The 57,671-nt window shown below is 72.7% G+C and carries 49 protein-coding genes and 1 other RNA gene (1 of these 50 running past the window's edge); 21 read left to right on the forward strand and 29 right to left on the reverse strand.

Annotated features, from left to right (window positions below):
* Window positions 1–46: 46 nt before the first annotated feature.
* The 4 genes from AOM05_RS07510 to AOM05_RS07525 all read right to left on the reverse strand — a co-directional run bounded on the left by AOM05_RS07510 (window position 47) and on the right by AOM05_RS07525 (window position 3,954).
* Window positions 47–1,183 carry a hypothetical protein gene (locus tag AOM05_RS07510; protein WP_062520895.1) on the reverse strand — a complete coding sequence of 379 codons (1,137 nt, stop codon included), beginning with the start codon at window positions 1,181–1,183 and terminating at the stop codon, window positions 47–49.
* Between the two features lie 80 nt (window positions 1,184–1,263).
* Window positions 1,264–2,028, reverse strand: a complete 765-nt coding sequence (locus tag AOM05_RS07515; protein WP_062520897.1) for a CPBP family intramembrane glutamic endopeptidase — start codon at window positions 2,026–2,028, stop codon at window positions 1,264–1,266.
* A 112-nt stretch (window positions 2,029–2,140) separates the two neighbouring features.
* A complete protein-coding gene (locus AOM05_RS07520) occupies window positions 2,141–2,800 on the reverse strand; it encodes a response regulator (protein ID WP_062520898.1) in 660 nt (219 codons plus the stop codon).
* Window positions 2,797–3,954 carry a sensor histidine kinase gene (locus AOM05_RS07525; RefSeq protein WP_062520900.1) on the reverse strand — a complete coding sequence of 386 codons (1,158 nt, stop codon included), beginning with the start codon at window positions 3,952–3,954 and terminating at the stop codon, window positions 2,797–2,799. The genes AOM05_RS07520 and AOM05_RS07525 overlap by 4 nt, the downstream gene beginning before the upstream one ends.
* Before the next feature lie 103 nt (window positions 3,955–4,057).
* On the opposite strand from AOM05_RS07525, the gene AOM05_RS07530 reads away from it, so the two are divergent.
* Window positions 4,058–4,756 carry a GTP pyrophosphokinase gene (locus AOM05_RS07530; RefSeq protein WP_082097395.1) on the forward strand — a complete coding sequence of 233 codons (699 nt, stop codon included), beginning with the start codon at window positions 4,058–4,060 and terminating at the stop codon, window positions 4,754–4,756.
* 19 nt (window positions 4,757–4,775) lie between these two features.
* Here AOM05_RS07530 and AOM05_RS07535 read toward each other — a convergent pair whose 3' ends face one another.
* Window positions 4,776–5,777, reverse strand: a complete 1,002-nt coding sequence (locus tag AOM05_RS07535) for a LacI family DNA-binding transcriptional regulator (RefSeq protein WP_062520902.1) — start codon at window positions 5,775–5,777, stop codon at window positions 4,776–4,778.
* Between the two features lie 160 nt (window positions 5,778–5,937).
* On the opposite strand from AOM05_RS07535, the gene rhaI reads away from it, so the two are divergent.
* From rhaI to AOM05_RS07565, 6 genes are all read left to right on the forward strand, one after another.
* The gene (gene rhaI, locus AOM05_RS07540) at window positions 5,938–7,104 is read left to right on the forward strand and encodes an L-rhamnose isomerase (protein ID WP_062520904.1); all 1,167 of its coding nucleotides are present in this window, start codon (window positions 5,938–5,940) and stop codon (window positions 7,102–7,104) included.
* Between the two features lie 5 nt (window positions 7,105–7,109).
* Window positions 7,110–7,460 (forward strand): L-rhamnose mutarotase, encoded by a 351-nt coding sequence (locus tag AOM05_RS07545; RefSeq protein WP_062520905.1) that lies wholly within the window; start codon window positions 7,110–7,112, stop codon window positions 7,458–7,460.
* A 31-nt stretch (window positions 7,461–7,491) separates the two neighbouring features.
* Window positions 7,492–9,525, forward strand: a complete 2,034-nt coding sequence (locus AOM05_RS07550) for a bifunctional rhamnulose-1-phosphate aldolase/short-chain dehydrogenase (protein ID WP_062520907.1) — start codon at window positions 7,492–7,494, stop codon at window positions 9,523–9,525.
* Complete coding sequence (locus AOM05_RS07555) at window positions 9,522–10,943, forward strand: rhamnulokinase (protein WP_062520909.1); 1,422 nt, start codon at window positions 9,522–9,524, stop codon at window positions 10,941–10,943. Before AOM05_RS07550 ends, AOM05_RS07555 begins: the two co-directional genes overlap by 4 nt.
* A 7-nt stretch (window positions 10,944–10,950) precedes the next feature.
* Window positions 10,951–12,285: an alpha-hydroxy acid oxidase gene (locus AOM05_RS07560; protein ID WP_082097396.1), complete on the forward strand. Its 1,335-nt coding sequence runs from the start codon at window positions 10,951–10,953 to the stop codon at window positions 12,283–12,285.
* Window positions 12,286–12,412: 127 nt separating this feature from the next.
* Window positions 12,413–13,243, forward strand: a complete 831-nt coding sequence (locus AOM05_RS07565; RefSeq protein WP_062520911.1) for a class II aldolase/adducin family protein — start codon at window positions 12,413–12,415, stop codon at window positions 13,241–13,243.
* 271 nt (window positions 13,244–13,514) lie between these two features.
* Here AOM05_RS07565 and fucO read toward each other — a convergent pair whose 3' ends face one another.
* Together fucO and AOM05_RS07575 are read right to left on the reverse strand one after the other, a co-directional pair.
* Window positions 13,515–14,681, reverse strand: coding sequence for a lactaldehyde reductase (gene fucO / locus AOM05_RS07570; protein ID WP_062520912.1), 1,167 nt, complete (start codon window positions 14,679–14,681; stop codon window positions 13,515–13,517).
* Between the two features lie 149 nt (window positions 14,682–14,830).
* A complete protein-coding gene (locus AOM05_RS07575; protein ID WP_062520914.1) occupies window positions 14,831–16,291 on the reverse strand; it encodes a glycoside hydrolase family 43 protein in 1,461 nt (486 codons plus the stop codon).
* 465 nt (window positions 16,292–16,756) lie between these two features.
* Here AOM05_RS07575 and AOM05_RS07580 point away from each other — a divergent pair, with 465 nt between their 5' ends.
* Window positions 16,757–19,006, forward strand: coding sequence for an alpha-L-rhamnosidase (locus tag AOM05_RS07580; RefSeq protein WP_062521483.1), 2,250 nt, complete (start codon window positions 16,757–16,759; stop codon window positions 19,004–19,006).
* Here AOM05_RS07580 and AOM05_RS07585 read toward each other — a convergent pair.
* Window positions 19,003–20,241 (reverse strand): multidrug effflux MFS transporter, encoded by a 1,239-nt coding sequence (locus AOM05_RS07585; protein WP_228373238.1) that lies wholly within the window; start codon window positions 20,239–20,241, stop codon window positions 19,003–19,005. The genes AOM05_RS07580 and AOM05_RS07585 overlap by 4 nt on opposite strands.
* The gene (locus tag AOM05_RS14685) at window positions 20,238–20,366 is read right to left on the reverse strand and encodes a hypothetical protein (RefSeq protein ID WP_267127697.1); all 129 of its coding nucleotides are present in this window, start codon (window positions 20,364–20,366) and stop codon (window positions 20,238–20,240) included. Before AOM05_RS14685 ends, AOM05_RS07585 begins: the two co-directional genes overlap by 4 nt.
* Window positions 20,367–20,466: 100 nt before the next feature.
* Between AOM05_RS14685 and AOM05_RS07590 the strand changes: the two genes are divergently transcribed.
* The gene (locus AOM05_RS07590) at window positions 20,467–21,336 is read left to right on the forward strand and encodes a helix-turn-helix transcriptional regulator (protein WP_062520919.1); all 870 of its coding nucleotides are present in this window, start codon (window positions 20,467–20,469) and stop codon (window positions 21,334–21,336) included.
* Window positions 21,337–21,369: 33 nt separating this feature from the next.
* Entirely contained in the window at window positions 21,370–22,395 is a 1,026-nt protein-coding gene (locus AOM05_RS07595) for a zinc-dependent alcohol dehydrogenase family protein (protein ID WP_062520921.1), read from the forward strand.
* A 19-nt stretch (window positions 22,396–22,414) separates the two neighbouring features.
* Here the strand turns inward: AOM05_RS07595 and AOM05_RS07600 are convergent, their stop codons facing one another.
* On the reverse strand, window positions 22,415–22,864 hold the full coding sequence (locus tag AOM05_RS07600) for a hypothetical protein (RefSeq protein ID WP_062520923.1): 450 nt from the start codon (window positions 22,862–22,864) through the stop codon (window positions 22,415–22,417).
* 93 nt (window positions 22,865–22,957) lie between these two features.
* Window positions 22,958–23,953 carry an ABC transporter permease gene (locus AOM05_RS07605; RefSeq protein WP_082097364.1) on the reverse strand — a complete coding sequence of 332 codons (996 nt, stop codon included), beginning with the start codon at window positions 23,951–23,953 and terminating at the stop codon, window positions 22,958–22,960.
* A 104-nt stretch (window positions 23,954–24,057) separates the two neighbouring features.
* Here AOM05_RS07605 and AOM05_RS07610 point away from each other — a divergent pair, with 104 nt between their 5' ends.
* Window positions 24,058–24,651 (forward strand): TetR/AcrR family transcriptional regulator, encoded by a 594-nt coding sequence (locus tag AOM05_RS07610; protein WP_062520925.1) that lies wholly within the window; start codon window positions 24,058–24,060, stop codon window positions 24,649–24,651.
* Window positions 24,652–24,726: 75 nt separating this feature from the next.
* Here AOM05_RS07610 and AOM05_RS07615 read toward each other — a convergent pair whose 3' ends face one another.
* The 4 genes from AOM05_RS07615 to AOM05_RS07630 form a co-directional block, all read right to left on the reverse strand.
* Window positions 24,727–25,188, reverse strand: a complete 462-nt coding sequence (locus tag AOM05_RS07615) for a hypothetical protein (protein ID WP_062520927.1) — start codon at window positions 25,186–25,188, stop codon at window positions 24,727–24,729.
* A gap of 90 nt (window positions 25,189–25,278) precedes the next feature.
* Complete coding sequence (locus tag AOM05_RS07620) at window positions 25,279–26,523, reverse strand: S1C family serine protease (RefSeq protein ID WP_062520929.1); 1,245 nt, start codon at window positions 26,521–26,523, stop codon at window positions 25,279–25,281.
* Between the two features lie 279 nt (window positions 26,524–26,802).
* Window positions 26,803–27,729 carry an aldose 1-epimerase family protein gene (locus tag AOM05_RS07625; protein ID WP_062520930.1) on the reverse strand — a complete coding sequence of 309 codons (927 nt, stop codon included), beginning with the start codon at window positions 27,727–27,729 and terminating at the stop codon, window positions 26,803–26,805.
* Complete coding sequence (locus AOM05_RS07630; protein WP_062520931.1) at window positions 27,722–30,646, reverse strand: DUF5107 domain-containing protein; 2,925 nt, start codon at window positions 30,644–30,646, stop codon at window positions 27,722–27,724. Before AOM05_RS07630 ends, AOM05_RS07625 begins: the two co-directional genes overlap by 8 nt.
* Window positions 30,647–30,768: 122 nt before the next feature.
* Here AOM05_RS07630 and AOM05_RS07635 point away from each other — a divergent pair, with 122 nt between their 5' ends.
* The gene (locus AOM05_RS07635; RefSeq protein ID WP_062520933.1) at window positions 30,769–31,974 is read left to right on the forward strand and encodes a cellulase-like family protein; all 1,206 of its coding nucleotides are present in this window, start codon (window positions 30,769–30,771) and stop codon (window positions 31,972–31,974) included.
* Between the two features lie 3 nt (window positions 31,975–31,977).
* Here AOM05_RS07635 and AOM05_RS07640 read toward each other — a convergent pair whose 3' ends face one another.
* From AOM05_RS07640 to AOM05_RS07675, 8 genes are all read right to left on the reverse strand, one after another.
* The gene (locus AOM05_RS07640) at window positions 31,978–32,841 is read right to left on the reverse strand and encodes an AraC family transcriptional regulator (RefSeq protein WP_062520935.1); all 864 of its coding nucleotides are present in this window, start codon (window positions 32,839–32,841) and stop codon (window positions 31,978–31,980) included.
* Window positions 32,842–32,867: 26 nt separating this feature from the next.
* On the reverse strand, window positions 32,868–35,153 hold the full coding sequence (locus AOM05_RS07645; protein WP_062520941.1) for a beta-galactosidase: 2,286 nt from the start codon (window positions 35,151–35,153) through the stop codon (window positions 32,868–32,870).
* A 142-nt stretch (window positions 35,154–35,295) separates the two neighbouring features.
* On the reverse strand, window positions 35,296–35,940 hold the full coding sequence (locus tag AOM05_RS07650) for a TetR/AcrR family transcriptional regulator (protein WP_062520943.1): 645 nt from the start codon (window positions 35,938–35,940) through the stop codon (window positions 35,296–35,298).
* Complete coding sequence (locus AOM05_RS07655) at window positions 35,937–37,283, reverse strand: MATE family efflux transporter (protein WP_062520945.1); 1,347 nt, start codon at window positions 37,281–37,283, stop codon at window positions 35,937–35,939. Before AOM05_RS07655 ends, AOM05_RS07650 begins: the two co-directional genes overlap by 4 nt.
* A gap of 1 nt (window position 37,284) precedes the next feature.
* The gene (locus tag AOM05_RS07660) at window positions 37,285–38,277 is read right to left on the reverse strand and encodes a phosphotransferase family protein (protein ID WP_062520946.1); all 993 of its coding nucleotides are present in this window, start codon (window positions 38,275–38,277) and stop codon (window positions 37,285–37,287) included.
* 110 nt (window positions 38,278–38,387) lie between these two features.
* A complete protein-coding gene (locus tag AOM05_RS07665; RefSeq protein WP_062520948.1) occupies window positions 38,388–38,612 on the reverse strand; it encodes a hypothetical protein in 225 nt (74 codons plus the stop codon).
* Between the two features lie 113 nt (window positions 38,613–38,725).
* Window positions 38,726–40,885, reverse strand: coding sequence for a DEAD/DEAH box helicase (locus AOM05_RS07670; RefSeq protein WP_062520950.1), 2,160 nt, complete (start codon window positions 40,883–40,885; stop codon window positions 38,726–38,728).
* A 248-nt stretch (window positions 40,886–41,133) separates the two neighbouring features.
* A complete protein-coding gene (locus tag AOM05_RS07675; protein WP_062520952.1) occupies window positions 41,134–41,976 on the reverse strand; it encodes a helix-turn-helix transcriptional regulator in 843 nt (280 codons plus the stop codon).
* 123 nt (window positions 41,977–42,099) lie between these two features.
* Between AOM05_RS07675 and AOM05_RS07680 the strand changes: the two genes are divergently transcribed.
* Entirely contained in the window at window positions 42,100–42,882 is a 783-nt protein-coding gene (locus AOM05_RS07680; protein WP_062520959.1) for an SDR family NAD(P)-dependent oxidoreductase, read from the forward strand.
* Window positions 42,883–42,924: 42 nt separating this feature from the next.
* Here AOM05_RS07680 and rnpB read toward each other — a convergent pair.
* Window positions 42,925–43,301, reverse strand: an RNA gene (gene rnpB / locus AOM05_RS07685) — RNase P RNA component class A.
* A gap of 97 nt (window positions 43,302–43,398) precedes the next feature.
* Between rnpB and AOM05_RS07690 the strand changes: the two genes are divergently transcribed.
* Window positions 43,399–44,595: an aminotransferase class I/II-fold pyridoxal phosphate-dependent enzyme gene (locus tag AOM05_RS07690; protein ID WP_062520961.1), complete on the forward strand. Its 1,197-nt coding sequence runs from the start codon at window positions 43,399–43,401 to the stop codon at window positions 44,593–44,595.
* On the opposite strand, the gene AOM05_RS07695 is transcribed toward AOM05_RS07690, so the two are convergent.
* Window positions 44,585–45,967, reverse strand: coding sequence for a glycoside hydrolase family 30 protein (locus AOM05_RS07695; RefSeq protein WP_062520963.1), 1,383 nt, complete (start codon window positions 45,965–45,967; stop codon window positions 44,585–44,587). The genes AOM05_RS07690 and AOM05_RS07695 overlap by 11 nt on opposite strands.
* A 74-nt stretch (window positions 45,968–46,041) precedes the next feature.
* On the opposite strand from AOM05_RS07695, the gene AOM05_RS07700 reads away from it, so the two are divergent.
* On the forward strand, window positions 46,042–46,815 hold the full coding sequence (locus AOM05_RS07700) for a YaaA family protein (protein ID WP_062520965.1): 774 nt from the start codon (window positions 46,042–46,044) through the stop codon (window positions 46,813–46,815).
* Here the strand turns inward: AOM05_RS07700 and AOM05_RS07705 are convergent.
* From AOM05_RS07705 to AOM05_RS07720, 4 genes are all read right to left on the reverse strand, one after another.
* On the reverse strand, window positions 46,812–47,597 hold the full coding sequence (locus AOM05_RS07705; RefSeq protein ID WP_062520970.1) for an SDR family NAD(P)-dependent oxidoreductase: 786 nt from the start codon (window positions 47,595–47,597) through the stop codon (window positions 46,812–46,814). The two genes, AOM05_RS07700 and AOM05_RS07705, sit on opposite strands and share 4 nt — an antisense overlap.
* A gap of 64 nt (window positions 47,598–47,661) precedes the next feature.
* Window positions 47,662–48,552 (reverse strand): helix-turn-helix transcriptional regulator, encoded by an 891-nt coding sequence (locus AOM05_RS07710; protein WP_062520972.1) that lies wholly within the window; start codon window positions 48,550–48,552, stop codon window positions 47,662–47,664.
* A 52-nt stretch (window positions 48,553–48,604) separates the two neighbouring features.
* Window positions 48,605–49,813, reverse strand: a complete 1,209-nt coding sequence (locus AOM05_RS07715) for a hypothetical protein (RefSeq protein WP_062520974.1) — start codon at window positions 49,811–49,813, stop codon at window positions 48,605–48,607.
* 17 nt (window positions 49,814–49,830) lie between these two features.
* A complete protein-coding gene (locus tag AOM05_RS07720) occupies window positions 49,831–51,390 on the reverse strand; it encodes an SLC13 family permease (RefSeq protein WP_062520976.1) in 1,560 nt (519 codons plus the stop codon).
* Between the two features lie 133 nt (window positions 51,391–51,523).
* Here AOM05_RS07720 and AOM05_RS07725 point away from each other — a divergent pair, with 133 nt between their 5' ends.
* The 6 genes from AOM05_RS07725 to AOM05_RS07750 form a co-directional block, all read left to right on the forward strand.
* The gene (locus AOM05_RS07725; protein ID WP_062520978.1) at window positions 51,524–53,017 is read left to right on the forward strand and encodes a leucyl aminopeptidase family protein; all 1,494 of its coding nucleotides are present in this window, start codon (window positions 51,524–51,526) and stop codon (window positions 53,015–53,017) included.
* A complete protein-coding gene (locus tag AOM05_RS07730; RefSeq protein WP_169746734.1) occupies window positions 53,014–54,072 on the forward strand; it encodes a lysylphosphatidylglycerol synthase transmembrane domain-containing protein in 1,059 nt (352 codons plus the stop codon). Before AOM05_RS07725 ends, AOM05_RS07730 begins: the two co-directional genes overlap by 4 nt.
* Window positions 54,069–54,707, forward strand: a complete 639-nt coding sequence (locus AOM05_RS07735) for a GAP family protein (protein ID WP_169746735.1) — start codon at window positions 54,069–54,071, stop codon at window positions 54,705–54,707. Before AOM05_RS07730 ends, AOM05_RS07735 begins: the two co-directional genes overlap by 4 nt.
* A 447-nt stretch (window positions 54,708–55,154) precedes the next feature.
* Window positions 55,155–56,030 carry an aldo/keto reductase gene (locus tag AOM05_RS07740; protein WP_062520984.1) on the forward strand — a complete coding sequence of 292 codons (876 nt, stop codon included), beginning with the start codon at window positions 55,155–55,157 and terminating at the stop codon, window positions 56,028–56,030.
* Between the two features lie 50 nt (window positions 56,031–56,080).
* Window positions 56,081–57,052 carry an aldo/keto reductase gene (locus AOM05_RS07745; protein WP_062520986.1) on the forward strand — a complete coding sequence of 324 codons (972 nt, stop codon included), beginning with the start codon at window positions 56,081–56,083 and terminating at the stop codon, window positions 57,050–57,052.
* Between the two features lie 45 nt (window positions 57,053–57,097).
* Window positions 57,098–57,671 carry the 5' portion of an SDR family NAD(P)-dependent oxidoreductase gene (locus tag AOM05_RS07750; protein WP_062520987.1) on the forward strand. Its footprint extends 263 nt past the window's final position, so the window shows 574 of its 837 coding nt (coding positions 1–574); the start codon lies at window positions 57,098–57,100; its stop codon lies off the right edge, out of view.

Raw genomic sequence — 57,671 nt, forward strand, 5'->3', positions numbered from 1 at the left:
TTCCCCGAGGCCTCTGGTGCCGCACCGCGGCGTGATCGCGTGGCGGTCAGCCACGCACCCGACGGAGCGCGAGCAGCGCCCCTCCGAGGATCACCGCGCCGAGCCCCGCACCACCGAGGGCGAGCGTGGAGTCATCGACACCAGTGTGCGACAGCGTCGCGGCGGGAGCATCCCCTCCGGTGCGCTCGGACTGAGCGGCGGCCGCGACCTGGGGAGTGTCGGCGCCCCCCGAAGCCGACACGGTGGAGTCGTCGACGCCGTTGTCGACGACGCTGGAGCCGCCCGTCGCAGTAGCAGGGATGGGGGTCTGCTGGACCGCGACGGACGGGGTCTGGGAACCGGTCGAGGTGGACTCGAGCGGGATGGTGACGCTGGTGGACTCCTCCACGGGCACCAGGGTCTGCGGCACCGCGGGCGTGAGCTCGGGGGCCACCGCGTCGGTGATGACAGAGAAGTTCGCGAACTCCTCGATCGGCTGACCCGGGGTCGCGGTCGGCACGCCCTGCGGGAGCAGCGGCGGCACCGCCTCGGTCACCACGGTCAGCGAGGACTCCGGCTCGGGGGTGGCGTGCGGCGTCACGGCGGGCGTGGCCTGCGGCCGCGCGGGCTGCTGCGGCACGTTCGTCGCGGACGGGCGCTCAGGCGTGGCCTGCGACGTCGAGACCGGCGTGGACTGCGGGACCCGCGGCGGAACGGAGTCGGTCGAGGTGAGGCGAGAGTGGTCGATCTCGGGCGTCCTCGCCGGCTGCGGTTCCGGGGTCACCACGGGGATGCCGGAGGGCAGGTCGAGCGTGGCGAGCTCCAGCTCGAACTGGTTCAGCAGACGCAGCGTGACCACCTGGACGGTCTGGCCCTCGCCTAAGTAGCGGGCGAAGTCGGGAAGCTCGACAGCGCGCGTGGCGCGGGCCGCGACGGTGTCGATCAGAGGCGAGCTGACCGCGCCATCCGACCCCACTACCTTGGCGATGACGTCGATCGCACCATCGGTCGGGTTGGTGACCAGGACGGCGCCGAGCCCGATGCCGACCACGGAGACCGTGCCCTGGGTGGCCGCGGCGGGGGCCGTGCCCGCGTCGGTGGCGACGGGCGCGGCGAACGCGGCGTTGGGGGTGAGGACCGCGCCGGCGGCGAGTCCGAGGGTGACGATGCCGGGGATCACCCGGCGGGTGGTGCTGCGGCTCATGGCCGTTCTCCTTTGTTGCGTGCGGCAGGGATGGCGCCGCGGTGGTGGTGTGGGGTGGAAGAGACTGAGAAGCGCGGGCGTCAGATCAGCGCCGCGCCGCTGAGCAGCATCGGGACGGAGAACATGGTCCAGTCGTTCACGATGTGCGCTCCGGTAGACACCCATAGGTTGCGGGTGACCACGTAGGCGAGGGTGAGGAACACCCGGGCGAGCCCGATGTAGAGCAGGCACTGCAGGATGTTCCAGTCGTAGGTGGGCAGGTGCAGCAGCCCGAACATCACGGCCGTCCCGATCCACGCGGTCGCGAGCGCCGCGCGGCGCGTCCACCCGAAGCGGCACACCAGCACCGAGAGGATCGCGAGCAGCGGCAGGATGGTGATGAGCTCCTCACCCAGCAGCTGCGGGATGCTCGCGAGGAAGAACTGCACGCGCTCGCCCGCGGACGCGTCCCCGAGGATGTCGCCGGCCGGGTTGGCGTTGCCGCCGATCAGGCCGTTGAGGCCGATCGCGACGCCGAAGGTGACCGTGAGGTTGAGGACGCCGAAGCCGAGCATCTGCGCGACCTGTCGCGGCCCGACCTTGCGGAAGATGCCGGTCCAACCGCGCGGCGCCGCCCACGCGAGCGCCGCGAGCGGGATCGCGGGGAGCAGGATCGCGTGCACCCACTGCTGGGCCATCGGGCTGCCCGGCAGGGGCAGCAGGACCAGCTGGGCGAAGGCGACGGCGCATGCCGCGACCACCACGAGCCACCCGCGACCGTCGATCGCGAAGGGTCCGTCGTAAAGCGGGAGGTCCGGCTTGCTGGAGCCTGCGGTGGGGGTGGTCGCCACGGGGTTGGCGCTCATGTCATCTCCTTGTTCGGTGATGACTTCAGCCTTCCGTGCGCGTGCCCGCGCGGAATCTGGCAGACGCAGACACTTGCGCGTACTGCGATCGCGGTAGGGACGATGCGGGGGTTCAGTCCCCGGCGAGGCCCGCCTGGTACGCGGCGACCACCAGCTGGGCCCGGTCGCGCGCCCCCACCTTGGTCATGGCGCGGTTGACGTGGGTCTTCGCCGTCAACGGCGTGACGAACAGCCGCGTCGCGATGTCCTCGTTGCTCAGGCCCTGCGCGACCAGCAGCACCACCTCCCGCTCGCGCTCCGTGAGGTACCGGAACCGCTCGCCGTCGACGGACGGCTGGACCCGGTCCTCGGCGACGTGCGAGATCACGGCCCGGGTCGCGGCGGCGGACAGCAGCTCCTCCCCCGCCGCGATGGTGCGGATCGCGCCTAGCAGCTCGGCGGGACGCACCCCCTTGCCCAGGAATCCGCTCGCCCCGCCGCGCAGCGCGCGCAGCACGTACTGCTCCTCCTCGAAGGTGGTGAGGACCACGATCCGGACCTCGGTGAGCTCGGGGTCCGCAGCGATCGCCTCGGTCGCCTCGAGCCCGTCCATGCCGGGCATCCGGATGTCCATGAGCACCACGTCGGGGCGCACCTCGCGGATCACCGCCAGCGCCTCGGCGCCGTCGGCCGCCTCGCCGACCACCTCGATGTCCTCGGCCGTGCCGATGATCGCGACGAATCCGCCGCGGATCAGCACCTGGTCGTCCACCACCACCACGCGGATGGTCATCCTTCGCCTCCTCCTCGGGTGGGGAGCTCCGCCCGCACCACGAACTCGTCCCCGTCGGGCGCGGCCTCGACCGTGCCGCCCGCGGCGTCCGCCCGCTCGCGCATGCCCACGAGCCCGAACCCCGAGCCCTCGCCGTGCGCGCCCGAGACCCCGTTGCGCACCTCGATCACCAGCGCCGACGTGTCCGCCGTCACCGTCACGGCGGCGTGCCCCGTCCCGTACCGGCGGGCGTTGCTCAGGGCCTCCTGGACGATGCGGTAGGCGGCGTGGTCTGTCGCGGCGGGCAGGTCGACGTGCAGGTCGCGACGCTCGTAGGTGACGTCGAGCCCCGCGTCGCGCGCCTGCTCGAGGAGCTCGCCCACCGCGGCCAGGCCGGCCACGGGGTGGCTGTCCTCGTCCTCGCCCTGGCGGAGCACGCGCAGCATCACGGGCAGCTCCTCGAGCACGCGTGCGCCGGCGTCCTGGACCCGGCCGAGCGCCTCGGCCGCGCGGTCCGGGCTGGACTCGAGCAGCGCCTCCGCGACGCCCGCCTGGACGTTCATCACGGCGATGTGATGCCCGACCGCGTCGTGCAGCTCGCGCGCGATGCGCAGCCGCTCCTCGGCGACCTTGGTGCGCGCGAGCGCGTCCCTGGCGGCCTCCGCCTGCCGGGCCCGCTCGCGCTCCTGCTCCAGCGAGCGCCGGTACAGGTTCATCGCGATCCCGATCACCACGGCGAGCGCGACCCAGATCTCGCCCGAGACCACCAGGGAGTCCGCGGGGCCGACGCCGCCAGCCAGCGCCACCGTTCCGCCCACCCCGATCACCGCCAGCGCCCCGACCGCGAGGGCGACAGGGATGTGCGCGGAGCGGGATGCGACCGTGTACACCGCCACCAGCACCGCGAGCAGCGCGTTGGCGACGGACCCCGTCACCAGGCTCGCGGCCACGAACGCCGCGCCCGTGACCGCCAGCACCCAGAGATCGGCCGAACGGCGCCACACAAGCGCGGCGCACGCGACCAGCGCGGCAGCGATCTCGACGGTCACCAGGCCGGCGATGCCCTCGTCCGCGACGCTGATCGCGAGGATCACCAGCGCGAGGATCGCCGCCCCCACCGCGTCGCGCCCTCGCTCGGTCGCGGGCCTGGGCAACCGGCCGATCAGGGAGGTCATGTGCGCCAACCTAGCGTGCGCATCGTCCCCGGGAACCCCACGCGGCCCGCGCGCGTCAGAACCTACGGACGCACCCGCCCACGCCGCCGACGACAGGGACACGATGACCGAGGCCACACCGTTCGAGAGCATGACGGCGCTGGCGCGCGCGAACGTGGCGCCGCTGTCCCCGGACCAGGTCCGCATCATGCGCAAGGACATCCAGCGGTTCCTGCTGCAGTACGAGTTCGGACTGCGTGAGGTGGAGACCAAGCTGTCGATCCTGCGCGACGAGTTCCTCGAGCTGCACGACTACAACCCGATCGAGCACGTGTCGAGCCGCGTGAAGTCGCCGGAGAGCCTGCTCGACAAGGTCGCGCGCAAGGGGCTGTCCCGGGACCTCGAGGCCATCCGTGCGCACATCACCGACATCGCCGGCGTGCGCGTGACGTGCGCGTTCGTGACGGACGTCTACCGGCTGTTCGAGCTGCTCACGCGGCAGGACGACATCCGCGTGCTCGAGGTCAAGGACTACATCGCGACCCCGAAGCCCAACGGCTACCAGAGCCTGCACGCGATCATCGAGATCCCCGTGTTCCTCTCCACCGGCACCACCGCGGTGACCGTCGAGGTGCAGTTCCGCACCATCGCGATGGACTTCTGGGCGAGCCTCGAGCACCGGATCTACTACAAGTACGACGCGTCCGTGCCGTCGCGCCTCACCGAGGAGCTGCGCGAGGCCGCGGCGACGGCCGCGGAGCTCGACGCGCGGATGGCGCGCCTGCACCGTCAGATCCACGGCGACGGCGAGCGCCTGGTCTGAGGGCCCGAGCAACGGAGGGTCAGCCCACCGTCGAGGCGCGCACCACCAGGTCCGGCTCGAACACCACCTGGCGGGGCGCGGCCCCGTCGGCGGCCTCGAGGATCAGCTCGACCGCGGTGGAGCCGATGAGCGCGCTCGGCTGGCGCACCGAGGAGATGGGCACCACCGCGGAGGCCGCGAAGGCGATGTCGTCGTAGCCCACGAGGCCCACGTCCTCGGGCATGCGGACGGGCTGGTCCGCGAACAGCAGCGCCCGCTGGATGCCGATCGCGAGAAGGTCGTTCGCCGCCACGATCCCGTCGACGCGGCCATCCGTGATGAGCGGGACCAGCGCCTCGCCCACGCGGCGACCCTCGTCGAGCGTCATCTCGTCGGTGCCGAACAGGCGCAGGCTCGCCTCCGGGACGGTTGCGACCACGGAGGACGCGCCCTCGAAGCGGTCGGCGACCTGACGGATGCGCAAGGGGCCGCCCACGAAGGCGAGGTGGCGCCGCCCGGTGTCGAGCAGGTGCCGCGCCGCGAGCGCGCCTCCGGCCTTGTCGTCGACGGAGACCGAGGAGAACGCGGACTCCCCCGCCTCGCGGTCCACCAGCACCACCGGGATGCCGTGCCCGCGCATGGTCTCGAGCCGCGACAGGTCCTCGCCCACGGGCGAGACCAGCACGCCGCCCACGCGCTGCTGCGCGAACACGTCGAGGTGGAGCGCCTCGCGGTCGGTCGAGTCGTCGGAGTTCGCGAGGAACAGCGTGAGGCCGTCCTCCGCGGCGCGCGCCTCCGCGCCACGGGCGACGTCGGTGAAGAACGGGTTGCCCACGTCGAGCACCACCAGCGCGAGCGAACGGCTGCGCCCCTCGCGCAGCTGCCGCGCGGCGCTGTTGGGGACGTAGCCCAGCTCCGCGATCGCGTCCTGCACGCGGCGGATGGTGTCGGGCTTGACGTGCTCGGGCCGGTTGAGGACGTTCGACACGGTCCCCACGGACACGCCCGCGCGGGCCGCGACCTCCTTGACGCTGACCGCCATCGCTCCTCCTCCAACCGGGTCGTCTCAGAATACTGAATCCTTCCAACACGCCCGGGAGGCCCGCCCGACTTGACGCGAGGCCGGCGAGGGTCGTAGATTTTGAAACGATTCACAGCAGCACGGGGCGCCACCGCCCCGCCACCCTCAAAGGAGAGACACGATGGCCTTCAGCAGTCACGTCGCCAGCCGCCTCGAGGAGCAGGCCATCGAGCTCCCCTCGTGGGCCTTTGGCAACTCCGGCACCCGCTTCAAGGTGTTCGGCACGCCGGGCACGCCCCGCGACCCGTTCGAGAAGATCGCGGACGCCGCGCAGGTCCACAGGTTCACCGGCCTCGCCCCCACCGTCGCGCTCCACATCCCGTGGGACAAGGTCGACGACTACTCGGCGCTGCGCACGCATGCCGAGGACCTGGGCGTCGCGCTCGGCACCATCAACTCGAACACGTTCCAGGCGGACATCTACAAGCTCGGCTCCCTCACGCACCGCGACGAGAAGATCCGCCGCACCGCGATCGACCACCACCTCGAGTGCATCGACATCATGGACGCCACCGGCAGCCGCGACCTCAAGATCTGGCTCGCGGACGGCACCAACTACGCCGGCCAGGACGACATGCGCGGCCGCCAGGACCGCCTCCAGGAGTCGCTCCAGGAGATCTATGAGCGGATCGGCGAGAACCAGCGCCTTGTCCTCGAGTACAAGATCTTCGAGCCGGCGTTCTATCACATGGACGTGCCGGACTGGGGCACCAGCTACGCGCAGTGCGCGGCCCTGGGCGAGCGCGCGACGGTGTGCCTCGACACCGGCCACCACGCCCCCAGCACCAACATCGAGTTCATCGTCATGCAGCTGCTGCGCCTGGGCAAGCTCGGGTCCTTCGACTTCAACTCGCGCAACTACGCGGACGACGACCTCATCGTGGGCGCCGCCGACCCGTTCCAGCTGTTCCGCATCATCGTCGAGGTGCTGCGCGGCGGCGGCTACGGCAAGGACGGCGACACGGCGTTCATGCTCGACCAGTGCCACAACATCGAGGACAAGATCCCCGGCCAGATCCGCTCGGTGCTCAACGTCCAGGAGATGACGGCCCGCGCGCTGCTGCTCGACCGCGACGCGCTCGACGCCGCGCAGGCCGAGGGCGACGTGCTCAAGGCCAACGGCATCATGATGGACGCCTTCTACACGGACGTCCGCGCCGACCTCGCGACGTACCGCGAGGAGCGCGGCCTGCCCGCCGACCCGATGAGGGCCTTCGCCGAGTCGGGCTACCTCGCGCAGATCGCCGCCGACCGCGTGGGCGGCGTCCAGGCCGGCTGGGGCGCCTGAGACCCATGGCCCGCGTGTGCTTCACCCTCCAGGTCAATCCCGATCGCCTGGAGGAGTACGTCGACGCGCACCGCGCGGTGTGGCCCGAGATGCTCGAGGCCATCCGCGACGCCGGGCGCAGGAACTACTCGCTGTTCCTGCGCCCGGACGGGCTGCTCGTCGGGTACTACGAGACCGACGACGACACCGCCTCCGCCGCGGCCCTGGCCGCCGACCCCCGCACCGCGCGGTGGGAGGCGACCATGGCACCCTTCTTCATCGCGCTCGACGGCGACCGCCCCGACCAGGGCGCGCCGCAGCTCACCGAGATCTTCAACCTCGCCGACCAGCTCGCCGCGAGCGGGCCGGCCGCCTGACCCGCTTCCTCCCCCGGAAAGGAACCTCCCCATGACCACCACCCCCGAGCAGCTCATCGCGCGCTCCAACCGCCTGGGCTCCGACCCCAAGAACACCAACTACGCCGGCGGCAACACGTCCGCCAAGGGCACCGACCTCGACCCCGCCACCGGCGAGCAGGTCGAGCTCGTGTGGGTCAAGGGCTCCGGCGGCGACCTCGGCACGCTCGGCACCAACGGCCTCGCGGTGCTCCGCCTCGACCGCCTCCGCGGCCTGGTCGACACCTACCCGGGCGTCGAGCGCGAGGACGAGATGGTCGCCGCGTTCGACTACTGCCTCCACGGCCGCGGCGGCGCCGCACCCTCGATCGACACCGCGATGCACGGCCTCGTCGACGCCGCCCACGTGGACCACCTGCACCCCGACGCCGGCATCGCGATCGCGACCGCCGCGGACGGCGAGGCGCTCACCGCGACCATCTTCGGCGACCGCGTGGTGTGGGTGCCGTGGCGTCGCCCCGGCTTCCAGCTGGGCCTCGACATCGCGGAGATCAAGGAGGCCAACCCGCAGGCGATCGGCTGCGTGCTCGGCGGCCACGGCATCACCGCGTGGGGCGACACCTCCGACGAGTGCGAGGCGCGCTCGCTCGAGATCATCGACACCGCCGCCCGCTACATCGCCGAGCACGGCAAGGCGGAGCCGTTCGGCCCCGCGCTGCCCGGGTACGGGGCGCTAGGGGACGATGCGCGGAAGGCCAAGGCGGTCGCGCTGGCTCCCGTGATCCGCGGCATCGCGTCGTACGACCGCCCGATGGTGGGCCACTTCACCGACGACGCCGTGGTGCTCGACTTCCTGGCCGCAGCGGAGCACCCGCGCCTCGCCGCGCTGGGCACCTCCTGCCCCGACCACTTCCTGCGCACCAAGGTCAAGCCGATGGTCCTCGACCTCCCGGCCGACGCCTCGATCGAGGATTCCGTCGCGCGCCTGCACGAGCTCCACGAGGCCTACCGCGCGGACTACCAGGCTTATTACGACGCCCACGCCGACGCATCGTCGCCGGCCATGAGGGGCGCGGACCCGGCGATCGTGCTGGTGCCCGGCGTCGGGATGTTCTCCTTCGGCGCCAACACGCAGACGGCGCGCGTGGCGGGCGAGTTCTACATCAACGCCATCAACGTGATGCGCGGCGCCGAGTCGCTCTCCACGTACTCGCCCATCTCCGACGCGGAGAAGTTCAACATCGAGTACTGGGCGCTCGAGGAGGCCAAGCTCCAGCGGATGCCCAAGCCGAAGTCGCACGCGACGCGGGTGGCGCTCGTCACCGGCGCCGCGTCCGGCATCGGCAAGGCGATCGCCACCCGGCTCGCGGCGGAGGGCGCGTGCGTGGTCATCGCGGACCTCGACCTCGAGAAGGCCCAGGCCGCCGCCGCCGAGCTCGGCGGTCCGGATGTCGCGATCGGCGTCGCCGCCAACGTCGCGGACCCCGAGGCCATCGCCGCCGCGGTGGGCGAGGCCGTGCTGGCCTTCGGCGGCGTGGACCTGGTGGTCAACAATGCCGGCCTGTCGCTGTCCAAGCCGCTCCTCGAGACCACCGAGAAGGACTGGGACCTGCAGCACGACGTCATGGCCAAGGGATCCTTCCTGGTCTCGCAGGCCGCGGCGCGCGTCATGATCGCGCAGCGCATGGGCGGCGACATCGTCTACATCGCGTCCAAGAACTCCGTGTTCGCGGGCCCGAACAACATCGCCTACTCCGCCACCAAGGCGGACCAGGCCCACCAGGTGCGCCTGCTCGCGGTCGAGCTGGGCGAGCACGGCATCAAGGTCAACGGGATCAACCCCGACGGCGTGGTGCGCGGCTCCGGCATCTTCGCCGGCGGCTGGGGCGCGAACCGCGCCAAGACCTACGGGATCGAGGAGGACGAGTTGGGCAAGTTCTACGCTCAGCGCACCATCCTGAAGCGCGAGGTGCTCCCCGAGCACGTCGCTAACGCCGCGGCCATCATCACCGGCCCCGACATGTCGCACACCACCGGCCTCCACATCCCCGTGGACGCAGGCGTGGCGGCGGCCTTCCTCCGATGACCGCCGCGGTCGCCGCGGTCGACCTGGGCGCGACCTCCGGTCGCGTCATGGTCGGGCAGGTGGGCCCCGACACCCTCGAGCTGCGGCAGGTGGGACGGTTCGCCAACGGCCCGGTCCGCACGCCGGACGGGCTGCACTGGAACCTGCAGGAGCTGTACGCGCACGTGCTCGACGGGCTGCGCTCGGCCACCCGCTGGGATGAGGCGATCCGGTCCATCGGCATCGACTCGTGGGCCGTCGACTACGCCCTCCTCCGCGGCGGCCGCGTCCTCGGCGAGCCGTTCCACTACCGGGACGAGCGCACCGCTCACGGCGTGGACCTGGTGCATGCCGACGAGCCGTTCTCCCTGCTCTACGCCCGCAACGGGCTGCAGTTCCTCCCGTTCAACACGCTCTACCAGTTGGCGGTCGAGCGCGAGGCGGGCATGCTCGCCGTGGCGGACCGCCTGCTGCTGGTCCCCGACCTCATGGCGTACTACCTCACCGGTGCCACCGTGGCGGAGGCGACCAACGCCTCCACCACGGGGCTCCTCGACGTCAGCACCAAGGAGTGGGACGGCGAGCTCATGGACAGGCTTCGCCTGCCGCGCGGACTGTTCCCGCGCATCGTCCAGCCGGGCGAGCGCGTGGGCACCGTCCTCCCCCACGTCGCCGAGGCCACCGGCCTCGCTGGCGACACGCCGGTGGTGGCGGTCGGCTCCCACGACACCGCGTCCGCGGTGGTCGCGACACCGATGACCGAGCCCGGCGGCGCGTACATCTCCTGCGGCACGTGGGGCCTGGTGGGCGTCGAGACCGAAGCGCCCGTGCTGAGCGACGCCGCGCGCGAGGCGAACTTCACCAACGAGGGCGGCGTCGACGGCCGCACCCGCTTCCTGCACAACGTCATGGGCCTGTGGATCCTGTCCGAGTCCATCCGCGAGTGGGAGCGCGACGGCGAGAAGGTCGACCTCGAGCGCCTGCTCGCCGAGGCCGCCGCCGTCCCGGGCGAGGTCGACGTGTTCGACGCGAACGACGAGGCGTTCATGGCACCAGGCGACATGCCGGCCCGGGTCGCCGGGTGGCTCGGGGCGCGCGGGTTCCGGGTCCCCGGGTCACGCGCCGAGACGGCGCGCTGCATCATCGAGAGCCTCGCGCAGGCGTTCGCCGACGCGGTGCACGATGCGGCGGCGCTGTCCGCTCAGGACGTGCGCCGCATCCACATCACCGGCGGCGGCTCGCTCAACGACCTGCTGTGCCAGCGCACGGCGGACCGCTCCGGACTGCCCGTGATGGCGGGACCGGTCGAGGCCACCGCGATCGGCAACGTGCTGATCCAGGGCCGCGCGATCGGCGCCGTGTCGGGATCCCTCGAATCGCTGCGCGACCTGGTCGCGCGTACGTTCGAACCGCGAGTGTTCACACCGAAGGGACTGTGAGATGAAGATGGAGCGCCGGATCCCCCGGCCCGCCGACCTGGCGCCGCTCGTGCGCTTCAAGCCGCTCGAGCTGGACGGCCGCAAGCGACGCCTCGCGAAGGCGCACACCATCGCGGACCTCCGCGCGATCGCCAAGCGGCGCACCCCGAAGGGCGCGTTCGACTACACCGACGGCGCGGCCGAGGAGGAGCTGTCGCTCAACCGCGCGCGCCGCGCGTTCCGCGAGATCGAGTTCCACCCCGCGATCCTGCGCGACGTGTCCCAGGTGGACACGTCGGTGGAGATCTTCGGCGGCCGGTCAGCGATGCCGTTCGGCATCGCACCCACCGGCTTCACCCGCATGATGCAGGCCGAGGGCGAGCGCGCGGGCGCCTCCGCCGCCGGCGCCGCCGGCATCCCGTTCTCGCTGTCGACGCTCGGCACCACCTCCCCCGAGGGCGTGCGCGATGCCAACCCCGACGGCCGCAACTGGTTCCAGCTGTACATGCAGAAGGACCGCGACAAGTCGATGCAGCTGATGCAGCGCGCCGCCGACGCGGGCTTCGACACCTTGCTCGTCACGGTCGACGTGCCCGCCGCCGGCGCGCGACTGCGGGACAGTTACAACGGCTTCACCATCCCGCCGCAGCTCACGCCTCGCACGGTGCTGAACGCGATCCCCCGCCCCGAGTGGTGGTGGAACTTCCTCACCACCGAGCCGCTGACGTTCGCGTCGTTGTCGGAGTGGAACGGCACCATCGGCGAGCTGCTCGACTCGCTGTTCGACCCGACGGTCGACTTCGACGACCTCGAGTGGATCCGCGACCAGTGGCCGGGCAAGGTCGCCGTCAAGGGCATCCAGACGCTCGACGACGCGAAGGCCGTGGTCGATCGCGGCGTCGACGGGATCGTGCTCTCGAACCACGGCGGGCGCCAGCTCGACCGCGCCCCGATCCCGTTCCGCCTGCTGCCCTCGGTGGCGGCGGAGCTGGGCGGCAAGACCACCATCGTGCTCGACACCGGCATCATGGCGGGTGCCGACATCGTCGCGGCCCTCGCGTGCGGCGCGGACTTCACCCTGGTGGGCCGCGCGTACCTGTACGGCCTCATGGCCGGCGGACGCGAGGGCGTGGACCGCGCGATCGACATCCTGTCGCGCGAGGTTGTCCGCACCATGAAGCTACTGGGAGTGTCCTCGGTGGCCGAGCTCAACCCCGACCACGTCACGCAGCTGCAGCGGATGGTGCCCGTGGCGCCGCTCGTGACCCCCAAGCCCACGCCCCGGCGACGGCCCGCACCCAAGGCGGCCGACGCATCGTCCCCCACGCTCATCGCGAACGCGAAGCGCAGCCGGTCGTCCTGAGCGCCGCCGAGGGTCCCGGGATCCGGGACCTTCGGCACCCGCGGGGCGCTCCGCCTCGTGATTGAATCGTTTCACAACCTGAAGTCGCGGGGCGCTGAAGCCTCGCACCGGAGCCCTGGAGGACCCCGTGACCGTCACCGACCAGCCCAAGCCCACGCTCGACGAGATCATCGCCCAGATCGGCGAGGCGGGCGCCCGCATCTGCGACATCGAGGCCTCCGAGGCCGGCGCCGGCAACATCTCCGTCTACATGGGGTGGGACGTCGAGGTACGTCGCCACTTCCCCAACGCCGAGGAGATCGTGCTCCCGGTGCCCGCGCCCGCGCTCGCCGGCGGAACCGTGCTCGCCACCGGCTCCGGCCGCCGCCTGCGCCAGATCGCGCACGAGCCGCTCGCCGCGATCGGCGCCGTGAAGATCCACGAGGGCGGGCTCACGGGAACGCTCTACACGTCCAACACGCGCCGCTTCGCGCGGCTCACATCGGAGTTCAACTCCCACCTCGCGGTCCACCAGGACCAGGCCGAGCGCCGCGGCGTGGACTTCCAGGCCGTGGTCCACGCGCAGCCGCCGCACCTCACCTACCTCTCGCACGTGCCCGCGTACCGCGACACCGCGCGGATGAACGCGGCGATCCTGCGCTGGGAGCCGGAGAGCATCGTGTCGCTGTCGCAGGGCATCGCGGTGCTGCCGTTCTTCATCCCCGGCTCCGAGGAGATGGGCCGCGCGAACGTCGAGGGCCTGCGCGACTTCGAGATCACCCTGTGGTCCAAGCACGGCACCATGTCCCGCTCGGACATCTCCGTGTACCGCGCGGTCGACCGCGTCGAGTACGCGGAGACGGGAGCCAAGTACGAGTACATGGACCTGGTGGCCGGCGGCCGCGCCGAGGGCCTCACCAAGCAGGAGATCCGCGACGTCGCCGAGACGTTCTCGATCGCCTCGCCCTGGCTCGCGTAGCAGTTCGCCCATCCGCGACTGCGGCCCGCGATCCCCGCTCCGGGGGTCGCGGGCCGTTCGCGTGCCCGGCGGTGGCGGGGCGCGCCGCAGCGGGGCGCGCCGCAGGCGAGCGCCAGGCTGATACACCAGCGCCGATCCGCGCCAGCTTCTCTGCCGCGGGCTATCAATGGACCTCCGCCGCCCCGGCACATTCCCCGGGCGCACAGAAGCCCCGGACCGTCCAGGCCCGGGGCTCCCGCGCATCGTCCCGCTTCGCGAGACGTACGAAGCTCTACCCGACCGTCACGCCCAGCAGCGAGCGGTACAACGTCTCGAACTGCGCGACGGTGGTCTCGCGCGGGTTGCCGCCGGCGCAGACGTCATCGAACGCGGCCTGCGCGAGCGCCGGGATGTCCTCGACCCTGGCGCCGATCTCTTCGATGCCGAGCGGGTTGCCCAGATCGCGGGTGAGCGTGGCGACCGCCGCCACGGCGGCCTCGCGGGCCTCGTCGAGCGGCATCGCGTACGCGCCCTCGACGCCGAACGCCGCGGCGATGTCGCGGTACTTCTCCCCCGTCTCGGGCGCGTTGAACGCCATGACGGGCGCGAGCAGGATGCCGTTCGCGACGCCGTGCGGCGCCGAGTAGAACGCGCCCAGCGGGTGCGCCATCGCGTGCACGATGCCGAGGCCCACGTTCGAGTAGCCCATCCCCGCGATGTATTGCGCGAGCGCCATGCGCTCCATCGCCTCGCCGTCGCCGTCGGCGGCCGCGCGCAGCGACGCCGCGATCACCTGGATGGCCTTGAGGTGGAACAGGTCGGACAGCTCCCACGCGCCCTTGGTGGTGTAGCCCTCGATCGCGTGCGTGAGCGCGTCGAGGCCGGTCGCGACCTTGAGCGCGCGCGGCGCGGTCGCCATCATGTCCGCGTCCACGACGGCGAGGATCGGGATGTCGTGCGGGTCCACGCAGACGAACTTGCGGTTCCGCTCGACGTCCGTGATGACGTAGTTGATCGTGGTCTCGGAGGCGGTGCCGGCGGTGGTGGGCACCGCGATGATCGGTACCGACGGGTTCTTGGTGGGCGCGACGCCCTCGAGCGAGCGCACGTCCGCGAACTCGGGGTTCGCGACGATGATGCCGATCGCCTTGCACGTGTCCTGCGGTGACCCGCCGCCGACGGCGATGAGCACGTCCGCGCCCGCGGCCGTGAACGCCTCGACGCCGGCCTGGACGTTCTCGATCGGCGGGTTGGGCAGCACGTCGCTGTAGACCTCGTACGGGAAGCTGGCCGCGTCGAGCAGCGCGGTGACCTTGGCGGTCACCCCCGTCTCGATCAGCACGCGGTCCGAGACCACGAACGCCTTGCTGAAGCCGCGCGCCTCGAGCTCGCCGGGGATCACCTCGATGGAGCCGGCACCGAAGTACGCCGTCTGGTTCCAGATCATCCGATGTGCCACGTTGCACCTCCCAGTCCGGGCCCGCGCGCGGCGTCCCGCCGCTGGTGACACGCGCCCACGTCTTGAATCGTTTCAGGCGGTCGGAGGGTGCGCGAGGGGCTTTGGTCCCGGAGGGACGATGCGGTGGCTGGGTGGCCTCGAAGGCCGGGCTACCCGGTGGCGCGGTTGTACGTCACCTGCGCGATCGTCGCAGCGCCTCCGAGCGCCTCCACGCCGAGCATGCGACCCGTGAAGCCTCCGGCGACCTCGGTCGACAGGTACCGGCCGTCGCGCGCAGCGAGCACCACGAGCTCTCCTCCGCGCTCGATGCCGAGCTCGATCACGTCGGGGCCCGCGTTCTCGCCCAATGCAGGGGTGCTGCGTCGACACCGGATCGCGAGGCGGTCGCCAGGGCCCACCGCCTGGGCGCCCGCCGCCTGATCGAAGGGCGCGCTCTCCGCGCGGGCCCGCGCCACGCCGCCGATCAGCTCGACGCCGTACCAGTGCGTCGCGTCGAGGCGCACGGACAGGCACGCGTCGCCGTCGCGCACCCCCGCCGAGGCGTCCCAGTCGAGGTCGAGGACGCGGGCGCACAGCACCCGATCCTGCTCCGCCGCCGAGGCGGGACGCCCTGACTCGAGCAGCAGCCCCTGGCCCGCAGCCGCGAAGGATGCGGGCGCGACGGAGGGCGCGACCCAGCGAGGGTCGAGCCCCTGGCCGGCGAAGGAGTCGGACCAGGAGGTATCGCGCTCGACGGCCTCGAACCGCCCCTCGACCACCACCGGCCAGTCGTCGACCCAGTCGATGCCCGCGAGGAAGGTCTCGCGGCCCAGCACGTGGAACCGCGGGAACGACCCCTGCTGGCGGATGCCCAGGTGCACCATCGCCCAGGTACCGTCGCCGAGCTCCAGCAGGTCCGGGTGGCCGACCGCCTGCACGGGATGCTCGGTGGACCGATGGCTGAAGATCGGGTTGAGCGGGTGCGGCTCGAACGGTCCGCGAGGGCCGCGGGCGCGCGCGATCGACACGCCGTGGCCCAGGTGGGTGCCACCCTCGGCGACCAGGAGGTACCACCAGCCGCCTCGGCGGATCAGGTGCGGGCCCTCCGTGTCGGCGAGCCCTGTGCCGGTCCACACCACGGCCTCCTCCCCCAGCCGCTCTCCACTGCGAGGGTCGATGGGCACCTGGTGGATCCCGGCAGGATCGAAGCCGCGCCACGTGAGCAGGCACATGCCGTCGTCGAGCCACGCGAGGTCGGGATCGATGCCGGGGGTGCCCGGCACGAAGACGGGCTCGGACCACGGCCCCGCGGGGTCCGTCGCATGCGTGATCAGCTGCCCCTCCGCGAGCCGCCCGATCGACGTGGTGGCTATCCAGAACAGGCCCTCGTGGTGCCGCAACGTGGGCGCGAAGATCCCGGTGCTCGCGCCCGCCGCCCCGCGGGGCGCACGGATCACCTCGGCGTCGGGGAGCGCGTGCCCCACCAGCTCCCAGTTCACCAGGTCCATCGAGCGGTGGATGGGGACTCCCGGGACGTACTCGAAGGTCGAGGTCGCCAGGTAGTAGGCATCCCCCACACGACAGATGGAGGGATCGGGGTGGAAGCCCGGCAGGATCGGCGTCGAGGTCACAGGGTCCTTCCTAGCAGCCGGGGCGCGGCGGGTCTCCCTGCGACGCGACACCGGCCGACCGGAACCGCGTGCGCACGGGTCCGGCCGCGACTGCAGCCTCTTGCGCCCCGCCATGGCCGGCAGCGGCGACGGCCACCACCGGGGCGCATGCGAGGAGCGTGGCGCGCGCTCCCACGAGCGCATTCACACGAGCAGGTGTCGGTCCACGTCGCGCACGGGCCGGGGCGTCACCGAGTCGCCCGCGTTCGTGCCCGCTGCCTCCCGCCGGGAGGCACACCGCCCGACGGCCTCCCCGCTCACCGGAACGATGTGCTCCGTCGGCGGGGCGGCGGTCGGCAAGGACCGACCGCCCGCAAAGTGGCGACCCTCGGGCTCGCCGCCACTTGATACGATTCAATCATTCAAAGAATCGCGATGCGCCGTGGCACCCCGAGCTCCGGAGCGCGCCCGACCGCCGGAGCTCTCATGACCGTCACCGCTGCCGACCTGCTCGCCCATGCCACCGCCATCACCGCGGTCGCCGACCGTGGCATCGCACCGCTGTTCTCCACCAGCGTCGCGCTGGACCAGCCCGCGGCGGCGGTCGCAGCAGCGCGGCTCGTCGCGACGGCGCACGGCGTCTACGAGGCCACCGTCAACGGCATCCCCGCGACGGAGTCGGTGCTCAACCCGGGCTGGACCTCGTACGAGTGGCGCCTCCAGTACCAGGAGTTCGACGTCACCGAGCAGGTCGCGGCTGGCCCCGACGCGGTGGAGCTCGAGGTCCTCCTGGGCAACGGCTGGTACCGCGGCGCGCTGGGCTTCGACGGCGCCAAGGTCGACTACGGCCACGAGATCGCGCTGCTTGCCGCGCTCGAGGTCACCTTCGCGGACGGCACCACCCAGACCGTCGCGACCTCCCCCGCCTGGGCGGCCCGCGCATCGTCCACCACCGCCAACTCGCTGTACAACGGGCAGACCATCGACGGGCGCATCGAGGCCGGCGAGACTCTCGTGGTGCGCGAGACCGAGCTCGACCGCTCGCGCCTGCTGCCCCAGGTGGGCCCGCTGATCGTGCGCCACGAGGTGCTCGCGCCCGTGACGATCTGGACCTCCCCCGCCGGTCGCACGCTCATCGACTTCGGCCAGAACCTGGTGGGCTGGCTGCGCCTCACCGTCGCCGGCGAGGCCGGCACCGAGATCACGGTGCGCCACGCCGAGGTGCTCGAGCACGACGAGCTGGGCACGCGTCCGCTCCGCGCTGCCGAGGCCACCGACCGGTTCATCCTCTCGGGCGACACCGACGTGTTCGAGCCCACCTTCACGTTCCACGGCTTCCGCTACGCCGAGGTCACCGGCTGGCCGGGAGACATCGACCCCGACGCTGTCGAGGCCGTGGTGGTGCACTCCGACATGCGCCCCACGTCGAGCTTCGAATGCTCGAGCCCCCTGGTCAACCAGCTGATCCACAACTCGATCTGGGGCCAGAAGGGCAACTTCCTCGATGTCCCCACCGACTGCCCGCAGCGCGACGAGCGCCTGGGCTGGACGGGCGACCTGTCCGCGTTCGCGGCGACCGCCTCGTTCCAGTTCGACACCGCCGACATGCTCCACAAGTGGCTGCTCGACCTCGCCGAGGAGACCCGTCACGCCCAGGAGGGCGCGGTGCCCAACGTGGTGCCGGATCCGCTGAAGTACGTGACCGGCGGCGTGTTCGACCTCTTCCCCAAGTTCCCGAGCGCCATCTGGGGCGATGCCGCGGTGTGGGTGCCCGAGGCGCTATGGCACGCGTACGGCGATCGCGACCGCCTCGCCGAGTACTACCCCGGGATGGTGCTCCACCTCGAGGGCGTCGAGAAGCGTCTGTCCCCCACCGGGCTGTGGGAGGAGCAGTTCCAGTTCGGCGACTGGCTCGACCCCGACGCGCCGCCGGAGGCGCCCTTCAAGGCCAAAGCCGATAACTCGGTGGTCGCGACCGCATGCCTGTACCGGTCGGCGGCGTTCGCGGCGACCACGGCGCGCGAGCTCGGGCTCGAGGACGATGCGCAGCGCTGGGACGCGCTTGCCGCGCGCACCCGGGCGGCGTTCAACGAGCACTACGTCGCGGCCGACGGCGTGATCCTGTCGGACTGCACCACCGTGTACGCACTGGCGATCTGCTTCGGGCTGCTGGATGAGGACATGCAGGCCAAGGGCGCGGCACGGCTCGCCGAGCTGGTCCGCGAGCGCGGCCACATCATCACCACCGGCTTCGCGGGCACGCCGTTCGTCACGTGGGCGCTGTCGGAGAACGGCTACCTCGAGGACGCGTACGCCCTGCTGCTGCAGACCGAGTGCCCGTCCTGGCTCTACGCCGTCACCATGGGCGCGACCACCATCTGGGAGCGCTGGGACTCGATGCTGCCGGACGGCACCATCAACCCGGGCGAGATGACCAGCTTCAACCACTACGCGCTCGGCGCCGTGGCGGACTGGATCTACCAGGTGGTGGGCGGCATCCGCGCCGCCGCGCCCGGCTACGCGGCGATCCGCATCCAGCCGCAGCCGGGTCCCGGGATCGACTGGGTCAAGGTGGCCCACGAGTCGCCGGTGGGACGCATCGCGGTCGAGTGGTCCGTTTCCGCGGACGGCTTCGTGCTCGACATCGACTCGCCTCCCGGGGTGCCCGTCGAGGCGGTCCTGCCCGACGGCACCGTGGTCGCCTACGAGGGTGGCACGAGGCGGCTCACCGTCTAGGGTCCCGGGAGCGGTGTACGACGCACCAGGGCGCCGTACGCCGCCGTGCCCGCTGCGGTGGCGACGAGAACCACCACGGCGGTCGGCATCGCAGTCTCGGGACCGAGGACGCCGGCCAGGGGTGCCGCGGCGGCGCCTGCGGCGAAGCGGGTCATGCCGAGGATGGACGATGCGGTGCCCGCGAAGTGCGGGTAGTCGACCAGGGCGAGGGTGGTCGCCGGGGGCGACACCACCGCTGCCCCGGCGGCGATGAGGACGAACGCGGTGATGGTCAGCGGCAGCGATGGCAGCCACAGCGCGGTGACGAGCAGTGCCGCTCCGCCCGCGATCATGATCGCCAGGCCCACGGCGAAGACGGCACGGTCGCCCGCCCGCTCCGCAAGACGGCCGGCGGAGAAGCCTGCGACGGCGAATGCGGCGGCGTTGAGCCCGAACACGAGGGCGAAGGTGGACGGCGCGAGCCCGTAGATGCCTTGGAGGATGAAGGGCGCTCCGGCGAGGTACGCGAAGTAGGCGGCGGACGTGAGGGAGCTGGACACGGTCGCGCCGACATAGAGACGGTCGCGGGCGAGCACGCCGAGCTGTTCGCGTATGCGCCTCAGGCCACCGCTGGTGCGACGGTCTCGCGGCAGCGTGTCGGGGAACGAGACCGCGATGGCGGCGGTCACGAGGACGCCGACTGCCGTGAGGATCACGAAGAAGCCCCGCCAGGACAGGTGCTCGGCGAGGAACCCGCCGAGCACGGGTGCGACGATCGCGGCGAGGCCGGAGATCACGATGATGCGCGCGTAGTAGCGCGTGAGGCGCGCGCCCTCGTAGATGTCGCGTCCGACGGTCTGCGCGATCACCAGCCCGGCGCCCCCGGCGAGGCCCTGGAGGACGCGGGCTCCGACGAGCACCTCGATGGTCGGGCTCAGCGCGCACAGCGCCGAGGCGATCGTGTAGACCACCAGCCCGACCAGCAGCGGGGTGCGCCGTCCGAACCTGTCGGACAACGGGCCGGCGACCACCTGCCCGGCTGCGAGGCCGATCAGGCATGCGGTCATGGTCAGCTGCGCCGACGAGGTGGTGCCGTCGAGGTCGATCGCGAGCGACGGCAGGACGGGCAGGTACAGGTCCATCGACAGCGGACCGAACACCGTCAGCGCCCCCAGGACCATGGCGATCCACGCGCCGGACTCGCGCCGTCGAGACGGCTGTCGCTGGGCACGGGCCGTGCGCGACGTGGCGCTCACCACGCCCACCACAGCGGCTCGCCGGTCTTGTCGTCCACGGCGAGGGGCATGCGCTCGAGCGATGCCGTGGTGCCGAAGGGCCAGACGGCGATCAAGGCGAGCACCGCGACCGAGTACCTGTTCATGACCTCAGGAAAGCGCCGGACCGCCCACGGCGGGAGTCCCGCTGCTGACGTGCCCTTGCAGGGCATCCCACGCGCGGATGCGGCTCCCTATCCTGGCGCCATGGACAACCACAGCGAGGTGCGCGAGTTCCTGATGTCGCGCCGCGCACGCATCGAGCCGGAAGACGTCGGCCTGCCGCGCGGCGGCGACCGGCGCGTGCCCGGGCTGCGCCGGGGCGAGGTCGCCGCGCTCGCCGGCGTCAGCGTGGAGTACTACTCCCGACTCGAGCGCGGCGCGATCGCAGGCGCATCGGAAGCCGTGCTCGACGGTCTTGCGAAGGCGCTCCGGCTCGACCCTGCCGAGCGCGAGCACCTCTACCGCCTCGCGCACCAGGGTGCGCAGAGCAGCGGCCGGACGCGAGCGCGGCGCACCGGCGAACGACCGTGGACCCCGGAGCCGAGCATGCGCTGGCTGCTGGACTCCATGACCGACGCCGCCGCGCTGATCGGCAACGGCCGCACCGACCTGCTCGCCTGGAACACGCTTGGCGGCGCGCTGGTGGCGGACATGATCACCACCGCCACGACCCATCCGCCGAATTTCGCTCGCTACATCTTCCTCGAACCCAGCGCACGTCGTTTCTACACGGACTGGGACACCGTCGCCGCCGTCAACGTCGCGCAGCTCCGCACCGAGGCCGGACGCGATCCGCATAGCAAGCCGCTGCACGATCTGGTCGGCGAGCTGTCCACCCGGAGCGATCACTTTCGCGAGCTCTGGGGCCGCCACGATGTCTGGCAGCACGTTGCAGGCGTCAAGCGCTTCCACCACCCGGACGTCGGCGACCTCGAGCTCGCCTTCAACGGCCTCGACCTCGTGGGCCAGGACGCGATCCAGATGACGGTGTTCACCGCCGCACCGGGTTCCGCCTCCCACGAGGCGCTCGCGCTGCTCGGCGTCCTCGCCTCGACCCAGCACCACGCTCGCTGACGCGAGCCACCACCCCCAACTGAGGAGAGAGCCATGCGCGGAGCGCTCATGTACGGCCCCGGCGACGTCCGTGTCGAGGACCGCAAGGATCCGGTCATCGAGAATCCCACGGACGCGATCGTGCGGCTGGCCGCGTCCTGTGTCTGCGGGTCGGATCTGTGGGCGTACCGCGGCCTCGAGCCCCTCCCCTCCGTGCCCACCCCCATGGGCCACGAGTACGCCGGCACCGTGATCGCCATCGGCGACGCCGTCGCCAACGTGAAGGTCGGCGACTTCGTCGTCGGATCGTTCTTCGCCTCCGACAACACGTGCGAGATCTGCCGATCCGGCTACCAGACCCACTGCCCGCAGCGCGAGGCGGCCGCGCCCGGCGGCGCCCAGTCCGAGCTCCTGCGAGTCCCGCTGGCCGACGGCACCCTCGTCGCGACCCCCAGCGCACCCGAGCCGGACCTGATCCCGTCCCTCCTCGCCGCATCCGATGTCCTCGGAACCGGGTGGTTCGGCGCGGTCGCGGCCCAGGCGGGTCCGGACAGGACCGTCGCCGTCGTGGGCGACGGCGCGGTCGGGCTCCTCGCCGTGCTCGCCGCGCGCGAGCTCGGAGCCGCCCGCATCATCGCGATGAGCCGCCACGCGGACCGTCAGGCCCTCGCACGCGAGTTCGGTGCCACCGACATCGTCGAGGAACGGGGCGACGCCGGCGTCGCCCGCATCAAGGAGCTCACCGACGGCCTCGGCGCACACTCGACCATCGAGGCCGTCGGCACCCAGGAGGCCATGGACCAGGCGATCAAGGCCACCCGGGCAGGCGGCCACGTCGGCTACGTCGGCGTCTCGCACGACGTCACGCTCGACGGGCTTGGGCTCTTCTTCTCAGGAGTCCACCTGCACGGCGGCCCCGCCCCCGTGCGCCACTACCTCCCCGACCTCATCGGCCGCATCATGCGCCGCGAGATCGACCCCGGCAGGGTCTTCGACCTCGTCATCCCGCTCGATGACACCGCCGAGGCCTACCGGGCGATGGACGAGCGTCGCGCCATCAAGGCCATGCTCACCATGTGAGCCGACTCGTGCCACGCGCCTACGGCATCTCCCTCACGACCTCGCCGCCCAGGTCCACCACCGCGTCGAACTGCGCCGGGTCGGTGGTCGCGAAGATGTAGTGGTCGCCCTGGACTATCCCGGTGTCGGCGGAGGCCGCCTCGATCTCGGCGACGTCGCGCTCGAGCGAATCGGTGGTGAGGTAGATCGACAGCGTCGCCTCCGCGACCAGGTCGCCGTCCTGGTCGCAGACGTACTGCCATCCCGCGAGCACGCCCTCCCCCGCGGCCTTGCCGCCGGTCCAGGACTCGCAGGTCGCGACCTCCTTGATGCTGGCGATCGTCCCCGCGACGTCGACCGCCTCCGCGGAGATCGACTCCGTGGACGGGCTGGGGCTCGCCTCGTCGTCCGAGCTCGACGTGCATCCCGCGAGCACCGCGCCCGCGCTCGCCGCCACCACCGCCACCTTCACCACGCCGCTGATACGCATGAGGACTCCTCACCGAAGAAGAAACTGGCCGAATCGGGGCGGCTTTCGCCCCGATTCGACCAGTATGTGCCCCGCGCGGGCACGATGCGGCGGCTAGGAGGCCGCGACCGTCACCTTCTCGGCGGCGACGGTGCGCGTCCGCAGGCCCGCGACCACCAGCAGGATCGCGCCGAAGGCGGCCCACCCGAGCAGCACCGCGACCGGCTCGGCGATCGCGGCGCCGTCGAAGAATGCGACGTTGCGCAGCAGCGTGCCGGTGGCGCCGGGCGGGAGCAGCTGCCCGATCGCGCCCCACGGCTGGGGCAGCATCTCGGGCGCGCTCGTGAGGCCCGACAGCGGGTTGCCGAGGAACACGATGAGCAGCGCGCCCACCGCGATGCCTGGCCTGCCGAGCAGGCTCTCGAGGCCCAGCACCGTCATGCCCGTCGCGAGGATGCCGAGCATGGCCGCCGCGGCCGTCGCCCAGAAGCTGCCGGTGAGGGTCCCGAACCAGAACTCGAGGATGGACACCATCGCGAGCCCTCCGACGGCCGCGAACAGGCCCATGGCGGCGAGGCGGCGCCCCGTGCCGCGGATGAGCAGCGTGGTCGCGACGCCCGCGATGAACCCGCCGAGCGCGATCGGAAGCGCGCCGGCGGACAGGCCCACACCGCGCGGGTCGTCCTCGGAGGTGGGCACCACGTCGGTGACCGTGGCGGCGAGACCCTGCTGCGCCGCCGCCGCCTGGCCCACCTGCGTGAGAAGCGTCGCGACGGTCGGGCTCGCGGCGGTCGCGATCTCGACGCCGAGGCCCTCGGCCCCGACCACGAACGCGCCGTAGACCTCGCGGTCGAGGATGAGCGCCTCCGCCTCCTCCTGCGAGGCCGCGACCGTCACCTCGAACGCGCCGGGCTGGGCCGCCTCGAGCGCGCCCGCGATCTGGTCGGCGGCCTCGGCGGGTGCGACCACGGCGATGGGGACGTCGTGGGCGGCGGAGTGGACGGCGGGCAGGCCGAACGCCACGAGCATGGTGCTGACCAGCAGCGCCAGTCCCACGGCGAGGCCCACCACGGGCTTCCAGCTCTCGCGAGCGGTCGAGGACTCGGACATGGCACTTCTCCATTCGGGAGCGAACAAGATACGATACGTACCGTATCTTAACGCCGCGATAGGGTGCAACGGACCCACCGCGACCCGCGCCGGAAGGAGGCACTGTGGCCGACGCCCCCGCGCGCCGTCGCCGCTCCGGCGAGCTGCTCGAGGCCATCCGCGCCGCCGTCCTCGAGGAGCTCCGCGAGCGCGGCTACCCCGGCCTCACCTTCGAGGGCGTGGCCCGCCGCGCGGGCACCAGCAAGCCCGTCCTGTACCGCCGCTACGGCTCGCGCGCCGAGATGGCCGTGGACGCGTTCGTGTCGAGCAGGATCGCCACGCCGCCCGCCGACTTCGCGGGGCCGCTCCGCGAGGACCTCATCGCCCTGTTCCAGGGGATGCTCGAGCGGATCGGCCCGGAGGGCGTCCAGACGTTCCGCGGCGTGGTGGGCGAGGTGGACGATGCGACGGTCGCCCGGGTGGGGAACCTGGTGCTGTCGCAGGTGGAGGGCTGGCTCGGCGTGATCCTGGAGCGCGCACGCGCCGCCGGCGAGATCGGCGACGCGCCGGTGCCGCTCCGGGTGGTCCGCGCGATCGTCGCGCTCATGCGCAACGAGGTGCTGTTCGTGTACGGCGCCGCTCAGGCTCCCGACGTCGCCGGGATCGTGGACGAGGTGGTGCTGCCGCTCCTGCGCGTCTCGACGTCCCACCGCGCGTAGCGCCCCGGAGACGCGGAAGAACCCCGGAGACGCGGAAGGACCCCCGCCTGAGCGGGGGTCCTTCGGGGCGGTCCGTTACGCGGAGGCGAGCTCGCGCAGGACCTCGACGCCCTCGTTCTCGAGGCTCGCGATGTGCGAGCTGTCGGTGGTGGCGACCAGGTAGTGGTCGCCACGCAGCACGGCCGCGTCCGCGTTGGCGGCCTCGACGTTCGCGAGGTCGGCCTCGAGGTCGTCGGTCGCGTTGTAGATCGACAGGGTGGTCTCGGCCACGCCGTCGCCGTCCACGTCGCAGGTGTACTGGTAGCCCGCGACCACGTCGGCGCCGGCGAGCTTGCCGCCCGACCACACGCCGCCGAAGGTCTCGCAGCCGGTGAGGGTGTTGATGTCGGCGACGATGGTGCCGACGTTGGGTGCGGACTCGGCGGACGCGGAGGCGCTGGCGCTCGCGCCGGCCTCGGAGTCGGCGGCGCAGGCGGAGAGCGCGAGCGCGGCGGTCGCGGCGAGGATGGTCGCCTTCGCACCGATGGAGAAACGCATGGATCTTCCTTCTCTCAGGGGGACGTCCTTGGTGGGGACCAGAGAATCCTAGTGCGCTTTACGTCACCCTGTGCCCGCGCATCGTCCCCGCTACGCGGCCGGACCCTGTGCCAAGGTGACCGTGGCGTCCCAGGCCTGACCGACGGTGTCCGTCCAGGTGATCGCGACGGAGTCCCCCGGCTCGAACTCCGCCAGCACGGCGGAGATCTCCGCGGCGCTGCCCACGGACACACCGTCCACCGAGGTGATGGTGTCGCCGGCGGCCAGGCCCGCGGTCTCGGCAGGGGTGCCGCCGTAGACGTACTCGATCTGCGCCTGCCCGGACACCGCGACGCCGAGCACCGCGGGGTAGCCGATGGTCGCGCCGTCGGAGGTGTCGCCGGACCGGATCTGCGCAGCGATGTCGAGCGCATCGTCGATCGGGATGGCGAACGCCGTGACGTCGGCGCTGCCCGTCGAGGCGGCGGTGGTCATGCCGATGACCTCGCCCTCGCTGTCGAGCAGCGCGCCGCCCGAGTCGCCCGAGACCACGGCGGCGGAGAACTCGATCATGCCGTCGAGCGTCTCGCTCGCGGTGGTGAAGTCCGCGGAGGTGGTGACCGAGGACTCGAGCCCCGTCACCGAGCCGTCCGCCGCCATGAGCACGCCGCCGCCCGACGCGTTGCCCACCGCCGTGATGGCGTCGCCGGCGGTCACGCCGTCGTCGTCGATCGCGACCGTCGTGAGACCGGAGGCGCCGTCGAGCTGGAGGAGCGCGACGTCGTCGTCCGCGTCGGAGCCGATCACGGTGGCGGAGTAGGTCTCCCCCGTCGCGAGCGTGACGGTGATCTCCGTCGAGTCCTCGATGACGTGGTTGTTGGTGAGGACCAGGCCGTCGCTCGTGAGCACCATGCCCGTGCCGGCGGCCTCGCCCTGGTCGTAGCCGAGCACGGTGTCGATGAGCACCACGCCGGTGGACGCGTCGCTGTCCGCGACGGTCGCCTCCGCCTGGGTCGAGACGCCCGCGCCGTACCCCGAGTCGCCGCCCGGGTAGCCGCCCTCGCCCGGCCACGTGCCGCCGTAGCCGGGGTCAGAGGGGACCTCGGTGGGCGCGTCGCCGAGCGCGGGCGTGTCCTCGAGTGCGGTGGAGTTGTCGACCGCCGCGGTCTCCTCCTCGGCGGTGACGGTGGCGGTGCCCGCGTCGGCGACGTTGACGCCGATCGCGACCCCGCCCAGCAGCAGGCCCGCGGCACCGAGCACGGTGCCCGCGCGGCGCAGCCCGGAGCGGCGGCGCGGCGGCTTCCACTCGATCACGGCCTGGCTCGAGGCGGGGGGCAGGTACGGGTCGTCGTGCATCGCAGTCTCCTTGGATGAGGTCCTGCCACTACCTCATCGCGCGGAGCCGGGACCCGACTGGGAGGAACCAGGGAGAATGCTGAGAACGGCGGCCGGAGCGCCTGGGCGACTCCTCGCCAGGCTGGGGGGCAACTGGCGAGGAGCCGCGTCCTCAACGTACGAGCACACTCCTGCGCATCCGCGAAGCCACGCTGGCCGTGTCGGGCGATTCGTCTGAGATCGCAGGATTCGTGCGCTCCTCCGCGAGCGGGTGCGCCAACGATGCGCACGGTTCGTGCGTCACGCCCCGTCGAGGCCCCGGATGCGGAAGGCCGCGGCGACGCGCCCGCCCGGCGGCACCACCAGGAGGTCCCGCGCCGAGTTCAGCGCGTCCGGCGGGCAGGTCATCGGCTCGATCGCGACGCCGGCCCGCGGCGGCCCCACGCTCGGCTCGTCCGCCGTGTACGCATGGAGCCAGCGGTACGCGCCGTCCACCGCCAGCTCGACCCCCTCGCCCCCGGGCGCCGTGAGCCGCGCCCTCGCCCAACCGTCGGCGTCGCGGCGCAGCGCGGTGAAGGCGTGGTTGAGGCGTGCCGGCCCGATGGCACGGGGTTCGCGGAAGTCGAGCGACCCTCCGTCGTGCCGGGCGACGGGGACGATGCGCTGGGGCAGCAGGCGGTCGGGCGTCACCAGCATCGCCTCGCGTGCCGGGAGGCGGAGCGCCCAGTCGTCGACCGCCCGCTCCGCGGGGAGCCCGGCGAGCAGGTACGGGTGCACGCCGAGCCCGAGCGGCGCGCTCGTGTCGGACAGGTTCCGCGCCTCGACCTCGTGGGTCAGTCCGCCCGCGTCGACGGCGACAGCGACGGTGACCGCGAGCCGCCACGGGTAGCCGTCGCTCGGCTCGAGGGTCGCCGCGAGGACCACCCGGTCCGCGCCGCGGTCGAGGAGCGCGAAGGGCAGGTTCGCGACCAGGCCGTGGTTCGCGGTCCGGCGCGCCGGCTCGTCGATGGGGAGACGATGCGTGCGTCCGGCGAACGCGTACGTCCCGTCGGCGGTCCGGTTGGGCCACGGCGCCAGCAGCGCCCCGCGCATGTCGGGACGCTCCTCGCCCGCTCCGAAGGGGACCACCAGGTCCCGCCCGCGGTACCGGAGCCGTCGCAGGGTCGCACCGATGCCCGCGACGGACGCCTCGTAGCCACCCGCGGCGATCACGTGCTGGTCACTCACGGGCGAACAGGAGCAGCTCGGGCAGGCTGGTCGCGAAGTAGTCGGTGACGCCGTCCTCGCGCACGGGAGCCGGCGGCGCGTAGCGCGCCCATGCCTCGCCCAGGCTCGCGGGCGGGTCCGTCACGTCGAGGCCGAGCGCGGCATGCGTGCGGTCCCAGGCGGCGAGCGCGCGGCCCTCACCGCCCTCCCACGGGTGGAACGCGCGCGAGGTGAGGATGGCGAGCGCCTCCGTGGCCCGCCCCTCAGCCACGAGCAGCTCCACGTACTCGATGGTGAGGTCGTCGCGCGTAAGCACCAGGGCCTCGACCTGCTCGAGCATCGCGAGCCGGTCGGCGGAGGTGTGGCCCAGCCGCGACGCGAGCTGGTCGCGCTCGAACAGCAGCCGCGCGTCGTCCGGCGCCACGGCGAGCGCCTGCGCGTAGCGCTCCCACGCGAGCGCGTCGTCGTGCGCGACGTTGTACGCGACCAGGCCGGCGTTGCGCAGGAGCACCGGATCCTCGAGGCCCAGCGCGATGGCGGCCTCCCAAAGCGCGCCCGCCTCGTCCCGACGGTCGACGTCGTAGAGCAGCATGCCCAGGAGCGAGCGGGCGACCGCGTCGTCGGCGTCCGCGGCGACGGCCGCCTCGAGCGCGTCGAGGGCGTCGAGCCCCGCGGGGAAGGCGAGCGTCCGGTCCGCGCGGCGCGCCGCCTCGCGGCGCGCCGCGGCCTCGGCGGTCCGTCCCGCGCCGTCAAGCATCGCGGCGGCCAGGTAGTGCGCCACGGGCCGGACGTTGCCCGCCCCCGTGACCGGCGCCGCGACGGCGGCGTCGAGAGCGGCGAGCGCGCCGTCCACGTCGCCCGCCTTCGCGAGGTCCAGCGCGACGTCGACCAGGGTCCCCGGGTCCGTCGCGACCTCCCGGCCGGCGAGCACCCGCAGGGTCGCGTCGAGGAGATCGGACCCGAGCGCGAGGTCGAGCACGCGGGCGGCCTCCGCCTCCCTGCCGAGCCGCCGCAGCACGATCGCCCGCACCGCCGCACGGCGTGCGTCGTGCCCCACCACCCCGTCGAGCGTGTCGAGGACCCGCAGCGCGGCGCGGTTGCGGCCGCCTCGCGCGAGCAGCCGTGCGAGCTCGAGCCCGGCCGCCGGCGCCCACGTGCCGTCCCAGCCCGCCTTCCCGAAGGCCCGCTCCGCCTCGTCAAGCCGGCCCAGTCGCGTCAGCGACAGGCCTGCCAGGTAGAACGCCTCCGCGTCGGTGGGGTTGGCGTTGCGGCGCGTGAGGCGGGCGAGCGCCCGCTCGACGCGGTCGAGCGCCTCCCCGTACCGCCCGGACCGGTAGAGCCGGTCCGCCACCGCGAGCAGCGTGGGGACGTGGCCCGGGTCGCGGCGCAGCGCCTCGTCCCAGTACCGCAGCGGCGACCGGGTCGGGTGGCGGTACTGCGCGAGGTGCAGCCCCGTGAGGTAGAGCTCCTCGACGCTCGCGGTGCGGGCCGGCGACGGCGGCTCCTCGGCGACCCAGGGCTCCTCGTCGGGCGCCGCCGCGGGCTCCCAGCGCACCAGCAGGGCTCCGGCCGCGTCGCGCAGCTCGAAGGCGGCGTCCGCGCGGGCCACCGCGGCCTCCAGCGTCCCCACCTCGCCCGGGACGAGGTCGATCACGCGCTCCGCCGCCACCGTCCCGCCGCGGAGCATGCGCGCCACCGCCCCCCGCTGGGGCGAGGTGACCGCGAAGGCGGCCACCGCATCGTCCCCTCCGGAGACGTTCACCACCGCGTCGGGCGTGGCCTGGTGCGCGGGTCCGATCGCGGGGATCGGGAACCAGTGCTGCGTGAAGACCTTGGTCTCGCCGGGCAGCAGCCAGCTGAAGTCCGGCTGGTTGTCGGTGTAGACGCCTGCCATGAGCTCGACGTACGGGCCGTCGCCGTCCGTCAGCTGACCGTCCCACGCATGCCCGAACGGGGCGTCGCCCCAGGTCCACTGCTTCTTGCCGGACGACAGGCGGCGCTCGGCCCAGTGGACGAAGCCCGCGCCGGCGGTGTGGTCGTAGCCGCCGAAGAAGTCCTGTTGCGAGTCGACGATCATGTACGAGGTCGGGACCGGGATGTTGCGGTACCAGTCGAGCCGGTCCGCCCCGGGACGCTCGGCCGCGAGCGCCGGATAGTCGACGTTGTAGTACGGCCGGTCCGCGGCCGGGAACGCGGTGAGGGCGCGCCGCGCGTGGTCGGCGACGTAGCGGACGTCCTCCGGGAAGAACGACTGGTAGCCGTCGTGGACCCGTGCGGCCACGTTCGCCCACCACAGGAAGGTCTGCCGCTCGCTCGAGCGGTTGTGCACGCGCACCACCAGCTCGACCACGGAGCTGTCGGGCCGGAGCCGGATGCCGTGCTGCGCGGACATGCGCGCGAACGGGTCGTGGTCGTGGCACCACACGGTGACGGCGCCGTCCGCGCCCGTCTCGATCGCCGTCTCGACGGCCAGGTACGTGGCGGGCCGGTGGTGCTGGGGCCAGTTGAACTCCACGCCGCCGCTGATCCACGGCCCCGCGAGGCCCACCAGCGCGGGCTTGATCACGTTGTTGCGGTAGAAGAAGTCGTAGCCGGTGGTCTTGTCGTAGCCCACGTGGATCCGACCGCCCAGCTCGGGAAGGACCATGAGCCGCACGTACGCGTTCTCGAGGTGGACGGCCCGCCAGTCGCGGGTCACGGCGGTGTCCGCGACCGACTCGGTGAACGGCAGCGGGTACACCTTGCCGCTCGACCCCTGGTAGACGCGTCGGTCCAGGTACATGGGGTACGGGCTGGGCTCCCCCGCCTCGTAGGTGCGGATGGGCACGGGCTGCTCCCACGCCACGGCGCCGCCGGCCTCGAGCGCGGCGGCCAGGTGTGCGGGGGCGTCGGGGAGGACGATTCGCGCCTCATCGTGCTGAGCGTCGTTGCCGGTCATGACTGCAACCTAGGCGCGCGCACGCGCCCCACCCATGGGCGTTCGCGTGCCCGGCATGGACGAAGCGACGATGCGCGGGCCGGGTCGCGCGCGCGGCCGCACCTGTCGCCTAGCCTCGGCTTGTGCCGACCGCCGACGACCGCCTCGCGATCTCCCTGTGGGACTTCTCCTGGTACACCCGCGCCGCCGACGCGTACGCCGACCTCGACGCCGCCGTCGCGCAGGCGGTCGAGCGCGGCTACAACGCCCTGCGCATCTGCGCCGCGCCGCTCTACCTCGCCGGCGGCCACGGCCTCCCCGAGACCCTCACGCTCACCGGCATGGGCGCGGGGCGGGGCGCCGGCACCCGCTGGTACGACGTCCGCACGCCCGCGACGGTGGATCTGCACGCGCGCCTGTTTGCGCTGCTCGAGGCCGCCGCACGCCGCGGCGTGCGGATCATCCTGTCGAGCTGGGAGCACCAGCAGTCCCCCGCCTTCGCCGCGGACCATCGCTGGTGGCGCGCGATCGACGCGGTGCCGCTCGAGGACCGGCTCCGGCGCCTCGCGTCGGCCACGTCCGTCCTGCTCGGCGAGATCCGCGCGGCCGGTCTGCTCGACACGGTCGCGTTCGTCGAGCTGCACAACGAGGTCGACTTCTCCCGCGTGCCCGCGAGCCCGGACGCGATCGACGAGGCGATCGCGCTGGTGACGCGCGACCACCCCGACGTGCCGGCCACCGTGAGCTACGGCAGGCCCCCGCACCTCGACATGGGCTCGCTGCCGCGCGGCCTCCAGGTGGGCCAGTTCCACGTGTACGCGTACGGCGTGCTCGACGCGTTGCAGCGGCGCATCGACGTGCGCGACACCGGCAGCGAGGGCTTCCCCAACGCCGCGCTGACGGCGCTGCTGCGCGACGACGCGCCGTCGGTCGAGGAGTACGGCCGGCCCGAGCCGTGGCGCCTCGAGGCGACGGTGGTGACGGATCAGATGCTCTACACCTACGACCACGTCGACCCCGAGCGTTGGGACCTCTGGCTCTACGACCACTACGGCGAGTACCGCGCGCTCATGCACCAGGAGATCCGCTCGCGCGTGCGGGCGATCGGCGCGTGGGCGCGACGCGCGGACGTGCCCTTCGTGATCGGCGAGGGCTGGGTCGGGTACACGCCGCTCGCCAGCACGTTCGAGGACGGGCCCGTGGGCAAGGACCTCGCGGAGGCCGGCATCACGGAGGCGGTCGAGCAGGGCGCGTGGGGCGCGGTGCCCACCTCCAACGCGGCGCCTCACCACCCGCTGTGGGCCGACGTCGCCTGGCAGCGTCGCGCGACCGCCATGATCCGCGGGTAGCGCTCAGCCCTTGCGCAGCTCGCGGTACTCGCTGGGGCTCATCTCGTGCGCCTTGCGGAACTGGCGCGAGAAGTACAGCGGGTCCGGGTACCCGACCGCGGACGCGACGTCCGCGATCCTCATCGGGGTCGAGTCGAGCAGCTGGCGCGCGGCCGCCATGCGCCGGCCGGTCACGTACGCGAGCACCCCGGAGCCCGTCGCGCCGCGGAACAGCGCGGAGAGATGCGACGCGGACACGCCCACCATCGCGGCGAGGTCCGTCACCCTGATCGACCCGTCGAAGCGCTCGTCGATGTAGCGCATCGCGCGTCCGAGCGGGTCGCCGCGTTCGGGCATCGCGCGGTCCACCGCGACCTGCGTGAGCAGCTTCCACGCGCACCCCGCAGCGCCCACCAGCTGCGCCGCCGCAACCGACCGCTCGAGCGTGGTGACCATCTCCTCGAGGAGCGCGACCGCGCGCTCGGGATGGCGCAGGGACGCCACGGGCCGCTCGAGGGTGAGGCCGGTGGCCGCCACCAGCTCCGCGACGTCGGTGCCGCGCAGGTGGCACCACCAGATGGTCCACGGCGCCGCCTCGGACGCGCCGTAGCGATGCGGCACCCCGCCGGGGATGACGGCGACCGCGCCGGCCCCCACTCCGGTGCGCACGCCGGCGACCTCGACCCACCCGGAGCCGCTCACGCACAGGATCACGATGGTCTCGGCGACGCCGTGCGGGCGGCTGCGCGCGTGGAACCGGGCCGCGGGGAAGAACCCCGCGTCGGTGACCACCAGGCGTCGGGTCACGGGGCCGCGGAGCGCCTCGGTGACGCGCGCCCGCTCGACCACGTGCATCCGCTGATGCACGAACCCGTCGACCTGCTCCACGGGGCCATCGTGCCAGGCCTCCCCCGTCACGCCAGCGCGATCGTCACCACGGGTCGCGCCATCGCCGAGCGCAGCTCGAGCACGGGCGCGCCGCCCGCGGGCCGGACGCGGCTGTCGACGTGCACGCCGGCGGAGGGGTTCCACGCGAACGCGCGCAGCGTGAGGCCGTGGGCGCGGATGGCGTCGCGGTGCGGCAGGAGGTCCACCTCGAGGCGCCGCCCGGACCAGAACTGGTCCGCGAGGAGCGCGTCGCCCGCGGACAGCCGGAGCGCGTCCCCGGTCCAGTCGAGCTCGAGCATCAGCTGCTCGACGCCCTCGAACCACGCGTCCTCGACGGCGAGCGAGACCGGCTCGAGCGCGGCGAAGTCCGCGTCGGTGGGCGCGGAGAGGCGCCCGGAACGGGGGTCGGTGCGCACGGGCGCGGTGACGGGCGCCGGCCGCGCGCCGAGCGCGACGGCGTGGGGCGCGTGGCCGCGCGGCACGGGGTGGCGGACTAACGGCCCCGCGGTGCCGCTGGCGTCGGTCGCGAGCGGCGGCAGCGCCAGCAGGGACGATGCGCGGGCCGGGGGCGCCACGCGGACGCCGGCGGCGTCGAACCACACCTCGCCGTCCCACAGCAGCACGGTGTCGCGGCCGTCGATCTCGCCTCGCCAGACCGTGTCCGCCTGCGCCGCGGTGAGGAACACCAGATCCGTGTCGCCGACCGTGACCACGCAGCCGGGGCCGGGCGGACCCTCGGGGCGCATGATCTCGGTCGCGCCGTCGCGCTCGACCTGCAGCTCGACCTCGATCCCGTCCGACGCGGCGAACAGCACCACCGTGCGGCCATCCACCCGGAGCTCGGTGACGGGCTGAGCGGTCGCCGTGAGGGCGGGTATCGACCCGAAGGGCTGGCGCAGCGGCCAGACGGTCGCCGTGCCCGCCGGGACCCCGGTGGGCCGGGAGGGGACGGTGACCGCAGCATCGTCCATCAACACCTCGAAGGCGACCGCCTCGAGGTCGGGAAGCGGTGCGACGGCGGGTTGGTGGGTGTTGAGGAACAGGAAGCCGCGCGCGCCGTCGGCGCGGACGGACCAGCGGGGTCCGCCGTCCGTGGGCTCGGGGATGGTCGCAGGCAGGGGCGCCAGGGCGTGTCCCCACGAGCGCAGGAAGAGGTGCTGGCGGCGCAGCGCGTGGAAGTGCGGGCGCTGGCGGCCGTGGGCACTCAGCGGGGCGAAGAAGTCGTAGTCGCGGACGGGCACGTCGTTCGGGTAGCCGGTCGCGTGCGACTCCTGGGTGGGCGAGAGCGCCCCGATGGGGTGGGTGCCGCCGTGGTAGAGGTAGTAGCCCTGCCAGGCCGAGCCGGAGCCGAGCTTGGTGAGCGCGAGCGCGGCCACGTCCTCGGGATCGACGTGGGGGCGACGGTGGTACGCGACCGTCATCCCGCCGCCCAGCTCGCACGTCGCGTAGGGCCACGGGTCGCCCGCCCCGAGCGGCGCACCGTCCCCCACCACCGCGGCCTCGGCGCGCAGGTCGGCGCCCACGGTGAGGTCGTCGCGCACGGCGGAGAAGGTGAAGTGCGTCGCGCCGAACGCGGGCCATTCGACGTCGGACTCCTCCCAGAATCCGTCGGAGTAGCCGGCGTAGACGGGCAGGACCCCGCGCGGCGGGAGCTGCGCGCCACCCCAGCCGGTCGCGGTCCACAGGCTCGCGTGCATGCCCGCCTCCTCGGCGAGGCGGCGCAGGGTGGCGAGGTGGGTGGGCTGGTCGTAGAGCTCGTTGTCGACCTGGATGCCGATGACCGGCGCGTCGGCGTTGTCGGGTCCGTGGAAGAGCCCGCGGGTCTGCGCGGCGATGGCGGCGAACCAGAGCCGGACGTGGGCGAGGTAGGCGGGGTCGTCGGTCCGGTGGGCGATGGGCAGCGCCTGGAGCCAGTCGGGGAAGCCGCCGTTGCGCGTCTCGCCGTGGGCCCACGGGCCGATGCGCAGGATCACCTTCAGCCCCACGCGGTGGGCGGTCTCGACGAAGGCACGCACGTCGCGGGCGCCGTCCCAGCGCAGGTCGCCCTCCGCCTCCTCGTGGAGGATCCACAGCAGGTAGGTCGCCACCACGTCGACGCCGCCGGCGCGCATCTTGCGCAGCTCGCGCTCCCACCGCTCGGGCAGGTCGCGGCTGAAGTGGTACTCCCCCATCACCGGGATCCACGGGACGCCCTCGCGCTCGAGGTGGGTGGTGGTGACGGTGATCGCGCCGCGCGTGCCGGCGGGGTCGCCCATGTCGAGCGGGGCGGGTGCCGCGGGCGCGGGTGCGTTCACGCGGAGCTGGTGGACCATGGCGCCTCCTTCGGCCCTGGGGGTGCGACGGCGCACTCCGGGCGATCCCGTCACACGCTAGCGGCGCCGGCCTGCTCGGGCGGATGCCCGATCGCGCGGCCGCATGGACGGATCGCGTGTCGCGTGCGCGAGGCGCGCGGGGTCAGCCGGTCCGTAGGTCCGCGGCGACCACCTGCGCGAGCCACGCGCGCACCCGACGCGGGAGGTCCACAGCGTCGGGGTCGAGCAACCACTGCACCTGGAGCCCTTCGATGAGGGCGATGAGGTCGGAGGAGAGCCCGTCGAGATCGACGCCGGGACGGAGGAGACCGCGGGACGCCGCCTCCGCGAGCGCGTCGTCGATGTCGCGGCGGAGCCACCGGTAGCGGTCCGCGAAGTAGCCATGCGCGGGGTGCTCCGCGTCGGCCGCCTCGGTGGACAGGGTCGCGAACAGCGCGATGAGCTCGCGCTGGGTGACGTTGTGCTCGAGCACGCGCATCAGTCGCGTGAGGTAGTCGATGCCATCCTTACGGGCGTCGCAGCCGGCGAAGAACAGCTCCCCGTTGACGCGGTCCCGCTCCTCCAGGACCGCGGCGAGCAGCGCCTCCTTGGTGGGGAAATGGTGCTGCAGTCCCGCACGCGAGACGCCGCAGGCGGCGGCGATCTGCACCATCGAGGCGCCCCGGTAGCCGCCCGCGGAGAACGCGGCGAACGCCTCGCGCAGGATCTGCGCGCGGCGGCGGTCGCCCTTGGCGTAGGCGCGCTGGCGTGCGGCGATGGGGCCCTCGTCCTCGTGCACCGTGGTCATGCGGCCACCCCGCGCAGGCCGCGGGACCGCCGCAGCAGGACGATCGCCGCGGCGGCGGACAGCAGCTCGCCGAGCGGCAGGGCGATCCAGATCCCGGTGGGGCCCAGCGTGGACAGGCCGATCACCAGCGGCAGCTTGATCGCGACCACGGTGCCGACGGACAGCGCGTAGGACGGCCGCGCGTCTCCCACCGCCTGGAACAGGCCGGAGACCAGCGGCGCGACACCCGAGAATGCGAACCCGATCGCGATGATACGCAGCGCCGTCACCGCGGTGTCGCGCGCCTCCCCGGCGTCGAGGAAGAGCGCCGCGAGCGGCTGCGCGGCGAGAGCCACGGCGAGTCCGGCCACCGCGCCGTAGATCACCGTCGCGCGGGTGGACAGGGTGGCCGCGCGCGCCGCCCTCGACCACAGGCCGGCACCGGCGGAGAAGCTGACCGCGGGCTGGGTGCCCTGGGTGATGCCGATCTGGGGCATGGTGACGAACGTCTGCAGCCGGGCGCAGACCGCGAACGCGGCCAGGGCGGCGGCGCCCGCGGCGGCGAGCGAGGAGTTGACCACGGCCACGACCGCGGTGGCCCCGACGCCTGCGAGGAAGGACGGCGCGCCGACGCCGATCATGGCCCGCAGGGTGCTCCTGTGGGGGCGCAGGTCCGCCGCGGCGATCCGGTACGGACGTTCGCGCTGACCGAAGAAGAACCACAGCGCCAGGGCCGCCGATACCGCCTGGCCGCCCACAGTGCCCAGCGCCGCCCCGGTGACCCCGAGGTCGAGCCCCAGGATCAGCAGCGGGTCGAGCACGATCTGCACCACCACCGCCGTCACCCAGATCAGCGTCGAGAACCCGAGCCGCCCCTCCGCGCGCACGATCGCGGAGAACCCCGTGGAGACCAGAGCTCCGGCGAGGATCACCGCCGCGTACGGGCGCGCGTACGGAAGCGTCGCATCCGTCGCGCCGAGCATCCGCAGGAGCGGATCGAGGAACGTCAGGCCGAGCACCGCCGTGACTCCCGCGACCGCCCAGAACAGGGCGAGCGCGTTGCCCGTGGCGCGCGCCGCATCGTCCGGCCGCCCCGACCCCAGCGCGCGGGAGACCAGCGAGGCCGCGCCCACCCCCACCGTGGTCGAGACGGCACCCACCAGCAGGAGGAGCGGCGTCGCCAGCGTCACCGCGGCGAGCGCCGTCTCCCCCACCATGCGGGACACGAACCATGCGTTCGTGAGCGCGTAGACGCCGTAGATGCCCACCGACGCCGTGGTGTTCGCGCAGGACCACCACAGCAGGCGCCCGAGGGGGCGCGTGCCGAGCTCCTCCGCTCGGGTGCCGGTGGGCAGCGACGCCACGTCAGACCCGCACGTGCCCGAGCGCCGCCATGACCCGGTCCAGCTCGGCGCGGCCGAAGTCGTACACCTGGGTGTCGGTGTGGCCGCGGTACCTGGTCTCGACCGTCATGATGACGGCGAGGTAGAGCGAGTAGAGGCGGCGGCGCGTGCGCTGCGCGGGCGTGAGCTCGCCGAGCCCGAAGCCGGCCATGAAGTCGGTCGGGTCGTCGAAGCCGGCGAGGTCCAGTCCGGTGAGGCCGGCCTCCATGAGCGGGTCGCCGTAGAGGGCGCGCTCGTGGTCGAGGATCGCGACGATCCGTCCGTCGCGGATCATCGAGTTCTTGGTCCACAGGTCGACCTCGATGAGGCGCGGCTCGGTGACCTCGTCGAGCGCGTCCGCGTGGGCGGCCAGCACCTTGCGGATGACGTCGGGATCCCAGCCGAGGTCGATCTCTACCGCCTCGCCGTCGCGCAGCGTGGCCTCGAAGGCGTCGGTGAAGGCCTCGCGCCACGTCGCGAAGCCGGGCCCCTCGAGAGGGCCGAAGTGGGGACCCACCACGGTGTTGATCTCGCGGTTCAGCGCGCCGAGCTCGCGGTTGCCCGCCGCGATGGTCGCGGCGTCGAGGCGGCCGTCCGCTGCGGCGAAACCGAAATTGTCCGCGTCCACGAACTCCATGAAGAACAGGTCCGCGTCCACGACCTCATGCGTGAGGTCGACATGGTCGATGCGCGGGACGGGCACGCTCGTGTGCGCGGCGACCAGCCGCATCGCCGCGAGCTCGTTGCGCATCATGCCGTGCTCGCGCGTGAGGACTGCGACGTCCGCGGGCGGCGCGATCTTGAGCACGGCCTCGCGGCCGCTCGTGAGGCGGATGCGGTAAGCGACGTTGAACCAGCCCTCGGTGATCTCGGTCGCGAAGTCGTCGCCGTCGGGGACCTCGTCGGCGCCGTACGCGCGCGCGATGAGCGCCTTGAGGGTCTCCGTGGACTGGCGGTTCTTGGTGAGGCTCTCCATCGAGTCTCGCCCCTTTCATGCGGGTGTGTCGGGACGATGCGGCGGTGCACCGATCGCGCCAGCGTACAGCAAACCGGCAGGGGTGCCGGTTTTACGTCGCCCTGCAGCCGTCAGGGCGCGGCGCAGCCCTCGCCGTCGGCGAGCGAGGGGACGCCGATCGCGATGAGCCCCCGCGCCAGCAGGGTGCAGTCCTCGTCCTCGCCGACGCTCGCGGCGGCGGCGCCCGCGAGCCCCGCGGCGAGGGCGATCCCGGCGGCCGCGACGGCGGCGACGCGGCCGCGCGTGTCCCATTCGGTGCGGCGTCGGGTCCCTGCGGACGGGCGTGAGGATCGCATGGGTCGACTCTTCCGCGCACTCGCGTGCGCGCGCATCACCCGGGAGGATGGGATCGCCCTCCCCCGTATGCGGTACTCCCCTGAGGGCGGACCTCAGGGTGTGGCCGCTGCTCCTAGTGCAGGCCCTCCGCCTCGAGCGCGTCCGTCAGCAGTGCGACCAGGGCGTCGAGCTGCACATCGGCGGAGGACTCCCCCTCCTCGATCGCGACGCCGTCGAGCGCCTGCGCCGCGAGTCCGGACTTGCTGTCGATGAGCTCCGCGATCTTCGCGTCGATGGTCTGCGCGGCGATGATGCGCCACGCGGTGACCGGCTCGGACTGGCCGATGCGGTGGATGCGGTCGATCGCCTGCGTCTGCTCGGCGTCCGTCCAGGACAGCTCCGCGAGGATGAGGTTGGACGCGACCTGGAGGTTGAGCCCGACGCCGGCGGCCATGAGCGAGCACACCACCACCTGGACCTCGGGGTCCTCGGTGAAGGCCTTGATGTTCTGGGCGCGCGCCTTGGCGGTCTGGTCGCCGCGGATGGAGGCGTAGCGGATGCCGCGGTCGGCGAAGATCTGCTCGGCCTGGTCCATCACGTCGACGTGCTTCGCGAAGAACACGACCTTGCCCACGTTGCGCGCGAGCTGGACCGCGTAGTCCGCGGCGAGCCCGGCCTTCGCCTGGCCGATCTTGCGGACCATCTCGAACACGTTCTCGCCCTTGCGCTTCGAGCTCGAGTCCTTGAGCTCCGCGGCGGCGATGCGCCGGGCGAGATCGAGGTCGATCCCGTCCTCCGGGCTCGCCTCGCGGCCGGCGGTCGCGCGGCGGTAGCTCTCGACCATGCGGGCGGCGAGCGCCGTCTCGGCGGCGCGGATCGACCGCCCGAGCGGGCCGTCGAGCTCGACCGGGAGGTCCGCGACCCGACGTGCGGGGATGTCCGCGGCGACGTCGACCTTGCGCCGTCGCACGATCCCCTGGTCCACCACCGCGGTGCGGGCGGCCGCGTACCAGCCGCCGTCCGTGGGGATGAGGCCGGTGTCCTCGAGCGCGGTCATGAGTCCGCCGAGCGGCTTGTCGTCGTCGATCCAGCCCAGGAACTGCCAGATCGCGCGGAAGTCCTCGATGTCGTTGATGAGCGGCGTTCCCGTGAGGGCCATGAGCAGCGGCCGGGCCGTGCGCTGGCGGATCCGCTCCGAGAGGGCGAGCACATGCTGCGAGCGCTGCGAGCCCTTGTTCTTGATGAAGTGGGCCTCGTCGAGCACCATGCCCTTGAAGCCCAGGTCGCCGAACCAGCCGACGTGCCTGTCGAGGATGTCGTAGTTGACGATGACGACGTCGGCGAAGGCGTCGACCTGGTCACCGTCGCCGTGGACCACGGTCGCGCGACGATGCGGGGTCCACAGCTCGACCTCGTGCGCCCAGTTCGTCTTGACGACGTTGGGCACCACCACGAGCAGCGGGTACGCGTCGGCGGCCTGCGCGGCGATGAGCGCCTGGGCCGTCTTGCCAAGGCCCGGCTCGTCCGCCAGCAGGAAGGTGCGGTGGCCGCGCGCGGCCGCGGTGACCAGTTGCGCCTGGTGCGGCATGAGCTCGCGACCCAGCGGAACGCGGGTCGCGGTTGCGGTGAGGGCGGTCGGCTCCGGCAGGTCCATGCAGGCGCGCGCGCCGGGCGCGTCGCGCTCGAAAGAGCGGAACAGCGTGTCGAGCAGCTCCCAGCTCGCGAGGCGTCGTGGCGCGGCGGCGCGGCGCTCCTGCGCGACCCCGAAGTCGGGGGCGAGGAAGGGGTTCGCGAGCCGGTGGGCGATCGCGGACTGCGGCACCACGCGCTTGTCGGACTCGGGCGCGACCGCCACGGGGGCGGGCGGCTCCGGCTCGTCAGGGACGTCGCGACCGGCGGATCGGAGCACGGTCGCCTTGTAGGTCCGTGCGGACTCGGACACGCGTGCGTCGTCCGCCAGGAGCGCGAGCAAGGAGGTGTCGCGCGCCGCGATCTTCGCGAGGATGGTCGCGAGACCGTCGAGCCGCTTGAGCTCCTCCTCGCGCTTGGCGAGGGACAGGTCGGGGTCGGACTTCACGCGGGCCCGCTCCTCGCGTACCAGCAGGGCCACCACCTGGTACTTGGTGCGCACCGAGGTGCGCGTGGGAGGACGCTGGACCACGCGGTCCACGTCGCGGGCGATGGCCGCAAGCAGGGGGATCAGGCCCTCCTCGGTGGGCCGTGACGCACGCCGACGCTGGGTACCGCCGGTGGTGCGCGTGCGACCCGATCGCCGCTGCCCTGCTCCTGCCACTACGCCTCCTCCTCGGTTCGCGACGCATGCGCGGCGCGATGTCCCGCCCTGGAACGGCCGCGAGAACGCGGGTCCCGGTCCTCGGTGTCCTCGCGCGGACCGCGGGCCGTTCAGATGGGCCGGCGGCGCGTCGGGCGGTGCCGATGCCGAGGTGGGCGGGGTGCGACGCGCCGTGGCGCGATCGCTGGTGCGCCTGCATTATACGGCGGATCGCCCGTTCAGGGCGAGCAGGCGCGCGGTGCGGGCTGTCAGCGGGCTGACATCTCCTCGGCGCCGACCACCTTCAACAGTTCGAGCCGTTCCCGGCTCACCTCGCTGTCTCGGGCCGTGAACCACAGCAGGTGCTGCGAACCGTCCGCCGTGTAGAGGTTGTGGCAGAGCAGGTCGATCGCGCCGATGGTCGGGTGCACGAACACCTTTGCGTCCACGCGCCGCAGGCGTACCGCCCTCTCCTCCCACAGGCGCGCGAAGTCCTCGGACGCCTCCGTGCATCGGGCCACCAGGTCCGCGAGGCGCTCGTCGTCGGGCGCGCGCCGCGCCGCCGCCATGCGCAGGTCCGCGACCAGCGATTCGGCCAGACGCGCGTGGTCCTCCGCGGGATGCGCGGCACGCTGCTGTGGATCGGTGAACCACCGGTAGACCTGGCTCGATCGCGGCCACGGCAGCCCCTGACGCTCGCCGAGCAGCGCACGTGCCAGGTGGTTCGCGGCGAGCGTCTCCGCCAGGTCCGAGACGATCAACGCGGGAGTGTCGTCGAGGCGGTCGAGCAGCGCGAGCATCGCGGGATCGACGTGGTGATCGGTCGCGCGCGTCGGCACGGGACGCCCCGCGAGGCGGTAGAGGTGGTCGCGCTCGTCGCCCGTGAGCCGCAGCGCACGCGCGAGCGCGCCGAGCATCTGCGGAGATGGCTGGACCTTCGACCCCTGCTCGAGCTCCGTGTAGTACTCCACCGATGCGCCGGCGAGCAGGGCGACCTCGTCGCGGCGCAGTCCGGGGACGCGGCGCCGGGGCCCGGGCACGATCCCGACCTCGCCGGGCGTGATGCGGTCGCGGCGGGAGCGCAGGAAGGCGCCGAGCTCGGGGAGATCCATCCGCCCAGTATGTGCCGCCCGGCGCGACGGAAGGTAGGGGCGCCGACCCCAGGGTGAGCGCCCTCTTCTCGGGCCGTCGACCTCACCGCACGCTGGTTCCGCAACCCCCTGAAGGAGAACTTGATGAACGACGCCACCCGCACGCCCCTCGCCCTCGTCACGGGCGCCAACCGCGGCATCGGCCGCGCGACCGCCGAGGAGCTGGCCCGCCGAGGGCACGACCTGATCGTGACGTACCGCAGCCACGCGGAGGAGGCCGCCGAGACCGTCACCGCCGTCGAGGCGGCGGGGCGACGCGCCGTCGCACTCCCCCTCGACATGGCGGACCCCACGGACATCACCCGCCTCGTGAGCGAGCTGCCCGACGTCCTCGAGCGCACCTTCGGCACCACCACGCTCGACACGCTCGTGAACAACGCCGGCTTCGGCGCGGACACCCGCCTCGGCCGGACCACCGCGGAGGTCCTCGACGGCCTCTACGCCACCCACATCCGCGGGGTCTACCTGCTCACGCAGGCGCTCGCGGCACCCGCGGACGGCTCGCCGCTGCTGGCGGACGGAGGCAGCATCGTCAACCTCGGCACAGGCCTCACGCGGTTCGTGCACGTCGGGCGCGACGCGTACGCCGCGATGAAGGGCGCGGTCGGCGTCCTTACCGGCTACTGGGCGCAGGAGCTCGGGCCGCGGGGCATCCGCGTCAACACGGTCGCACCCGGGCCCGTCGAGACGCAGTTCTCGGGATGGGTGGGCGACGAGACCGTGCGCAAGGTGTTCGCCGACGGCTCCGCGCTCGGGCGCTCGGCCGTGGCGACCGACATCGCCGGCGTGATCGCGTCGCTCGTCGAGCCGGATTCCGCGTGGGTCACGGCTCAGCGCATCGAGGCGTCGGGCGGCTACCGGCTCTGAGGACGCTCCGCTGGCCCGCGCTCCCGCGCGGGCCAGCGAGTGCGGATGAGCTGGCCGATACGCCGGGTTCTGTCACTCCGCCCTGTTACCAGGACGGAGGGGCGACCATCCATCTAGGCCCTGGATTGCTCCAGGGCTCAAGCAACCTACCCGCATGCTCGGGCGAGCAGCCCTCGAACGCATGCTGTCTGGTCTTGCTCCGGGTGGGGTTTACCTTGCCGCTCCTGTCACCAGTCGCGCGGTGAGCTCTTACCTCACCCTTTCACCCTTACCCCGCTCCCGAGGGAGTGGGGCGGTCTGCTCTCTGTGGCACTGTCCCGCGGGTCACCCCGGGTGGCCGTTAGCCATCACCCTGCTCTACGGAGCCCGGACGTTCCTCGGGACCCCCGAGGGGATCACGCGGTCGCCTGGCCAGCTCATCCGCACCGCAAGGATACCGGGGCGGACGCGTCGGACGCATCGTCCCTCGTCGCCCGTGCGCGAGGATGGAGCCCGGACCCGACCGGAGGAGCAGCCATGGAGGTCTCACGGCGCGCGCAGGCGATCGAGCCGTTCCATGCGATGGCGTTCGGCGACCTCGCGAGCGAGCTCGAGGCCGCCGGCCACCGCATCGTCCGCCTGAACCTGGGCGAGCCGGATTTCGGGGCGCCCGCCGCGGTGCGGCGCGCCATGGAGGGGACGATGGACGGGCGTCGCCTCGCGTACACGTCCTCGCTGGGCATGCCGGAGCTGCGCGAGCGGATCGCCGGCTTCTACCGCGACCGCCACGGCGTCGACGTCGACCCCGCGCGGATCGCGATCACCATGGGAGCCTCCGCCGCGCTGGTCCTCACCATCGCCGCGACCGTGGACCCCGGCACCGACGTGCTGATGGCGGACCCCAGCTACCCGTGCAACCGGCAGATCGTCGAGTCCTTCGGGGGCCGCGCGCTCACCGTCCCGACCTCCGCCGCCACGCGCTTCCAGCTGACGCGCGACCTCGTGGGCCAGCATTGGACCCCCGCGACGGGCGTGGTGATGGTCGCGACGCCGTCCAACCCGACGGGCACCACCATCGCGCAGCCGGAGCTCGAGGCGATCTGCGACCTCGCCCGCGAGCGCGGCGCATGGCGCCTGGTCGACGAGATCTACCTCGACACCGCCGACCGCCACCCCGACGGCAGCCCGCAGCGCACGGTGCTGGCGCATGACCCGGACGCGATCGTGCTCAACTCCTTCTCCAAGGCCTTCGGGATGACCGGCTGGCGGCTGGGCTGGTGCGTGCTGCCCCCGGAGCTGGTCGGACCCGTCGAGCGGCTCGCCATGAACTACTTCCTGTCCGCCGCCGCGCCCGTGCAGATCGCCGCGCTCGAGGCGTTCACGCCCGAGTCGCTGGCGGAGGCCGAGGAGCGCCGGCTCGACCTGCTCGCGCGCCGCCGGACCATGCTCGACGGGCTCGCGCGCATCGGCCTGCCGGTGCCCTCGGAGCCGGACGGCGCGTTCTACGCGTTCGCCGACGTCTCGGGCACCGGGCTCGACGCGTGGGACTTCTGCGGGCGCGCCCTGCGCGAGGCGCACGTCGCCCTCACGCCCGGCCGGGACTTCGGCGCGACGCACGGCGACACGCACGTGCGCCTCTCCTACGCGGCGTCGCACGAGGACATCGCGGAGGGGCTGGAGCGCCTGGGGCGGTGGCTCGATTCGCTCGGCGCCACCGGACCCGTCACGCCGTAGCGGCCACCACGAAGGTGTTGAGCGAGTCCGCGGGCAGCTCGACCGCGAGCACCGAGCCGTCGACCAGGAACGTCATCGGCATCGGCTCGGCGAGCGGGTTCTGCGCGACGATCACGATGGACCCGTCCGGGTTGCGGAACGCGAGCTGGTCGGTGTGACCCGTGTACGACAGCGTCGGGATCACCCGCGCGCCGCGCGCCACGAACCCGGACACGTGACGCAGCACGTGGAACTCGTGCGAGTAGCGGTGCGCACCCGTCTCGGGATCGACCACCACGAGCGAGTTCTGCGCCCAGCCCCACCGGCTCACGCCGCCCTCGAGCAGCGCCATGTTCCAGTACATGTACGCGCTCGCGCCGTGCGAGAAGAAGTGCTCCATGAGCTCCCACGCGTGGCGCGCGAGGCGCCAGTCGTTGAGGCCGTCGCCGCACTCCTGCTCCGTCTGGAAGATCGGCAGCTCCGGGTGGTCGTGGTGCACGTGCGGCACCGCTCCCCTGCCCGCCCACTGAGCGCCCACGCCGCGCACCCACGGCGCCGCGGTCGGGTCGGCGAGCACCCGGGTGACCAGCGCATCGTCCGCCCGCTCGAGCGTGCCGAGGAACACGTCGACGCCGCGCGCGCCCATCTCGGGGCCGAGGTGCGCGATGAACTTCGCGAGCCCCTCGGGGGTCCAGGTGCAGGACGGGAAGGGCTGCGCGGAGTTGAACTCGTTCTGCGGCATGACCATGTCGATCGGGATGCCCTCAGCGGCGTACGCGTCCACGAACTTGCCGAAGTAGCGGGCGTACGCCGCGAGGACGGGCCCTTCGAGGCGCATCATGTCGGTGCCCTCGGCGCCCACCTGGTCGGGGCGGATGCCGTTGTCGACCATCCCGGCGAGCCCGTTCGGCAGCGCCGCCGCGTAGTGCCCGTTGACCTTCATCCACGTGGGCGGGCTCCACGGCGACGCCCACACGCGCAGCTCCGGCTGGTGCGCCTGCGCGGCGTGGATGAACGGGATGAGCGTCTCGCGGTCGTGGTCGATCGAGAAGTCGGCCAGCTCGAGGTCACCCGGCGTCTCGTCGTAGGAGTACCAGTCGCGCGAGAAGTCGTTCGCGCCCACCGGCATGCGGCACAGCGACAGGTTGAGCGCCGCGCCGGGCGCGAACAGGTCGCGAAGCACGTCCTCGCGCGCCTCGGGCGCGAGCAGCGCGAGCGCGTCCCAGCCCATCTCGTTGAACGAGGCCCCGAAGCCCTCGACCGCCTGCTGCGGCCGCTCGGTCTCGAGGATCACCGACGGCATGGCCGTCAGCTCGCCGAGCGCGACGGCGTCGCGCTCCTGCCAGGGGGACGATGCGGTGGTACAGGTCCACGCGGCGGCGCGAGCGTTCATGGGTTCTCCCGGATTTGTGTGGGGCTGCGACAATTGTGCCAGACGCCGGGACCATCTCCGCCTACCCTTGTCCGGTGCTCATCCTGCTCCCGCCCTCCGAGGGCAAGACCGCTCCCCTCGCCGGGGACCCCGTCGACCTCACCGCACTGTCGCACGCGGGCCTCGAGGGGCCGCGTCGGCGCGTGGGCGACGCGCTCGCGAAGGTGAGCGGCCAGCGCAACGCGATGGACGTCCTCGGCGTGGGCGCGTCCCTGCACCAGGAGGTCGCGCGCAACCGGACCGTGTGGGAGAACCCGGCCGGCGCATCGTCCACCGTCTATACCGGCGTCCTCTACGACGCCGCCGGCATGGCGGACTGGGATGCCGCGACGCTGGACAAGGCGGCGGGGAGCGTGCGGATCCTCTCGGCGCTGTGGGGCGCGGTCTCCCCCGCCGACCGCATCCCCGCGTACCGCCTGTCGATGGGGACGTCGCTGGGGCGGATCGGCGGGCTCGGCGCCTTCTGGAAGCGCCACCTGCCGGCGGAGCTCGACGCGCTCGCCAACGGCGGGCTCGTCATCGACTGCCGCAGCGCCTCGTACGTGGCGGCGTACCGGCCAGCGGACTCGCCGTGGGTCGCGGTGAGCGTCCAGCGCGAGCTGGACGGCAAGCGCGCGGTGGTGAGCCACATGGCCAAGCACACGCGCGGGCTCCTCGCGTCGCACCTGGTACGGGAGTCTGCGCAGCCGGGATGCGCGGAGGACCTCGCCGACGCGGCGGCCGGGATGATCGGGGACGCGCTCGTGGACGTGAGCCTCGCCCGCAGGGCGAAGGGGCCCGACGAGCTCACGCTCGTGATCGCGGGCTAGGTGAGCGAGTACCCGCCGTCCACCGCGATGGTCTGGCCGGTCACGAACCCGCTGGTCATGAGGAACAGGTAGGCGCGCGCCACCTCGCGGATGTCCGCGGTGCGGCCCAGCGGGATGCGCTCCTCCATCTCGCGGCGCATCGCGAGCACGGCCGCGTCGTCGTGATGGCGCCACAGCGGCGTCTGGGTCCACGTGGGGGCGACCGCGTTGACGCGCACGCGCGGCGCGAGCTCGAGCGCCTTCTCGCGCACCAGGTCGGCGATCTCCTCGTTGCCGACCACCGCCGCGACGCCGTCGCCCTCGCCAGGGCGGCGCGTGGAACCCGCCGTGAGCACGAACGACCCGCCGTCGACCACGCGGTCCGCGAGCGCCTCGAGGAGCGCGCGATTGTCCTCGACCTTGCGGCGGGCGACGTCGCGCGTCGCGGCGTCGTCGTCCTCGCGGACACGGTCGCCGAGCCTCCCACCGAGCGTGGAGACCACGTGGTCGATGTGGCCGACCGCCTCGAGGAGCCGTTCACGGCCCGCGTCCGTGGTGACGTCGAACGCGAGCGCGTTGGCCTTGCCGCGCCCGAGCGCTCCGCACTCCTGGGCGGTCGCGTGAGACTTGGCCGGATCGAGGCCCACCACGATCACGTCCGCGCCGGACAGCGACGCGTCCAGCGCGACCTGCCGCCCGAATCCGGAGGACCCGCCGACCACCAGGATGCGCCGCCCTTTGAGCGAGTGAGGGGCGACGATCGGATCCTCGTACTGCGACGGCGGGCGGACGGCGGTGGACATGGGCGTTCCTCTCGGTCGGGGTCCTCTAGGGCAACGTCCGAGCGCGCGCGAGGGGTTCCGGCCGTCAGCGCAGGGGGACGCCGCCCACGTCGGCCAGCAGCCCCGCGGCCTCGCGCTCGTCGGCCCAGTGCTGGAGCAGCGCGAGCGTGTCCGCGGCGGGTGTCCCCGGCGCGACGGCGTAGACCAGGAGCGTCAGGTCGGGGTCGGACGGCAGCTCCATCGCCTCGAACTCGAGGTCGAGCAGCCCGACCGCCGGGTGGCGGAGCTGCTTGGCGCCCGAGCGATGGAACTTCACGTCGTGGCGGGCCCACAGGCGCCGGAACTCCTCGGAGCGTGTCGAGAGCTCGCCGATGAGCTGGGTGAGGCCCTTGTCGTGGGGGCGCCGGCCGGCCTCCATGCGCAGCAGCGCGGTCACGTCGGCAGTCGCCTGGTCGCGGTCCACGAAGAACTCGCGTGACGCCTCGTCCAGGAACAGGAAGCGAGCCGTGTTGGTGGGGCGCGCCGGGCTGTCGAGCAGCGGCGAGTACAGCGCCCGGGACGCGCGGTTGTGGGCGAGGTGGTCGAGCCGCCCGTTGCGCACCCATGCCGGCGCGCTGATCGAATCGAGGATGCGCTGCACCGTGGGACGCACCGACCCTGTCGGGCGACGCCCGGCCGCGCGGGACGATGCGGGACCGGCCGCACGCGCGAGATCGAACAGGTGGTCGCGTTCGGCGTCGTCGAGCTGGAGCGCGTTCGCGAGCGCCTCGAGCACGGACTCCGACGCGCCGGACAGGTTGCCGCGCTCGAGCCGCACGTAGTAGTCGACCGAGACGCCCGCGAGCATCGCGACCTCCTCGCGGCGCAGGCCCGGAACCCGGCGGTTGCCGCCGTACGCGGGCAGGCCCGCCTGGTCGGGGGTGATGCGGGCGCGGCGCGTGCGCAGGAACTCGGTGACCTCGGCGTTCGTGCTCATGCGTCCACCGTACGGCGGGCCGTGGCGGCGAGGGAGGGACGCTCGGTACCCGTCAACCGCCGATGCCACCGGCGATGATGCTGGTCACCACCACCGAGGTGATGGTGACCGTCGAGAAACCGGCGACGATCATCTTGGGCAGGATCTGCCCCTCGATCGCGGCGCGCTCCTCGTCGTCCTCACCGGCGCCGCGCGCGGCCTCCTGCGAGAGGATCATGGTGCCTGGGAAGCCGTAGAGCGACGTGAGGCCGATCGCGAGCGACATCGCGGGCGAGTACCCGAGCAGCCTGCCGACGATCACGGTGAACAGCGCCATGCCCGCGAGCCCGACCACGAAGGTGACGAGCAGCGGCACGGCGAGGGCCGCCACATCCGCCGGTTCGACGGTCGCGAGCGGGCCGAACACCAGGATCATGATCGCGAGCATCATGAGTCCGAACGAGTCGATGCCGTTGAGGATGTTCGCCTTGAACACACCGGTGGACCGCAGCACGATGCCGAAGATGAGAGCCATGACGAATGTGTTGAGCGTGCCATCGGTGAGGTTGTTGATGCCGATGCTGAGCAGCACGACCACGCCGACGATGAACAGCGTGCCGGGGGTGTTGCGGAGGAACGCGGGGAGCCTGCCGGCGCTCGCCTCCTGCGCCTCGGCGACCACAGGCGCCTGGACGTCGCCCGCACGGTACGCGTCGCGCAGCCGGGTGGCCTCCTTGCGCAGGATGATGGACGTGAGCGGGAAGCCGATGAGTCCCTGCAGCGCCGCGATGAGCACGGGGAAGACCGCGACCGCGGTGAGCCCGACCCCGAGCGCCGCCTCCTGCACGATCAGCACGGAGATGGTGCCGCCGGACAACGCACCGGTGCCCGCGAGTGCGAAGTCTCGCGCGGACGCGAGCAGGCCGTCGTACTCCGCATCGGTGACGTCACCGCCGAACAGGTACGCGGCGCCGAGGAGCAGCACTCCCATGCCGGCCACGGCCGAGATGCCCACCAGCAGCGTGCGCCACTGCTTCTTGAAGTCGTCGAGGCTGATCATCGTGCCCAGGTGGACGATCACGAAGCCCACCACCACCCCCGCGAGCGCGAGCAGCGACGAGGCCTGGAGCAGGTCCTCCGGGAAGATCCCGGTGAGGAACCCGATGAGGAAGATGATCGACGCGACGAACAGGCTCGACAGCAGTGAACGCGTCCGCTTCGCGACCATCTCCGAGACCGTCCACACCGCCATCACCACGACGAATGCGACCACGGGATTCATGTCATCTCCTTGGATTCCTAGAACTGCCAGATGAGCGGCACCCACCACACGGCGACCGCGAGGAACAGGGTGGCGAACGGAGCGCCGAAGCGGACGTAGTCGCCGAACTTGTAGCCGCCGGTCTCCATCACCATGGTGTTGGCCGCCGTGGCGACCGGCGTGAGGAAGGCCGCAGCTCCGGTGACGGCGAGCGCCATCATGAACGGCTGCACCGAGACACCGAGGTCGGCGGCCACCACGGAGGCGATCGGGACCATGATGAGCACGGTCGCGGTGTTCGAGATGAGCTGCCCGAGCACCATGGTGATGAGGCACATCGCGAGGAGGGCGATGGTGGGCGACGCGTCGCCCACCACGTCGAGCAGCGTCTCCGCGACGAGGTCGGCGGTGCCGGTGGATGTGAATGCCGCGGACAGCGGGATCATGCCGGCCACGATCAGGAGGGTGGGCCAGGAGATCGCGCGGTACGCGGTCGCGACCGGCATCACACGCGCCACGATCACGGCCCCCGCCGCGAGCAGCCCCGCGATCGCGGGCGGCACGGCGCCCGTCGCGAGCAGCAGCACCATCGCCCCGAGGATGATGAGCGCGCGCTTGGCGCCGGCGCCCAACGGGACGGCGCGACGGAGCACCTCGGGCGACGCGACCACCAGCACCTCGTCGCCCGAGGTGTGCCGCTCGAGGCTGTCCCACGGCCCCTGGACCAGCACCGAGTCGCCCGCAGCCAGCACGGCGTCGGGACCCGACGCATCGTCCCCCGCGCGCCGCAGGCCCAGGACCACGAGGTCGCCGCTCGGGGTGGACTGCCCCACGAACAGGTGGGTACCGATCAGCGGGGAGCGCGGCGGCACCACCACCTCCGTCACGCCCGAGCGTGAATCGACCAGCTCCGCACCCGTGCCCAGCGCGTACTCGGCGCGCAGGCTGCGCACATACGCGGTCACGTCGGGCGGCAGCGTCGCCGGCGCCCGGTGCGGCAGGAGGCGCCGCCCGAGCAGCACGATGATCGCCACGGACCCGACGAGCAGCGGGATGCCCACCCCGGCGAACTCGAAGAACCCGAACGCGCGTCCGCCGGCGTCGACCGCGCCCTCGCTCACGATGATGTTGACGGGCGTGCCGGTGAGCGCGAGCATCGAGCCGGCGTGGGCGGCGAACGCGAGGGGCATCATCATCTGCGACGGGGGCAGCGCGGCACGCACCGCGACCACCGCCACCACGGGGATGAGCGCCGCCACCGCACCGTTGACGGAGATGAGCGCGGTGACCAGCGCCACCAAGCCCGCCACCGCCACGACGACTCGGGTCCGGCTTGTACCGACACGGGTCGCGACCAGCTGTCCCACCCACGCCGTCACACCGGTGGCGTCGAGGGCCTCGGAGACGATGAAGAGGCTCGCGATGAACACCACCGTCGGGTCCCCGAACCCCGCCATGGCCTCGCCGAGCGTGAGGATCCCGGTGGCCCATAGCGCCACCGACACCCCGACCGCGACCACCCCGGCGGGCACGCGGTTGGTCACGAACGCGACCACCGCGGCGGCCAGGATGAGCGCCGTGATCAGGATGGGATCCACAGGCCCGACACTAGCGGCGCGGGCGCTCCGTGAACATCATTGTTATCGCTGGTAGGCGCGTCCCCACCGGCCGTCAACGGCGCTAGGCTCAGGAGCATCGCCGCACGGCGGCACCGCACGGAAGGCCATCACCATGGACGCACCTCTCGACTCGTCTGCATCCGCGGCCTCGACGTTCGTCGACGCCCTGGCCCGGGTGCCGGCCACCGCGCCCGGCGAGCTCGACACGGGACCCATCGCGTACATCGTCTCGAGTGCCTCGCCAGCAGGCGCCACCACCCTCGACGCCGCCGCGCTCGCTGGTGCGGGCTTCACGGGGGCCGCGGGCACCTCCCTGGTGGTCCCCGCGGGCGAGCGGCCCGTGGTGCTCGCGGGCGCCGGCGCGTCGCCGACGGCGAACGCGGTGCGCGACGCAGCGGCCGTCGCCGCGCGCGCCGTCGCGCGCGTGTCCGACGAGCTGACCGTGGTGGTCGACGTTCCCGGGCTGGAGCCCGCGGCCGTCGCCGTGGCCGCGGCCGAGGGAGCGATCCTGGGCCGCTACCGCTTCCAGACGCTCACGACCTCCCCGAAGGACCGCCCGCTCGCCCGGGTCGGCGTCGTGGTCGCGGGGGCGCCGGATGACGCGGTGGCCGAGGGCATCTCCGCGGCGCTGCCGTGGGTCCGCGCCGCGCTGACCGCGCGCGACCTGGGTAACGCACCTGCGAGCATCCTCACCGCGACCCGGATGGCGGAGGCGGCCAAGTCGCTCGGACCGCGGTTCGGGTTCGAGGTCGAGGCCTACGGCCCCGACGCCCTCCGCGAGCTGGGCTGCGGCGGGCTCCTGGGGGTCAACGCGGGCAGCGCCGAGGAGCCGCGGATGATCGTGCTCCGCTACTCCCCCGCCGGCGAACCGACGGGCCACCTTGGCATGGTGGGCAAGGGCATCATGTACGACTCGGGAGGCATCAGCCTCAAGCCGTCCGACCCGATGCACCTGCTCATGAAGATCGACATGGGTGGGGCGGCGGCCGTGCTCGGCGCGTTCACCGCGCTGCGCGACCTGGGCACCACTGCACGCGTGAGCGCGTGGCTCATGTGCACGGACAACATGCCCTCGGGCACCGCGACCAAGCTCGGTGACGTGCTGGTGGCGCGTGGCGGTACCACCGTCGAGGTGAAGAACACCGACGCCGAGGGCCGCCTGGTGATGATGGACGGGCTGGTGCTCGCGACCGAGGACGGCGTCGACGCGGTGGTCGACATCGCCACCCTCACGGGTGCGGCGCTCATGGCTCTCGGCAAGTCGCGCGCGGCGCTGTTCGCGAACGACGATGCGCTGGCCGGCCGGGTCGAGGCGGCAGCCGCCGCGGTGGACGAGCCGGTGTGGCGGCTGCCGCTCGAGGCCGGATACCGCGAGCAGCTCGACTCACAGGTCGCGGACATCGCCAATCTGGGCGGCCCGCACGCGGGCGCGACCACGGCCGCGCTGTTCCTGCAGGAGTTCGTGGGCGAGACGCCGTGGGCGCACGTCGACATCGCTGGCACCATGCAGGCGGAGAAGGACCAGGCGTGGCGCCCGGCCGGCGCGACCGGGTACGGCGCGCGGCTGCTCGCGCACGTCGCCAGCGGCTTCGCGGCCGCCGGGTGAGCACACCGGCAATCGCGGCGACCGACAGGCGCGACCTGAGACGACGCCTGCTCAAGGGCCTCGTCATCGCGGCCGTCTCGATCTCCGTCGGGTGGCTCGGCATCCGCCTGGTCGGGCGCATCCAGTGGTCCGCCGTCGGCGATGCTCTCGCGCACCTCGCATGGTGGCAGGGTGCGGCCCTGGCGGTGATGCTCGGCGCCAGGCAGCTGCTCAACGCAACACCCGTCGCGCGGTTCGTACCGGGCCTCACGCTGGGCCGCGCGGTCCAGAACGATCTCTCCGCCAACCTTGCCGGCACGCTCACCCCGCCCCCGGGCGACGTCGTGATCCGGGTCGCGATGTTCCGGTCGTGGGGCATCAATCCGGTGGACGGCATGGCCGGCGTCACGCTCAACTCGATCGTGTTCTACGGCGCTCGCTTCATCGCGCCCGTGCTGGGGCTCGCGCTTTTCGCGACCAGCGGCGCGGAGAACGGCCAGTGGTTGAGCGCCGGCCTGTCCGGCGCGCTTGCGGTCGTGATCATCGGCGCCCTGGTGCTGATCATGCGGTCGGAGGGCTGGGCCGTGACCCTCGCGACGCACGCCGCGCGCCTCGTCGGAAAGATGCGCGCGTCGGTCGATCGCGAGGCGTGGATCACGGCCGCCACGACCTTCCGTGCGCAGGTGGCGCAGACGCTGCGCACGCACCTGTTCCCCGCGCTGGCGGGCATGCTCTGCGCGGTGGTGGTGGACGGGGTCATCCTGACCGCGAGCATCAGGTTCGTGGGGATCGACGCGGGCACTCTCGGCACCGCCGACATCATCGGCGCGTTCCTCATGGCGTATCCCCTCACCATCCTGCCGCTGTTCGGCTTGGGCGTGATGGACGCGATCCTGATAGCCGGGTGGACTGCGATCGCCGGGCTCGAGCACGAGGCGACCCTGCTCGCCGGGACCGTGGTGTGGCGGACGGTCACGCTTGGCGGGACGCTGGTGCTCGGCGCAGCGGCGGCGGCATGGTGGCGACGCACCACGGGCACCGCGACACCTGCCGGATCCACGGAGGCATCCCCGTGATCAGCAGCCTTCCGCTCGCGCTGGGCATCGCGCTGTCCCCTTTCGCGATCATGCCCGCGGTGCTGGTGCTGCTCGGGTCCCGGCCGCGGGCGGCCGGCTACGCGTTCGCGAGCGCGTGGTGGTGCGGGGTGACGGCGGTCGCGCTCGTCGCGGGCTCCCTCGCATTCGCGGCGCCGAGCGACGACAAGCCGCTCTGGGCCGCGCTCCTGCGTGTCGCGGTCGGCGTCGCGCTGCTGGTCGCCGCGGTCGTCAAGTGGCGGGGCCGCGCGGCCGCGAAGCAGCCCGCGTGGCTGGGATCGCTCGCGGACGCGTCACCGGGCGCGGCCGCACGCCTCGCGCTGCTCCTCACGGTCGCCAATCCCAAGGTCATCATGCTGGCCGCGGCGGGCGGCGCGAGCATCGGCGCCACCGCGCCCACCGTCGCCGCCGAGCTCGCCGCCATCGCGGTGTTCGCCCTCGTGGCGAGCATGACGGCACTGGCCCCCGTGCTCGCGTTCACCGTGGCCGGCGAGCGCACCGCTCCCGTACTGGAGGCCGTGCGCCGCTGGCTCGATGCACACACGAGCGCGGTGATCGCGGTGGTCAGCGCCGTGATCGGCCTGCTGGTGCTCGTGTCGGGGCTGTCCGGGTTGTAGATCAGGCGCGCCAGCAACCGTGCCCACACGCACGCAGTGCGCTCGGGGTTCGTACTCGTGCGTGCACCGTACGTTGGGGTGTGGCGGCAAGGGACGGACGCTCAGTACCCGCCTCCGCTTGCGCCGGGCGGCCGGCGCGACCGGGACCGCCGCGACCGCCAGCGCGAGCAGCGTCGCGGCCCCGCTCCGTGCGGCCGTGACCGCGGTGGAGCGCATGGGCACCAAGGCGCTTAGGCGTGCGGGACACTCACCGTGCTTTTCTGCGCGAGGCTGCAATGGGCGGGACACGCGACTTGGCGTCGGTCCATCGCGGCGGAGGCGACCGTCCCGCACGGCGCACGAACAGGTGAGAAAGCACGGTGAGTGTCCCGGGGCGCGAGGGGTGCCAGTGACCGGGGTAACGCCAGCACCTCCCACCGCGACCCGCCGCGGCATAGCGTCACAGGCATGGACACCATCACCCTCAACAACGGCGTCACCATGCCCGCCCTCGGCTACGGCGTCTTCCAGACCCCGCCGGACGAGACCGCGACCGCTGTCACCGAGGCGCTCCGGGTCGGGTACCGCCACATCGACACCGCCGCCGCCTACTTCAACGAGTCCGGCGTGGGCGCCGCCATCGCCGCGTCCGACATCCGGCGCGACGACCTCTTCATCGAGACCAAGGTGTGGGTGAGCGACTACGGCCACGAGCAGACGCTGCACGCGTTCGAGAAGGCCACGGCGAAGCTCGGCATCGACCAGTTGGACTTGCTGATCCTCCACCAGCCCGCGCCGTCCCGTTGGGAGCAGACCGTCGCCGCCTACCACGCACTCGAGACGCTCTACAAGGACGGCAAGGTCCGCGCGATCGGCGTGAGCAACTTCATGACCGACCACCTCGCGCGCCTGCTCGACGTCGCCGAGGTGGTGCCCGCGGTCAACCAGATCGAGGTCCACCCGTACTTCCAGCAGGGCGCGGTCCAAGCAGCGCACACCGCCGCGGGCATCCTCAACCAGGCGTGGTCACCCATCGGCGGCATCACGTTCTACCGCGGCGAGGGCCGTTCGACGCTCGAGGACCCGACGATCGGCGAGATCGCCGCGGCGCACGGCAAGACTGCCGCGCAGGTGATGCTGCGCTGGCACCTCCAGGAGGGTCGCCAGGTGATCCCGAAGTCGGTCACGCCGAGCCGCATCGCGGAGAACTTCGACGTCTTCGACTTCGCGCTCTCGGGCGAGGAGCTCGCGGCCATCGACGCCCTCGACACCGGCGTGCGTGGCGGCCCCGAGCCGGATGCGATCCGCGACGAGTTCTTCGACCGCCCGATCCCCGAGGCCTGAGCCTCGTCGCCCACCCAGCCACCGCATCGTCCCTCGCACAGGAGCAGAAGATGAAGTACACCCGTCTCGGAGCCTCGGGGCTCCGCATCCCGCGTCTCGCGCTCGGGACCATGACCTACGGCAGCCCGACCTCGCAGGTGCCGCAGTGGGGCGCCTTCGCGTGGGAGCAGGCCGCGCCGTTCTACCGGCAGGCCGTCGAGCTGGGCATCACGTTCTGGGACACCGCGAACGTGTACTCCGAGGGCGCGAGCGAGGAGCTGACCGGACGCGCGCTGCGCGAGTTCAGCACGCGCGAGGAGACGGTGCTCGCGACCAAGCTGCACTTCCGGATGCACGACGGCCCGGGCGGCCAGGGACTGTCACGCAAGGCAGTGATGGAGCAGATCGACGCGTCGTTGACGCGGCTCGGCACGGACTACGTTGACCTCTACCAGATCCACCGGTTCGACCCCACGACGCCCATCGAGGAGACCATGGAGGCGCTCCACGACGTGGTGAAGGCGGGAAAGGCGAGGTACATCGGCGCCTCGGCGATGCACGCGTGGCAGTTCGCGACCATGCAGCACGCGGCGGACCTGGGCGGGTGGACGCGGTTCGTGTCCATGCAGGACCAGTACTCGCTGCTCTACCGCGAGGAGGAGCGCGAGATGCTGGGCCTGCTCGCGCACCAGGGCGTGGGCGCGATCCCCTACTCGCCGCTCGCGAAGGGGCGCGTCGCGCGGCCGTGGGGCACGCAGACGTCGCGCGCGGGGAACGACCCGGTCGCGGAAGCGACCTTCATGGACGCGGACCAGGGCGTGGTGGACGCGGTCGAGAAGGTCGCGACCGAGCGGGGCGTCCCCATGTCGCAGGTCGCGCTCGCGTGGGTGCTGCGGAACCCGGTGGTCTCCGCGCCGATCGTGGGCGCGACCAAGCCGCACCACCTCCCCGACGCCGTCGCGGCGCTCGACATCGAGCTCACGTCCGAGGAGGTCGAGGCGCTCGAGGCTCCGTACCAGGTGCGGGAGCCGCGGGGGTACTGAGGCGGTCCTCCTCGGTACGATTCACGCGCACCTCTGGAGGACACCTTGACGCAGCGCACCATCCTCATCACCGGCGCGTCCGACGGGATCGGGGGTGCGACGGCGCGGGCGCTCGCGGAGCGCGGCGACCGCGTGCTCCTCACCGGCCGCTCCCCCGCCAAGCTCGCGGCGGTCGCGGGGTCGACCGGCGGCGAGGCCTTCCCCGCGGACTTCGCTCGCCTCGACGACGTGCGCGCCTTGGCGGCCTGGGTCCGCGAGCGCACCGACCGCCTCGACGTGCTCGCCAACAACGCCGGAGGGATCTTCGCGCAACGGGCCGTGACCGTCGACGGCAACGAGCTCACCCTGCAGGTGAACCACCTCGCCGGTTTCCTTTTGACGAACCTCCTGGTGGAGGAGCTGATCGCGGGCCGCGCGACGGTGGTGAACACCGCGAGCGCCGCGGCGGACAAGTACGGCCGCCTCGACCTGGCGGATCTCGACTCGGCGCGTTCCTACAAGGTGACCACGGCCTACGGGAACGCGAAGCTCGCGACCATGCTGTTCGCCCGGTCACTCGATGCCCGCCTCGGTGCAAGGGGCGTGCGCGCGGTCGCGATCTACCCGGGCGACATCGCGT

The sequence above is a fragment of the Demequina silvatica genome (genome assembly GCF_000971215.1).
In the GTDB taxonomy this organism is placed as follows: domain Bacteria; phylum Actinomycetota; class Actinomycetes; order Actinomycetales; family Demequinaceae; genus Demequina; species Demequina silvatica.

Coding starts and splice junctions, on each gene's coding strand:
- AOM05_RS07675 (WP_062520952.1), bottom strand. CDS start 41,976: ATGGATCTCCCCGAGCTCGGCGCCTTCCTGCGCTCCCGCCGCGACCGC.
- AOM05_RS07605 (WP_082097364.1), bottom strand. CDS start 23,953: ATGTCCGAGTCCTCGACCGCTCGCGAGAGCTGGAAGCCCGTGGTGGGC.
- AOM05_RS07520 (WP_062520898.1), bottom strand. CDS start 2,800: ATGACCATCCGCGTGGTGGTGGTGGACGACCAGGTGCTGATCCGCGGC.
- AOM05_RS07745 (WP_062520986.1), top strand. CDS start 56,081: ATGAAGTACACCCGTCTCGGAGCCTCGGGGCTCCGCATCCCGCGTCTC.
- AOM05_RS07545 (WP_062520905.1), top strand. CDS start 7,110: ATGGCCCGCGTGTGCTTCACCCTCCAGGTCAATCCCGATCGCCTGGAG.
- AOM05_RS07740 (WP_062520984.1), top strand. CDS start 55,155: ATGGACACCATCACCCTCAACAACGGCGTCACCATGCCCGCCCTCGGC.
- AOM05_RS07580 (WP_062521483.1), top strand. CDS start 16,757: ATGACCGTCACCGCTGCCGACCTGCTCGCCCATGCCACCGCCATCACC.
- AOM05_RS07715 (WP_062520974.1), bottom strand. CDS start 49,813: ATGAATCCCGTGGTCGCATTCGTCGTGGTGATGGCGGTGTGGACGGTC.
- AOM05_RS07665 (WP_062520948.1), bottom strand. CDS start 38,612: ATGCGATCCTCACGCCCGTCCGCAGGGACCCGACGCCGCACCGAATGG.
- AOM05_RS07595 (WP_062520921.1), top strand. CDS start 21,370: ATGCGCGGAGCGCTCATGTACGGCCCCGGCGACGTCCGTGTCGAGGAC.
- AOM05_RS07550 (WP_062520907.1), top strand. CDS start 7,492: ATGACCACCACCCCCGAGCAGCTCATCGCGCGCTCCAACCGCCTGGGC.
- AOM05_RS07680 (WP_062520959.1), top strand. CDS start 42,100: ATGAACGACGCCACCCGCACGCCCCTCGCCCTCGTCACGGGCGCCAAC.
- AOM05_RS07695 (WP_062520963.1), bottom strand. CDS start 45,967: ATGAACGCTCGCGCCGCCGCGTGGACCTGTACCACCGCATCGTCCCCC.
- AOM05_RS07525 (WP_062520900.1), bottom strand. CDS start 3,954: ATGACCTCCCTGATCGGCCGGTTGCCCAGGCCCGCGACCGAGCGAGGG.
- AOM05_RS07620 (WP_062520929.1), bottom strand. CDS start 26,523: ATGCACGACGACCCGTACCTGCCCCCCGCCTCGAGCCAGGCCGTGATC.
- AOM05_RS07535 (WP_062520902.1), bottom strand. CDS start 5,777: ATGGCGGTCAGCGTCAAGGAGGTCGCGGCCCGCGCGGGCGTGTCCGTG.
- AOM05_RS07645 (WP_062520941.1), bottom strand. CDS start 35,153: ATGGTCCACCAGCTCCGCGTGAACGCACCCGCGCCCGCGGCACCCGCC.
- AOM05_RS07560 (WP_082097396.1), top strand. CDS start 10,951: ATGGAGCGCCGGATCCCCCGGCCCGCCGACCTGGCGCCGCTCGTGCGC.
- AOM05_RS07705 (WP_062520970.1), bottom strand. CDS start 47,597: ATGTCCACCGCCGTCCGCCCGCCGTCGCAGTACGAGGATCCGATCGTC.
- AOM05_RS14685 (WP_267127697.1), bottom strand. CDS start 20,366: ATGAACAGGTACTCGGTCGCGGTGCTCGCCTTGATCGCCGTCTGGCCC.
- AOM05_RS07725 (WP_062520978.1), top strand. CDS start 51,524: ATGGACGCACCTCTCGACTCGTCTGCATCCGCGGCCTCGACGTTCGTC.
- AOM05_RS07515 (WP_062520897.1), bottom strand. CDS start 2,028: ATGAGCGCCAACCCCGTGGCGACCACCCCCACCGCAGGCTCCAGCAAG.
- AOM05_RS07650 (WP_062520943.1), bottom strand. CDS start 35,940: ATGACCACGGTGCACGAGGACGAGGGCCCCATCGCCGCACGCCAGCGC.
- AOM05_RS07555 (WP_062520909.1), top strand. CDS start 9,522: ATGACCGCCGCGGTCGCCGCGGTCGACCTGGGCGCGACCTCCGGTCGC.
- AOM05_RS07600 (WP_062520923.1), bottom strand. CDS start 22,864: ATGCGTATCAGCGGCGTGGTGAAGGTGGCGGTGGTGGCGGCGAGCGCG.
- AOM05_RS07590 (WP_062520919.1), top strand. CDS start 20,467: ATGGACAACCACAGCGAGGTGCGCGAGTTCCTGATGTCGCGCCGCGCA.
- AOM05_RS07710 (WP_062520972.1), bottom strand. CDS start 48,552: ATGAGCACGAACGCCGAGGTCACCGAGTTCCTGCGCACGCGCCGCGCC.
- AOM05_RS07690 (WP_062520961.1), top strand. CDS start 43,399: ATGGAGGTCTCACGGCGCGCGCAGGCGATCGAGCCGTTCCATGCGATG.
- AOM05_RS07615 (WP_062520927.1), bottom strand. CDS start 25,188: ATGCGTTTCTCCATCGGTGCGAAGGCGACCATCCTCGCCGCGACCGCC.
- AOM05_RS07660 (WP_062520946.1), bottom strand. CDS start 38,277: ATGGAGAGCCTCACCAAGAACCGCCAGTCCACGGAGACCCTCAAGGCG.
- rhaI (WP_062520904.1), top strand. CDS start 5,938: ATGGCCTTCAGCAGTCACGTCGCCAGCCGCCTCGAGGAGCAGGCCATC.
- AOM05_RS07630 (WP_062520931.1), bottom strand. CDS start 30,646: ATGACCGGCAACGACGCTCAGCACGATGAGGCGCGAATCGTCCTCCCC.
- AOM05_RS07530 (WP_082097395.1), top strand. CDS start 4,058: ATGACCGAGGCCACACCGTTCGAGAGCATGACGGCGCTGGCGCGCGCG.
- AOM05_RS07510 (WP_062520895.1), bottom strand. CDS start 1,183: ATGAGCCGCAGCACCACCCGCCGGGTGATCCCCGGCATCGTCACCCTC.